Consider the following 54,442-nt stretch of genomic DNA (forward strand, 5'->3'; position numbering starts at 1 on the left):
TCTACATGTTCCACGCCCACCAGTCGGAGTTCACCGAACTGGGCTGGATGGGAATGTTCGACGTCGTGGAGGCCGTGTCGTGAACGACAGCTCTGCGAACAGCCCCTCCCTGATTACGACGACCTCCGCCAAGACGCCATTCTGGCAGATGGCGATGTGGGTGATCCTGCCGCTCCTCGTCCTCGCGGCCGCGATCTGGTGGCTCATCGCCACCAATCCCATCGCCCGATTCGACAATGGCGCGCCTCCGGTTGAAGCTCTGACGGTCGAGCGGACCATTCTCGATCAGAACGGTCTCCGACTCCTCGTTCGCGCCGGCGGCTCCGAGCCTATGACGATCGCGCAGGTGCAGGTCGACGCGGCCTATTGGGAATTTACCCAGACGCCTGCCGGTCCTATCGCCAGAGGCGACACGGCGTGGGTCAGCCTGCCCTTCCCATGGGTTCTCGGGGAGTCGCATCGGATCACTTTTATCACGAATACGGGGGCGGCCTTCGAGCACCCGATACCGGTTGCGGTCGCCACGCCCGTCGCCACGTCCGGCAATCTGATCTCACAGGCCATTCTGGGGGGCTTCGTCGGCATCCTGCCGGTGGCGGTCGGCCTGATGTTCTATCCCGCTCTGCGCGGCGCCGGTCCAGCGACCATGGATTTCCTGCTGGCGCTCACCGTCGGCCTGCTCGGTTTCCTGATCGTCGACACGCTGGAAGATGCCCTCGAATTCGCCGCGCAGGCGGCCGCCGTCTTCCAGGGCCAGGCGATGGTCGTCCTGACGGCCGCGGCAAGCTTTCTGCTGCTAATGGCGGTGTCACGACGGCAGGGCCGTCCCTCGGGCCTGGCGCTTGCCGGCTATATCGCGCTCGGCATCGGGCTGCACAATCTCGGCGAGGGGCTGGCCATCGGCGCCGCCTTCGCCGCGGGCGCCGCGGGCCTTGGGACGTTTCTCGTGATCGGCTTCACCCTGCACAACATCACCGAAGGCATCGGCATCGCAGCCCCGATCCTGAAAGTACGGCCGCCGCTCCGGACCTTCGCCGCCCTCACGCTGCTGGCGGGAGGACCCGCAGTCGCGGGCATCTGGCTCGGCAGTCTCGCCTATGCGCCGCATTGGTCGGCGCTGGCGCTCGCCATCGGCGCCGGCGCGATCCTGCAGGTGATCGTCGAAGTCGGTGCGTTGCTGGCGCGAAACAGAGGTGGTGTCAGCGCCGCGATCAGCGCTCCGCCGGTATTGGCCGGTCTCGCACTCGGTGTGGCGTTCATGTACCTGACGGCCATGCTGGTGAAGGTCTGACGCTGCGTCCCGCTTGAAGGTCTACGGCAGGCGCGCGGAAGCCTCCGCGTCAGGTCTCGGTGCCGGCATCGTCGAACCGGCAGAAATAGGTCGTCCTGTTCGACCTGCCGTTCGTGGTCGGGACATCGCGCAAGGTCACGGTCACCACAGCGCTGCCCGCTGGTGCGGTAATGGATCCCGCAATGGTGACTGCCGGGTGGTCGTCCGGGGTCAACTCGAATGCCGTCGTATCGCCTATGGTCTGTCCGAGACGAAGAGCGCCGGTGTCGTAGTCGCCCTCGGCCGCGTAGGTCGGCTCCATTCGATTGTCGGAAACGAACAGATAATATTCCATCTCGGACCCGAAGGGAGCACGGCCCCAGAGCCACGCTTCAGCCTTTTCGCGGGACGGCCGGACACGCTGGACCAGTGCCTCGCAACCAGCCGACGACGGCGCTGTGGCCTGATCCGGATACCAGATGAAGATGCCCGTCGGAGCGCCTGCCGTTGCCGGCGATGCGCCAGCCACAAGCATGGCGAGAACAAGACCTCGGGTTGGCTTCAGGCGGTTCGCCATGACATCCCATCACGCGTTTAATCTCCGCCATGACCTCAAAAGTGGCGACGGACCTGCGCCGTCGCAGGCTTTTGCGATAGTCTCAAACGGATTTGACCGGAACATACCCCTATGGGCAAGTTGCGCGGTGTACATTTCGTTCCTTGCGACGACATGCTCTCCCAAGTTCTAAGAACGGGGTCTTGACCCTCTAGCTACTAGAGGTCCTATGACCATACTCCTGCAAAACAGGAGACTAGAACATGGCCGCTGCGGCACGCCAGACCCGTTTCCGGGTAGAAGGCATGGATTGCGCAAGTTGCGCTACAAAGATCGATACGGCGGTACGCCGGATGCCGGATGTCACGGAGGTGAACGTCTCGGTGGTTGCCGGCACGATGACCGTCACGCACGGGGAAAAGCTCGACCTCGACGCACTGGCTCGTAAAGTCGGCAGCCTCGGCTACAAGGCCGCGCCAATAGGGGCGGCCGAAAAGTCCACTGGAAGCAAGCCCGCGCATGGCGACGCCAAGCAGCATGTTCACGGCTCCGATTGCTCGCATGATCATGAAGGCCACGGCCACGATCACGATCGTCAGGGCGATGCTCACGACCAAGATCATGGCCATCATCATGACAAGGGCACGGTCGGGCACGCTCGTCCATCCGACCCAGCGCCATCCAAAAAGCAACCTGATGCTCTCGAGGGTCTGCACGGCCACGATCATGGCCCGCAGGACGGGCCTTGGTGGAAGACGTCCAAGGCGCGGCTGACTATCATCTGCGGCGTCGCGCTCGCGGCAGCATTCGTTCTCGCTCAGTTGATCCCGCAAACGCAGCCCTGGGGCTTCATTGTGGCCATGGCCGTCGGCCTGATCCCGATCGCGCGGCGCGCGCTGTCCGGTGCGATGAACGGCAGCCCGTTTACGATCGAGACGCTGATGACGGTGGCCGCTGTCGGCGCTGTCATCATCAACGCCGCTGAAGAAGCCGCCGTGGTCGTCTTCCTGTTCCTCGTCGGCGAGCTGCTCGAGGGCATTGCGACCGGCCGCGCCCGCGCCAGCATTCGCGCGCTAGCGACGCTGATGCCCAAAACGGCTCTGCTCGAGCGCGACGGCGCGACGCAGACCGTTCCCGCCGAAAGCCTGACGATCGACGCCGTCGTTCTCGTCCGACCCGGCGACCGGGTGCCGGCGGACGGCGTCGTCGTCTCGGGCGAAAGCGCAGTCGACGAGGCGCCGGTGACGGGTGAGTCGGTGCCGAAGCGCAAGGAGACCGGCGACAAGGTCTTCGCTGGCACGGTCAACCATGAAGGCGTGCTTCGCGTCCGCGTCACGGCTACAGCTGCCGACAACACCATTTCCCGCATCATCGCGCTCGTCGAGGAGGCGCAGGAATCGAAAGCGCCAACCGAACGCTTCATCGACCGCTTCTCCAGATACTATACGCCAGGCGTCATGGTGGTCGCGGCGCTGATCGCGATCCTGCCGCCGCTGCTCGCCGGCGCGGAGTGGAACACCTGGATCTACCGCGGCCTCGCGGTGCTGCTGATTGGATGTCCGTGCGCACTCGTCATCTCGACGCCAGCGGCGATCGCCGCCGCCCTTTCCGCCGGAGCGCGGAGGGGGCTCCTGATGAAGGGCGGCGCGGTGTTGGAGAATTTGGGCAAGGTCAACCGCGTCGCCTTCGACAAGACTGGCACGTTGACGGAAGGCAAGCCGAAGGTCACCGACATTGTCGGCATCGCACGCGACGAGCGCGAAACGTTGCGGCTCGCCGCGGCACTCGAAGCCGGATCGAGCCATCCCCTGGCGGTCGCAATCCTGGCGAAGGCCGAGGCTGACAAGGTCGAGGTCGTCGCGGCCTCCGAGGCCGGCGCCGTCGGTGGTAAGGGCGTCGTCGGCACGGTGGATGGGACAAAACTGTTCCTGGCGTCCCCCCGCGCCGCGGCCGAGAAGGTCACGCTCGACGAGTCGCTCTCGGCCCGCATTGCCGCGCTCAACGACGAGGGCAAGACCGTTTCGGTGCTGCTTGCAGCCGACGAGGTGGCTGGCCTGATCGCCATGCGCGATGAGCCGCGGGACGATGCCAGGCAGGGCATCGCGGCGCTTCGCGATCTCGGCGCCGACACGGTGATGCTGACCGGCGACAACCAGCGAACCGCAAAGGCCATCGCTGCCTCGCTCGGCATGGAGGCGCGCGCCGAGCTGATGCCGCAGGACAAGCAGAAGATCGTCGGCGAGATGCGCGCCGAAGGCAGGTTCGTCGCCAAGGTGGGTGATGGCATCAATGATGCCCCGGCGCTTGCCGCTGCCGACATCGGTATCGCTATGGGCAGCGGCACCGACGTCGCGCTGGAAACCGCTGACGCGGCGGTGTTGCACGGGCGAGTCAAGGACGTCGCCAACATGGTGGCGCTGTCGCGCCTCACCATGCGCAATATCTTTCAGAACATCACAATCTCGCTCGGTCTCAAGGCTGTGTTTCTCGTGACCACGGTACTCGGAATAACCGGCCTCTGGCCGGCTATCCTCGCGGATACGGGCGCGACCGTGCTGGTCACTGCAAATGCGATGCGGTTGCTTGCCTGGAAAGGGCTTGGTGACGCGTGATCCGCTTCCGACCACAAATAGAACAGACGGAGAAGCCCATATCGCCTTTCCACTTCACGCTGACGACGACGGCTCGCCGGCGTGATGGCGGCGGTGGCCGGTCGAGCAGGCGCCGACGTACTTCGTCAACGGAAAATCCTTGCGAACGTTGGGACCGCAGCAGTTGATGGATCTGGTTGAGGATGAGGTGAAACGAGTTCGTAAGACCAACTGAGAGTTGCATTAATCGGTGGATCGGTTCCCGTCGCCCGTCGTTGCCGAGGACGCTCCGGCTTGTTGCCGTCCTCTCCTGCGGATGAACGCGTAGGGCACCGCACCCAAGAGGAAAACACCCGCGAACGTCGCGTACACGGCCCAATCATACTGGATTGCAAGCAGAAGCGAAGTAGCCACGCCTAGAACCGCCGTCGGAGGAACATTCCCGATGGATGGCATTCGGAACGGCCGATTGAGATTCGGCTGGGTGAAGCGAAGCACGATAACCGCAGTGTTGATCGTGGCAAAAACCAGCGTGACGCCGAGCGAGGACAGACTGGCGACAAATTCGATTTCGCCGACTGCGGCGAAACCGCACGCCACGGCCAGATAGGCCAGCGCCCCAATCCAGGGGCTTCGGCTCGAGCCCTGCGTCCGAGCAAGTGGCTTCGGCAGGTCGCCGTCTCGCGCCATGCCGAACACGAGTCGGCTTCCGGATATGGATGAACTGAGCACGGCATTGGCGGTTGCGACCAACGCAGCCGTAACAATAATCATCCCGAAAGGTCCGCCCAATTGTCTGGCTGCGTCGGCAAGCGGAGACTGCGAGCCGGCAAGATTGCCTGCATTTACCAAGCTAAGCACACCGAGGATGACGGAGAGGTAGACCACTGTGGTGGCAACGAGCGCTATCATGAACGCGCGCCACAGATCACGGTCGGGACGCTTGGCCTCCTCGGATAGGGAGGCCATGTGTTCATAACCCGAATAGATGAAGAAGAGGATCGCCGCACCCTGCAACACCCCTGCCAGATTATCCGACCAAGCCGTGAAGTCTGGGAGCCCCCGACTTCCCGACGGAATCGCGAACAGCGCGAAACCGATCAGGCACGAGACCTGAAGGACCGTGAGCGTGGCGCTGATGAAGGAAGCCTTGCCGATCCCGGCGATGTTTATGGCGGTGGCAATCGCCATCAGCACCAAAGCGATGACAACTGGGGTGAATGGCAGGAACGTCTGGGCGTAATTGCCGAACGTCAGCGCTACTGTCGCCAAGGTGGCGGCACCATGCACTGCAATGAACAGCCCGACTGTGAAGGCCAGTGCAGGAAAGGCCGGAAACGTCTTGCGTAAGAAATTGTGCTCGGCACCGGCGCCAGGAAGCGCCGACGCTATCTCAGCATAGGAGAGCCCCGAGAACCCGGAGATGATCGCCGCAAGGACAAAGCTCAGCCAAATACCCTCTCCCGCCGCGCCCGCGGCGGGGCCGATTACTGAATATATCCCGGCACCGATGATGGTGCCCACGCCGTAGAGCGACAGCCGAATGAGCCCAAGCGACTTGGTCAGTCCGGTGTGGCTGGCGGCGTGATTTGACATTGGTTGTTCGCGTCCGAACCAAGGGTTCTATGTCTCCTAAATGGGCATGTTAAGCAGCGGTTCCTGCTATGCGTGACGAGGGCTGTGAAGGTGAGGCGTTTGTTAGGTGGAGTGTGCAAATGCAGATCGGTTTGATCTTGCGCCCCTTACGGGATCTCACCGAAGGCGGACACTCCAGGCTGTGTGCGGCGGTCTGCGGCAGGTGGCGGGCACTTCCGTTGTGGCGAACCCTGGTGGGTCTCCACGAAATCGGTAAAGCGCGCAATCAGCATGACCGCCAGCGGTCACGATCATCCAGCGCCGCTGTGCGCCAACGCGGCCTATGTCGCTTACAAGCCAGTCAAGGCGTTTCGTTGCGGATGGACGAGAGCGGATCGGTGCTGGCCAGCCAAGCGATGCCAGTCCGAGTACAGCCGGAGAGGGTGATCCAACGCAGTTATTCCAGCGATGCTGCGAAGCGAGGCGGGGTTGCGGGTTGCCCGGAGACAATGCGGCGGGCGCGCAAGCAGTGCGCCGAGAGCTTGGGTTGACCCTGTAGTGGCTTCAGGGTCTAACTTGACCACCACATGGACTTCGAGATTTCGAACATCGGCATCGTGACGGCAGTCGCGGCGGGAGCGGTTTCGTTCCTGTCCCCTTGCGTGCTGCCACTTGTGCCAGGCTATGTCTCCTACATCGCGGGCAATTCGAGCGGTCAACGCGAAGCGGGCGCCTCGGTCGACAAGCTCGGCGTGGCCTTGCTCAGCCTCTGCTTCATCCTGGGCTTCTCGACAGTCTTCGTTGCGCTGGGCGCGAGTGCCACGGCGGCGAGCCGGCTGCTTCGCGCCTACAGCTACGAAGCTGGTATCGTCGGCGGCGCTCTTGTGATTCTGTTCGGCGTGTTCATGACCGGCTTGGTCAGGCTCCCGTGGCTGGAGCGCGACGTCCGCTACCATGGCAATCTGTCGGGCAGCGGGCCGTTGGGCGCATATCTTCTCGGCCTTGCTTTCGCCTTCGGCTGGACGCCGTGCATCGGACCGATCCTCGGCGCGATCTTGACGGTAAGCGCGGTATCGGCGACCGCAACCGACGGCATCGTCCTGCTTTCGCTCTATTCGCTCGGGCTCGGCATCCCGTTCCTGCTGGCGGCGGCCTTTACGCAGACACTGATGCGAAGCCTAGCGCGCATGCGCCGCGCCGGCCGCATACTCCAGATCGCTGCGGGCGGGATCATGATCCTTATGGGCCTCGCGATGGTGACTGGTCAGATGACATGGTTCGCCTTCTGGCTGCTGGAAAGGTTTCCGGCCTTCGGGAGCATCGGATGAACGGCATGTCTGCCCAGAGCAGCTGGACGCTTCTGTTCCTCGCTTTCGCGGTCGCGCTCGCGTCGAGCCTCGCGGTTCTGTTCGTCGGCGAGGTGATGGGCCAGGTGCCGTGCAATCTGTGCTGGTTCCAGCGGGCGTTCATGTTCCCGCTGGCCATCGTACTTGCCGTCGCGGCGTTCCGGTCGGACGCGAGTGCTTGGATCTATGGCGTGCCGCTCGCAGCCGCCGGCTGGCTGATCGCGAGTTTCCATACGCTGCTCTATCTCGGGATCATCCCGGAGGCGATCCAGCCTTGCACCGCATCCGGGCCGTCCTGCTCGAGCGCCGACATGACCATTCTCGGCGGGGTGCCGCTGCCGGCGCTCTCTCTTCTCGCCTTCAGCGCCATCATTGTTTTTCTGGCTCTCGCACGACGGAGATCCACATCATGAACCGCCGCGCTATCGTTATCGGCACCGTCACGGTCGCCGTCGCCGCTTTTGCCATCGCGGCGGCCTACTATCCGCGGGACACGGGGACCGCTCAGCAGGAGGAGAGCAATCTCGTCCGCGCGCATTCGCCCGTCATCGGCCCGGCCGACGCGCCGGTCACCATCGTTGAATTCCTCGACCCGTCGTGTGAGGCATGCCGGGCGTTCTATCCGATCGTCAAGCAGATCATGGACGCCTTTCCGAACGAGACGCGACTCGTCATCCGCTACGCGGCGCTGCACGAAGGTTCCGACGAAGCTGTGCGTATCCTTGAAGCCGCGCGCCTGCAGGACAGGTTCACGCCTGTGCTGGAGAAGCTGTTCTTCGAACAGCCCCAATGGGCGATCCACGGCGCACCCGACATGGAGAAGGCATGGAGCTTCGCCGGCGATGCCGGGCTTGATGTTGCCAAAGCGCGCGAAGACGCGAAGTCTCCAGAAATCTCAACCGTGCTCGAGCAGGACATGGCCGACGTGAAGGTGGTCAATCTGCAGGGCACGCCGACCTTCTTCGTCAATGGCAAACCGCTGGCCTCCTTCGGCCCGCAGCAGCTCTACGACCTTGTGGCTGCGGAAGTCGCAGCCGCACGCGGCGCTACGCCAAGTCAGTAAGGTCACGCCAGGTTGGGGCCGAAACGATATGCTGCACAATCGCTGCGGCATCGTCGCCAATCCCCATGACAAGCGCAGACGTGCGGTTGCGCTGCCAGGCCGGCCGACATAAGTGGGCCGGGAACGGGCGAGACGCGTCCATGTGCAGCATCTTGCCTTCAGCATCCCTGGCCTCCGGGATGCCGAGCCAGCCGAAGTCGTCGCGGTAGCCGACCGCCCATGTGACCGCATTGACGTCGATGCGGGTTCCGTCGGCAAATGAAGGCAGCCCGTCCTTCTGCCACCACCAGCCGTGGCGCGACATGAACGCCCGTTGCCTTAAGCACGGGCAGGCTTCGTCCGCGATCCGGGAACGGATCGGTTCGACGCATGATACGCCCGAGTAAACTGTCGGACCGCGCCCGTATGGGGTCGAGATTCTTGAGCCACCACCAAACGCTACGACCGAGTATTCGTTCCGGGAAAACCGGCGTGGCTTGCCAACTGAGACGAACTTCGGGGGTGCCGGAGAACTCACCGGTGCAGCCGCGGTGATTCCGGCCCGCTGCTGATGCGCGGAGTGTCTGCACGAGGACACTCAGCCCCGTCGGATTTACGAATAATTTAGGTTAATTTTATCGATCGGAAACCGTCTATTTCGCGCTGAAAAAAGAAAGCTAAAACTTCCGTAAACACGTCGTTAGGCCGTGTCTCAACCCCTTCGGGCACAGCGTCGCAATGAATATTATTGCCAGTTCAGACTCCGCATATTTTCCCTCGGCGCCAAGCCTCTCATCTCAGACCACAACAGCGGTTCAGTCCAGGGCAGTTGGTCCCGATGTTCTCCGGTCACTGGCGATTCTTCTCGTCATGCTGGTGCATCTTCCCGTCGAGGCGACACCGACCTTGCTGGTCGACGTCCGTAAATACGCCTGGCTGGGTGTCGATATCTTTTTTGTTCTGAGCGGGTTTCTCATCGGAACCCAGCTTTTCAAGGAGCTTTCTCGGACCAATGGCGTCGACCTGAAATCCTTCTATCTCCGCCGCGTCTTCCGCATCTTCCCTGCCTTTTTCGCGGTTCTTGGCCTCTATGCAATCTTCCCCATTCTCCGGGACGCACCGACCATGCAGCCGATCTGGAGCTTCGCGACCTTCACCGTGAATTTCAACTTCGATCCCCGTGTTGGCCGCGCCTTTTCGCAAGCATGGTCGCTTTGTGTCGAGGAGCATTTCTATCTCGTTCTGCCTCTCCTCATTTTGCTGATACATCGCTGGATCAGCGTGAGCTGGACGCTTGCAATCGCCGGCGCGATAGTCATCGGGGGGATGACCCTCCGGTACACGCTCTGGGAAAGCCAAGTAGGCACCCTCGTTGACGCTGGCAAGCTGCGGGATGCTTTCGCCGTTTATCTCAGGGACGTGTATTATCCGACATACACCCGGCTGGACGGCCTGATGTTCGGTGTGATGCTTGCTGCGGCGCGTTTTTTCAAGCCGAAACTCTGCCAGCGTTACACGCCTCCACGTGTTGCTATTCCGGTTGGCATCGCATTCATCGTCGCAGCGCTTGCGCTGTTCTCGATCCGAGGGCCGCTTGCAGGAACAAACCTCTTTCTCGTTTTCCAGGCGCAGCTCGGTTCTGTCGTCGGCTTTCCGCTCATCTCAATTGGTATCGCCCTCATACTTGGTGCGATGCTCGATTTGGAGCATGTGTTGAGGCGCTGGCCGGTTCCGGGAACTGTGATGGTCGCCACCTTGTCCTATAGCCTGTATCTCACTCACAAGTCGGTTTTCCATATCGATAGGCTAGTCTTAGGTGAAGAGAACCTTCAGGGAAGCTTCGGCTTCATGGTCTACCTGGTGACCAGCTTTGCCGTCGCAACTGTGCTTTGGCTCTGCGTGGAAAGAACATTCCTCCTGCTCCGGGATCGTGTTCTTTCTCCCGGCAAGTGAGCTGAACTGCCAGCTCCGGGCCACATCCCGAAGCTGGCACAAGTCGCAAGTCTCAGGCGGCGTGTAGGAGGCGATCGGGAATCCGTAAGGGCTTGAAGCCATCAGACATCTGCTGCTCCGGAGTCCCAGGGTGTCCTACCTCGGCGGCGAAACATACTTCAGCCGATCACCAGCGCGTCGAGCCGCCCGTCAGGCACCGGCCAGCCTCTTCAGCTTGGCCAGCACCGTCTCGCGCGGCTCGTGCATGTCCAGCGTGCCGGCGAAACGGCCATCGGCGTCCATCAGAATCACGCCCGCCGTGTGATCCATGGTGTAGCCGCCGCCCTCGGTCGGCACCTTGCGGTAATAGGCGGCGAACGCCTTGACCGCCCTATCCGTCTGCGCCCGATCGCCCCGCAGCGCGATGATACGTTCGTCGAAGGACGTCATGTAGCTGGCAAGCAGGTCCTGCGTGTCGCGTTCGGGGTCGACGGTAATGAAGAGCGGCGTGAGCCTGTCCGCCAACGGACCAAGCTCGCCCATCAGGTCGGTGAGCTCGAACAGCGTCGTCGGGCAGATGTCGGGGCAATGGGTGAAGCCGAAGAAGACCAGATAGGGCTTGCTGGCCAGCTTGGCATTGTTGACCGTCTCGCCCTTGTGCGAAGTCAATTCGAATTGTCCGCCGATGGCGGCCGTTCCGGTCGAAACTGGCTCCTGCTCCCGCCCGGTTCCCGGCAGGATGCCGCTGAAGCCGATCCAGATGCCCGCGACGATCGCGACTGCCACCCAGGTCGCGATCCGGAATATCTTTACGCCGCTCATTGAGGATTGCCGTGGCCGGAATGATCTTCAGCCGCCGGCTTCGATGCACGCATCTGCACCATGAACTCGACATCGACGGAGCCGGCTTTCTCGAAGACGAGCGTGGCTGGGAATTTCTCGCCGTCCTTCAACTGGCGGTTCGGCTTGATGAACATGATGTGCAGCTTCTCCGCCTCGAAATCGACGGTCGCGCCTGGTTCAACTGCAAGGCCCTCCACGGGCCGCATGCTGGCGACGCCATTCTCGACGACAGAGCGATGGATCTCGGCGCGTTCTGCGATAGGTGAAGTCACCTCGATCAGGCGGTCGGTCTCCGTGCCGGTGTTTACCAGCTTCATGTACCCGCCGGCGACGGGTGCCGAGGGTGGGGTCGGACGCGACCAGGGATGGTCGATCTCGATCTGGCCAACCTCGAAGTCATGAGCAGGCGCCGGGCCGACAAGGGCGATGAAGGCGGCGAGCGCCACGGCAAGTCGTGTAATCAATGCTGTTTCCTTCCAGTTATTTTGATGGCCGGTAGCCGAGCAACCTGAGCGCGTTAGCAGTGACGAGCACGGTCGCGCCGGTGTCCGCGAGGATCGCCATCCAGAGCGTCGTCACGCCGAACAGAGTAGTTGCGAGGAATACTGCCTTCAGGCCGAGCGCCAGAGCAATGTTCTGCCAGATGTTGCCGAGCGTCGCCTGCGACAATGCGACCAGATCAGCCACGCCTTCCACACGGTCGCGCAGCAGAGCCGCATCGGCGGTCTCCAGCGCAACATCGGTGCCGCCGCCCATCGACACGCCGACCGAGGCGGCGGCGAGCGCGGGGGCATCGTTGATGCCGTCCCCGACCATGGCCACGGGCCCAGCCTCTTTCAATCTGCCGATCTCGGCGAGCTTAGCGTCGGGCAAAAGCTCGCCCGTGGCTTCGAGGCCCAGCCCGCCGGCGATGGCGCTCGCCGTTCGCTGGTTGTCGCCAGACAGCATCAGGACCTTCATGCCCCGGTCCTTCAGTCGCCGCACGCCTTCCGCCGCGTCGTCGCGCGGTTCGTCGCGCAGCGCGATCAGTCCCTCGATGGTCTTGCCGGCCATCAGCACGACGACCGTCTTGCCTTCGCCTTCGAGCGCCAGGATATGGTCGCGGACATCGGCGGGAATCTCCGTCTCCTCTGCCGCATGGCGCGGTGACCCGACCGAGGCCAAACCGGATCTGAGACGCGCGGTCACCGCCTTGCCGGGCACGGCGATGCCGCCGCCGAAGGTCGCGGGCAGCTCCAATCTGCGTTCCTGCGCTGCCTCGAGGATAGCGATGCCAAGCGGATGGCTGACATTCTTCTCGACAGCGGCAGCCTTGGCGAGCACGTCGTTCTCGGCACCGGACAGCGCAATCACGTCGGTCACCTTGGGATGGCCGCGCGTCAGCGTGCCCGTCTTGTCGAACGCGACGGTGACGACTTTGCCTAGCGTCTCCAAGGCCGCGCCACCCTTGATGAGCAGGCCTTGGCGCGCACCCGCCGCAAGTCCTGATGCGATCGCTGCCGGCGTCGAGATGACCAGCGCGCAGGGGCAGGCGATCAGCAGCGTTGCCAGACCGCGATAGATCCAGGTCATCCAGTCACCGCCGAAGGCAAGCGGCGGGATCACGATGACCAGCGCCCCTACGACCATCGCACCCGGCGTATACCAGCGCGAGAAGCGATCGATCATGCGTGCGGTCGGTGCCTTCGATTCCTGCGCTTCCTCGACCATGTGGATGATGCGGGCAATGGTGTTGTCAGCCGCGACATGGGTGATCCGCACGCGCAGCTCGCCGTTGGCGTTGATCGAGCCGGCATAGACCTTCGCCCCGCTTCTTTGAGGACCGGCACGGACTCGCCCGTTACCGGAGCCTCGTTGACCTCGGAGGATCCTTCCTCCACCGTGCCGTCGGAGGGTATCCGGTCGCCAGGCCGCACCACCACGCGGTCGTCGATCGCAAGGGTCTCGACGGACACGCTTTCCGTTCCGCCCGAAGACGTGACCCGCAGCGCGCTGCGCGGCACGAGGTCGATCAGCGCTTCGATGCCGGCGCGAGCGCGGCCTGCGGCCACCGTCTCCAGAAGCTCACCAACGGCGAACAGGAAGATGACGACGGCGGCTTCCTCAGCCTCGCCGATGGCGACCGCGCCGAGTGCCGCGACCGTCATCAGCGTCTCGATGGTGAAGGGCGAGCCCTCAAGAGCCCCGGCAACCGCCCGACGCGCGAAGGGCACCACGCTGACGAGTGCCGCAGCGGCGTAGAGCCACGTATCCCATTCGGGCAGAAGGAAGCTCACGATGAAGGCTACCGCGAAAAGCGCGCCCGTCATGAACACCAGCCGCGCTTTCGTTCCCTGCCACCAGGGTTCCTTGGCGCGCTTGGTGGGCAGCGCCGGTCTGGCTTCCGGTGCAGATCCGGCCGGCTGATAGCCGAGCGCCCTGATCTTGTCCTTGATGGTGCGCTGCGAGGTCCGGTCCGGATCGACATTCAGTGCGACCGTCCCGGCTGTATAGCTGACATTGATGTCGCTGACGCCCGGCAGCCGCTTCATCGCGGTCTCGATCTTCAGCGCGCAGGCGGCGCAGTCCATGCCTTCGACTTGCAGCTTCAGCGGGTTTGCTGCGGCCATTCTTTTCACCTCGACGTGTTCGACGTGACACACTAGATAAGGCCTGTAGTCACTATAGGGTCAAGCGATGAGCGCGCGAATTCTGACGATCGGCCATCTGGCCCGGGAAACCGACACCAAGGTGGAGACGGTCCGCTTCTACGAGAAATCGGGGCTTCTGCCTGCCCCGGCACGGACCGAGGGCAACTACCGTTCCTATGACAGGTCGCATCTCAGCCGACTGAGCTTCATCCGGCGGGCGCGCGATCTCGGCTTCTCGCTCGATCAGGTCCGGGAGTTATTGGCGCTTTCCGACGACCGCGACCGATCCTGCGCGGCGATCGACGCCATTGCCAAGGAGCACCGCGCGGAGGTCGAGCGCAAGATTGCCGACCTCCAGTCCCTGAAACACGAGCTCGACCGGATGATCGGCCAGTGCGGCTGCGGCATCGTCGCCGATTGCCGCATCATCGAATCCCTGTCGCCCTCGACCGCGGCCTGAGCCTCGGAGGTCCCCCATAGGGGATGCGTCAAGGCATCGCTGCCGGCTTTTGCTCCGCTGACGCCAATCCTGTCACGTTAGGATGAGCTTGGCGCCCGCAATGAAAAGCACAAGGGCGAGAATGTACCTGAGTGCTGTGTCGGGGAGGTAGCGACTGCCCGCGATAGCGCCGATCGTGCCGCCAGCGCCGACCGCGATCAGCCAGATCGGAAGCGCGGACGGCATAGAATCAAGGATCGCATAGGCGCCGGCAAGAGCTGCCGCCGAGTTAATGAGATTGTAGGCAGCCGTCACGGCTGCCGTGCTCCGCACGCTGACCCAGTCTCGGTCTTCTATGGCGAGAAACAGGCTCTGTTCGAGGTCAACCTCGACGTCCCCAAGAACCAGGTAACGGCACTGATCGGACCTTCGGGTTGTGGCAAATCGACATTTCTGCGCTGCCTTAACCGCATGAACGACACAATCGAGATTGCCAGCGTCGCAGGCAAGATCACGCTTGACGGCAATGACATCTACGACCCGTCGATCGACGTCGTGGAACTGCGCGCTCGCGTCGGCATGGTGTTTCAAAAGCCCAATCCGTTTCCGAAGTCGATCTACGAAAACGTTGCTTACGGCCCCAAAATTCATGGCCTTGCCAAGAGCAAGGCGGACTTCGACCGGATCGTGCAATCGAGCCTACAGCGTGCCGCGCTCTGGAACGAGGTCAGGGACCGGTTGCACGAGCCGGGAACGGGCCTGTCGGGTGGCCAGCAGCAGCGCCTCTGCATTGCCCGCGCGATCGCCGTGTCGCCGGAAGTTATTCTCATGGATGAGCCCTGCTCAGCCCTCGATCCGATCGCCACCGCCAAGGTCGAAGAGCTGATCGACGAATTGCGCGAGCACTACACGATCGTCATCGTCACCCATTCCATGCAGCAGGCCGCGCGCGTTTCTCAGCGTACCGCCATGTTCCACTTGGGTTATCTCGTTGAGCAAGGGGCGACGGACAAGATGTTCACCAGCCCCGACGACGAACGCACCCAAGCCTACATCACCGGACGCTTCGGTTGATGAGATCGCTGAGGCATCGAGTGAGGGCCATGACATGAACAACCACACAGTGGCGGCCTTTGACGAGGATCTCGATCATATCGATCGTCTCCTCCGCGAAATGGGGGAACTTGGCGCGACAATGGTTGGCGGGGCGACTGACGCGTTGCTTCAGATCGACCGGGCGCTCAGCCAGCGCGTGATTTCGGACGACGCGATCATGGACGCCAAGCAGCGTGAGCTCGATGATAGGGCAATCACCCTGATCGCAAAGAGGCAACCCATGGCGGACGATCTCCGGTCGGTCGTCGGCGCAATCCGCATGGCGACCGACCTGGAGCGCATCGGCGACCTCGCGAAGAACATTTCGAAGCGGGTGGAGGCCATCGGCCAAGGCCTGGCGCCGCGCCCGCTGTCCAGTTCGATCAACACGATGGCGTCTTTGGTTCTGGCACAGATTTCGGGTGTCGTTTCGCTCTACATTGCGCGTGACGCCAACGGGCTGCAGGCGCTGCGCGCCGACGACCAGAAAGTGGATGTTCAGTACACGTCGGTGTTTCGTGAGCTTCTAACCTACATGATGGAAGACCCACGCAACATCACGCCCTGCACACATCTGCTCTTTTGCGCAAAGAACCTCGAGCGCATCGGCGATCACGTCACCAATATCGCGGAAAATGCCTACTATGTCGTGACGGGTGCGCAACTTCCGGCCTACCGTCCGAAGATGGACGAAACCGTGATTGCGGCATCGTCTTGAGCAAGCCGCCGCGCCGATGATCGCTCCAAGGATCATGGTTGTGGAGGATGAGGAGCCGTTGGGGCTTCTGCTTCGCTACAATCTCGAAGCAGAGGGCTATCTGGTCGAGATCGTAGCCAGAGGTGACGAAGCCGCGATCCGGCTCAAGGAGAATGTGCCTGATCTGCTTGTCCTCGACTGGATGATACCCGCAATTTCAGGCATCGAACTATGTCGGCGTCTGCGCATGCAACCGGAAACCGAGCGCCTGCCGATCATCATGCTGACGGCGCGCGGCGAGGAGACCGATCGCGTGCGCGGCCTGTCGACCGGAGCGGACGACTTTATGGTGAAGCCGTTTTCGACACCGGAATTCGTCGCCCGCGTTCGTGCCCTCTTGCGCCGTGCCCGACCGGAAGTCCTGTCCAGCGTTCTGACCATGAAGGATCTGGTTCTAGACCGGGAGCAGCACCGGGTTTTCCGCAAGGGTCGCCCGTTGCATCTCGGTCCGACGGAATATCGCCTGCTCGAATTCCTGATGATGTCGCCAGGCCGGGTTTTTCCCGCGAGCAGCTGCTCGACAACGTCTGGGGCAACACCGTCTATGTCGACGAGCGAACAATCGACGTGCATGTCGGCCGGTTGCGCAAATCCCTTAACGCGGGACGGTACCCCGATCTGATCCGCACTGTTCGAGGAGCGGGCTATTCCCTTGGGTACGAATAGCCATCGGCAACTAGCATGAGCCGATGGACTTGCTTGCAATTGCGCCGCCGCTCACGTAAGACAATATAAATCTGGATTTGTCGATATATGGATAAGAACGCCGCCCTTTCCGCTCTATCCGGCCTCGGTCAAGACACCCGTCTTGAGATCTTCCGGCTGCTCGTACGGGCCGGCTCCGAAGGTGTGCCTGCCGGCGAAATCGCCTCACGACTGGGGGCCGTTCAGAACACCGTTTCCGCGCACCTGAAGGTACTCGACCATGCGGGTCTCATCCGGTCCGAGCGGGATGGCCGGGTAATTCGCTACAGAGCCGACATGATCGGCTTTCGCGATCTGCTCGCGTATCTGATGGAAGATTGTTGCAACGGCGCGCCGGAACTTTGTCGGCCTGTCATCACGGCTGTCACGTGTAACTGCTAGGAGGAGGCTCCAATGAGCGATCACATTTTCAACGTTCTGTTCATGTGCACGGGCAATTCCGCCCGCTCCATTATCGCCGAAGCAATCCTCAACCGGGTCGGCGCCGGGCGGTTCAAGGCCTTCTCTGCCGGTTCGCATCCCAAAGGCGAAATACATCCTTACGCCGCGCAACTGCTCAAGAGCCTCAACCACGACGTTTCGTCTGCCCGATCAAAGGATTGGAACGAGTTTGCCGCGCCGGGTGCGCCGCAACTCGATTTCGCCTTCACCCTTTGCGACGACGCGGCCAACGAAGCCTGTCCCGTCTGGCCCGGTCAGCCGATGACAGCGCATTGGGGGCTGCCGGATCCTGCCTCAGTGGAAGGCACGGAGGCGGAAAAGCACCTCGCCTTTGCTGACACCTACCGCATGCTCAACAATCGAATCTCGATCTTCATCAGCCTGCCGATGAAGAGCCTGGACAAGCTTGCCCTTCAGAAACGGCTGGACGAGATCGGGCGCGAATTGCCGAAGGCAGGTTAATAGACATCATGCCGGATCTCGCTCGCCGCCTGGTCTCGGAAGCCCTCGGTACCGCGATACTGGTGGCAACTGTTGTCGGCTCCGGCATCATGGCCGACCGGCTGACCGATGACGTGGCCCTGGCACTCCTGGGCAATACGATCCCGACGGGCGCGATTTTAGTGGTCCTGATCACCATACTGGGGCCGCTCTCGGGGGCGCATTTCAATCCGGCTGTGACTATGGTGTTTGCAATCAGGCGCGAGATCGAGCCGAACGCCGCAATCTCCTACATCTTTGCTCAGGTGATCGGAGGCATTGCCGGGACGTTCCTCGCGCACGCAATGTTTGAGCTTCCGATCATCCAGGTTTCGGAAACAGTCCGAAGCGGGTCGGGACAGTGGATTGCCGAAGCGGTCGCGGCGTTCGGTCTTCTGTTCACCATCCTTGCCGGCCGTCAGTTTCGTCCGGAGGCGATTCCATGGCTGGTCGGGCTCTATATCACTGCCGCCTACTGGTTCACGGTGTCGACCTCTTTCGCCAATCCGGCGGTCGCCGTCGCCCGGGCGTTCTCGAACACTTTTGCCGGCATTCGCCCAGGGGATCTCCCCGGCTTCATCGCGGGGGAAGTTATGGGCGCGTTGCTGGCGATGATCCTTGCCGGCTGGCTGCTCGCCGAACCCAAAGCAGCCGCGCAACCAACCAGCTCGAAATTGAAAGCTGCTGAATGACCATCACGATCTACCACAATCCCGAATGCGGCACCTCACGCAACACGCTCGCCATGATCCGCCAGTCCGGTGAAGAGCCGGAGGTCATCGAATATCTTAAAACGCCGCCGTCTCGCGAAAAACTCATCGAACTGATCGGCGCTATGGGGATCACGCCGCGAGAGCTTCTGCGCGAGAAGGGAACGCCCTATGGCGAACTCGGGCTTGGCGACCCCAAATGGACCGACGATGAATTGCTCGGCTTCATGCTTGCCCACCCGATCCTGATCAACCGGCCGGTCGTCGTCACCCCGCTTGCCGCCAGGCTTTGCCGGCCTTCGGAAGCGGTTCTCGACATCCTGCCGAATCCCGACATCGGACCTTTCACCAAGGACGATGGCGAAGTGGTCATCGACGCGCAGGGCCGCCGCGTTCTCTGACGAAGTTTATGGATATTTCTATAATTTTCGAAATTGTGGTTGACCGTTCGGATGCAGCTACCTACGTTATTTCGAGAAATCTCGAAATATATGGCGCGTTATCAAGGCCACAAAAGCAGCGCGAGTAGCCATGTCGAATGCAGAAATTCATGCAGCGGAAACGCTCCCCAATCTGATCGAGGAGCATTTCCTCCCAATCGACGAGCAGTCCCTGTTCGAGACGCTGCCCTCTCGCCATCCGCCGCGCGTGCTGATGCTTTATGGGTCGTTGCGGGAGCGTTCCTACTCCCGTCTCGTCACCGAAGAGGCCGCGCGGATATTGCGGCGGTTCGGCGCAGAGGTCCGCATCTTTAACCCTTCAGGACTACCCTTGCCGGATTCGACAGGCGCGGATCACCCCAAGGTGAAAGAACTTCGTGACCTTTCACTGTGGTCGGAGGCTCACGTCTGGTGTTCGCCGGAGCGCCACGGATCGATGACCGGCATCATGAAGGCCCAGATCGACTGGCTGCCGCTTTCGCAAGGCGGTGTGCGCCCTACACAGGGGCGGACACTTGCGGTCATGCAGGTGTCCGGCGGCTCGCAGAGCTTCAATGCGGTCAATCAGCTGCGTGTACTCGGTCGCTGGATGCGGATGTTTACGATCCCCAACCAATCCTCGGTTGCAAAAGCCTTCGCCGAATTCGACGAAGCTGGGCGGATGCAGCCATCGCCCTACTACGATCGCATCGTGGACGTGATGGAGGAACTGATGAAGTTTACACTCCTCCTGCGGGATCGCTCCGCTTATCTCACCGACCGCTATTCCGAACGCGTCGAAAGCGCCGAGCATGTCGCTAAGCGTGTCAATCAGCGATCGATTTGAGGGTCATTTCGATGATGATCGAAATTGCGTTGACGGCCCGAGAACCTTGGCCTAACGTATTTCGATGAAACTCGAAAAAGCCGCAAAGCAACTCGAAGCGCTCGGCAATACGACAAGGCTTGAACTCTATCGGGTTCTCGTACGTGCCGGCGACGCGGGTCGCCCCGTCGGATATCTTCAGGAGAAGCTCGGCATAGCCGCCTCGACGCTGTCGCATCACTTGCACCGGCTTATCCTGACGGGGCTGGTGACCCAAGAGCGTCAGGCGACAACGCTCATTTGCCGTGCCAACTATCCTGTCATGCAGGATTTGCTGGGCTTCCTGGCGGATGAATGCTGCGCCGACGCCGGCTGTGCCGGAAGCTCCGTCGAACCAGAAGCAGCGGCATGAGTTTTTTTGCCGTTTAATTCGATATTACTAGAATTAATAAAGGAGCAGATCATGACAGAAACAGCGCTCCCCGTCGCGGTGATCGGTGGCGGACCCGTAGGCCTGGCTGCTGCAGCACATCTGCGCTCTCGAGGTCTGCCAGTTAAGGTCTATGAAGCAGGGACCTCGGTCGGGACGAATATCCGCGATTGGGGCCATGTCCGGGTGTTCACGCCCTGGCGCTACTGTGTCGATCCCGCGGCCACGAAGCTGCTTGAGCGCCAGGGCTGGCGCCTGCCGTCGGCTGATGTCTTTCCGACTGGAAGCGACATCGTTGCCAATTACCTCGAACCGCTCGCGGCCACGCCGGAACTCGCCGAAGTGGTCGAAACGGGCGCTCGCGTCACTGCGATCTCCCGGCAGGGGCTCGACAAGGTTGTAAATCGCGGACGCGAACAACGTCCCTTCGTCCTTCTGGTCAAAACGGCGGAGGGGGTGCGTCGCGAGCTGGCAAAGGCCGTGATCGATGCCTCCGGCACCTGGGCAAATCCCAATCCTCTTGGGGCAAGCGGATTGCCGGCCACGGGCGAGGCAGAGTTCGTGGATCGAATTGCTTACGGCATTCCTGAGGTGCTCGGCCGGGATCGCGCGCTTTATGCCGGAAAGGCAACGCTTGTCGTGGGCGCGGGGCACTCGGCAGCAAATGCTTTGCTGGATCTCGTCCGTCTGGCGAAAACCGATCCGGCTACAAGGGCAATTTGGGCGACACGCAGCACCAACCTTGTTCGCATCTATGGCGGTGGTGATGCTGACCAGTTGCCGGCGCGTGGCGAACTCGGCGCGGAGACACGAAATCTTGTCGAGAGCGGGCAAGTCCCGCTGTTATCCGGTTTCGCGATCACAAGCATCCAAGAGGTGGAAGGCAGGATTGTGGTGGGCGGCGAGACGGCCGAAGGACCGCGGACGATCGGCCCCGTCGACCGGATCATCGCCGCGACGGGACAGCGCCCTGATCTGTTGCTCACGCGCGAGCTGCGGCTTGACCTCGATCCCTGGTTGGAAAGCACCAGGGCGCTCGGGCCACTTATCGATCCGAACGAACATTCCTGCGGCTCCGTGCCGCCGCATGGCCATCGTGAACTCACCCATCTTGAACCGGGTTTCTTCACGGTCGGCATCAAGAGTTATGGCCGCGCGCCGACTTTCCTTCTCCTCACAGGTTACGAGCAAGTTCGCTCTATTGCCGCTGCACTTGCCGGCGACAGGGCGGCTGCCGACAACGTTCAACTCGTCCTGCCGGAGACCGGCGTCTGCACCACAACATTCTCGGTGGAAGGTGCCGAAGGGGTGGGATGTTGTGGTGGTCCTGCCCCAAAAGCCGCCGATGCCTGCTGTCTCGCGGATTCAGTGGCCAAGGGCGAAGGCAATATTGGATGCGGCTGCGGGGTCGCAGCGTGACTGTGGCTGCCACGGATCCGTTTTCCGCAACCGAAAAGGCTCCACGTCTGCGCAGCATCATTCCCGTTCTCGGCGTGACGCAGATCCTCGCCTGGGGCTCGTCGTATTATCTCCTCGCCGTGCTGGCCAAACCAATCGCCGGTGATACCGGCTGGTCGTTAGCGTGGATCGTTGGTGGCCTGTCGCTTGGTCTGCTTGTCGCTGGCATCGTTTCGCCGCGGGTCGGCGATAGCATCCAGCGTTTTGGCGGTCGTCTTGTCCTGGCTACGAGCGCTGTCTTTCTTGCTCTTGGACTCATCGGACTGGCGTTGTCGCCCAACCTGCCGCTCTACATTGTCTCTTGGCTGGTGCTTGGCGTCGGCATGGGTGCCGGCCTCTACGACGCCGCCTTCGCGACGCTCGGGCGTCTTTATGGCCAACGAGCGCGCACAGCCATCGCGACCCTCACCCTGTTCGGCGGCTTTGCTAGTACCGTCTGCTGGCCGCTCTCGGCCATGCTTGTTTCCGAATTTGGCTGGCGTAACGCGTGCCTGATCTATGCTGCCATACACCTCGCTATCCTGTTGCCGCTATACATCTTCGCTCTTCCCAAGGAGCGGAAGCGGGACATCTACGGAAACATACCTGCTACACTTGAAGAAGGCAGCGCGGTCAGTGGGCGGATGCCCACAGGATCGAGATTGTTGTTCGTACTGATCGCTCTGGTCATCACCGTCAGCTCGATGATCTCCGCGCTGATCTCCGTCCATCTTTTGACCATCCTGCAGGCGCGTGAAATTGCCCTTGCAGCCGCAGTCGCGCTTGGCGCGGTAGTGGGTCCTGCGCAGGTCGGAGCCCGCGCCATCGAAATGGCGATCAGCCGGTTCCATCATCCGATCTGGACGAAGCTCGCTTCGACCGTTTTCGTCGCAACGGGCGTCGGGTTGCTTTGGTCAGAATTCCCGATCATTGCGGCCGCGCTAATTTTCTATGGTGCGGGCATCGGCATCGAGTCGATCGCGCGCGGCACGCTGCCGCTCGCCGTGTTCGGCGAGCACCCTTACGCCTCGATCATGGGCCGGATCGCCATGCCGAGCTTGGTCATGCAGGCAGCCTCGCCGTCGCTCGGTGCGCTGCTGATCGATGTTTTCGGGGCTGACGGTGCACTTGCTGCGTTGCTTGCGATCGCCGTCGTCAATGTGGCGCTGGTGTCGGCCCTCTACCTGATCTTGCTGACGCACGGGCACGTCTAGCGCTCATGACGCGTCAGTAGGCGTCGAAGAGCGCGGATCGATCAGCACTCGCAACTAGGCCCGCGTCGGTCGTGGCGACTCCACCCGGAGGGCGCTCAATCGCCGTCGGCGAGCTCGGTTTGCGCAAGACGACGAGGAGGGGACGCTATCTGGCGTGGGGGATCAGGAGGGACTCACTGAAGCCGTATTCCTCTGGCACGTGATAACTCCCCTGTCGGGAACCGGCAGTAGACATGGTGAATTACACGTGGGCCATTTGTCGCCGGGTTCCGAAGCGCTGGTCTGTTAAGGAGTTTTGACTATAGAGTGTGGCAGGCGTCGATTTGCCATGATCGCGCTGGTGGGGGCTAGGGAAGGTCATTGCAATGGCATCGGCACAACAACTCATCGGGCTCGTGAAGAGCCACGCCGAAGGTGATGAGGGGCGATTTTTCGACCTCGCCATGCAGCTTGCTGCAGCTGAGGAACAGAAGGGTCATGCCCGGCTGCATTGTCAGCCGAAGGAGGCCGTACTATGACTCTGCACCAATCGTTGCTTGCTGAGGCCATTGCCCTGACTTTCAAACAGGCCCTGCGCGAACGAGAGTTCAAAGTTGCGGAGCTGATCCTGAAAGCCTTGGAACGCCTGAATGCCAGCTGCCCTTGCGAGGAGGTGCTCACAGAAGCCGTTCTACTGATCGACGATGGCTCGCGACGTCGGCCGAAGCGCTCGGCACATTGACCCGCTGCGAGCAAGAAGGACGGCACCTCAGCCATGGTGGTGCTCCGCCCCTCCGCCACAGCCGCTCGACAGATTCCACACCTCAACGAGCTTCTCGCCGCTGAAGCGGCGCTCGCGGATCAGGAACTTGCCGAGTCCGCCATAGACGCGCCAGCGCCAGCATTGGCAACAGCACGGCCCCTTCTCGTCCGAGTTGTCCATCGCATATTGGTAGGCCTCCTGCTCGTCGGGCGAGAGAGCCACGTCGAAATAGCTCATCGCCTTTTGCGCGGCACCCGCAGCGATGTCGTATGGGTCCGGCGGGATCTCTGGGATGGAGGCATATTTCTTGAGCGCCTCCATCTGCTCGCCATAGCGATGCCTGTCCATGGGCGAGCAGCAGGAGCCTTGCAGCCGCGCCACCGTCGACATCTTGGCGATTGAATCGGTGAACGCGGGCGAGCAGGTGCTGTTGCCGTGCTTGCTCAGGAACTCGAAGCGCTCGTCGAGGGTCTGCTGCCCGGCAGCCTCGGCAAGCCGGGGCATGCCCGAGTTCAGTGCGAAGAAACCCAGTGCGATCGAAAACTCTCTGCGGGAAAGATTGCATCCGCATCCCACGTGCCTGGTCAGTTTCATGCTCCTTTCTTCAGCCGATGCGCGTGAACATCGGGAAGTTCTCCAGCAGCCAGAACGAAAAAGCCGACATCTGCCCGGTGATCATCGCGAGGCCCATGACCACCATGATCCCGCCGGCGGCGAACTGCAGCATCCAGCCCGCTCGGCGCATCGCTTTCAGCCGCCTGGCAAGACCGTCGCTGAACAGGGCGGCGAGCAGGAACGATATGCCAAGGCCGAGCGAATAAATGGCAAGCAACGCAATACCCTGGCCGACAGTGGCAGATGCCGCGCCGACCGTCAGGATCGCGCCAAGGATCGGCCCGATGCACGGAGTCCAGCCGAAGGCGAAAGCAAGCCCGAGAACATAGGCCGATGCCGCATGTCCGCCCGGCAGGTTCGTGTGAAGCCGCATCTCGCGCATCATCCAGGACGGACGAAGGAGGCCGGTGAGGAACAGCCCGAACAGGATGACGATCGCACCGCCGACAAGATTGAGCTCGACGCGGTAGTTGAGAAGCATTTGACCCAGCGCCGTCGCGCTTGCTCCGAGGGCAATGAATACCGTCGAGAATCCGAGCACGAAGCAGAGGCTGAGACCCATTGCCGGCAAGCTCAGCGCGAACGTGCTATCGGTCGCCACGGCGGTTGGTTTCCGGCCGGCGACATAGGATACGTATCCCGGAACGAGCGGCAGTACGCAGGGCGACAGGAACGAGAGGATGCCTGCCACGAAGGCAGTAAGCACGCCGATGTTGGAAATCTCGAGCATTCCTAAGACCAGTTCCTTTTACACATCCGATACTATTTCGCCTGCTCGATAAGCTGCGTCAGGGTCGCGAGGGGCACGGCGCCGCCCAAAATTTGATCGCCCGCGATAAATACCGGCGTGCCGGTGATGCCGAGATCCTGGGCAAGCTGCAGATTGCGATCGACGGTGTCCCGGATCGCGGTACCTTCCATATCCGTCTTCAGCCGCTCGACATCGAGACCCACGTTCGCAGCGACCTTGAGAACGACCGCCTCGGTGATCCTGCTCTTCACCTCGAAAAGAGCCTTGTGAAATTTTGCGTAGCCTCCCTGCAGGTTCGCGGCGAGCGCCGCTTTGGCGGCGAAAACGGAATCCGGGCCGAGGATCGGAAATTCCTTGTAGGCGATCCGCAGTTGCGGGTCGGCAGCCACGGCCTGCTCCATCACCGGCATCATCTGGCGGCAATAAGGGCAGTTGTAGTCGAAAAACTCGACCAACGTGACGCTACCCTCGACATTGCCGCCAACCGGGCTCGCAGGATCGCGAAAGATTTCCTCCGCACGCGCCGTCAATGCTGCCTTGGCGGCATCCTCCTGGGCCTGCTTCTGGCGCGCGTCATAGGCCTGCAGTGCTTCGACCACGGCTTCGGGATGAGCGAGGAGGTAGTCGCGAACCCGCTGCTCGAACTCTTCCTTAGGCATGCTGTCCGCGATCGACTGCTGCTGCCCAGCGAAAAGGCTCAGCAGGAGGGCGAGTGCGAACCAGATAACTGTTCGCGGATGTGTGCGTCTGCTTTTCATGGAGTGCTCCTCGAGATTTTGACTTATCCAGCTTCCGTGCTCCGGCGGGTCGATCGGCCGAACTGCCCGTCACCCACTCCACAGCCAGTCCCACCAACTCCGCATACCGTGCTCGTGAGGGTGTCCGACATCGTTGGTGAGCGCGTTGACAAAAGTGACGAGGTTGACGGGATCGTAGTTGAGACCGTGGAAATTCGCCTTCCATCGGCCGTCCTTGTCGATGACGTGCGTGACGATGCCGTGCATCTGCAGGCCGTCGTCGGTCTTACTGAACTTGTGGCCGAAGGCTTCCGCCAGCTTGCGAGTTGTGTCCTCCGGCTGATCCGGCGTCGTGGTCAGGAACAGCCAGTTCGCAATGTCGAGTCCATGCCCGGTCGCGTAATCGCTTAGAACCTGGGGCGTGTCGTTCGACGGATCGGTCGTGATTGTCACGAACCTTACCCGGTCCTTCATGGGCGTATCGTTTACCATCGCCTTGATCTGCGCGAGCCGCTCGGTGTGCAGTGGGCAGACGTCGGGGCAGGACGTGTAGATAAAATGCAGGATCAAGATCTTGCCGCGAAGGTCCGCCAGCTGGATCGCACGGCCATCGGATGATCGCAGCTTGAAATCCAGCGCCGGCTTGTCGATGACCTGGAAATACTTCTCCTTGTCGCCGAGCATCGCGTCGACTTCGTCGAGCGAGTGGGCTTGCGCCACGGGTGCGACTGCCGCCATCAGCGCAAGGATGGCGATCCAGATGGTGAAGAGGCGCATCAAACCTCCGAGCGTGGCGGGCCTACCGAGGGGCGCACCGATTTCACTTCAATCACGGCTTGGTCGCAGTTCCCTGGAATTAGGTTCAGCCGGCCCGACCTGCTCGACAGACTCTTTCGATACAGCGTCGGCCGAGCACTGCTTGCCGGCCATCCGGCTCGCGCAAAGGCTGAGCGCGCACATCGCGGCACAGGGCAGAACTGCGAGAATGAGCGGCGCGATTCCGCCGGCCACCAGCCAACCCCAGCCGAACGCAAGACCGGCGACGGAGATGACGGCGGCCAGCACGGCCGGACCGCGCCAGCCGCGAAGGTGGTAGCGAATGGCATGGGAAATATCGCGGCCGAGCGAAGTATCTGACGTTCGGAAGAGTTTTGCTGTGGTCATGTCTCACTCCTTTATTTGGTAGCGATGCGATCGCGGATGAACGCCACGACCTCGGGAGAGTCCCATTCGGCCGGGCCGATCACCCGGCCGATCTCACGCCCCTCACGGTCGATCAGAAGCGTGAGCGGCAAGCCGACGGCGCCGAGGGCGAACATCGCCTTGCTTGACGTGTCGATGTTGAGGGCGAGGTGCTTGACGCCGATCTCGTCAAAGAACTTCCTCACGACTTCCGGTCCCTTGCGATCCACCGACAGCGCGACGACCTCGAAATCCACACCGCCAAGTTCAGCCTGCAGCCGGTCGAGCGTCGGCATCTCCTTGCGGTACGGGGCGCACCACGTCGCCCAGATGTTGAGCAGCACGATCTTTCCCGAAAAATCTGCGAGCGTTTTTGGCTGTCCGTCAGCATTCTGGAACGAGATTTCCGGCACCGGCTGCGGCGTGGCATGGCTGGCAAAGTTGGCCGGAGGCTCGGTGGCTGACGCCTGGATCAAAGCGAGCAACATACCGAACAAAGCGAGAGCCAACGTCTTCATGGCTGCCGTTCCTTTGCTTCGATCCTCAGGCGCTCGACGAGCGGCAGAATGGTCTCGTTGAGTTCCTGTTCCGACACCGCGCCGATGCGTTTGTAAACAATGTGTCCATCGGCACTCACCACGAAAGTTTCCGGCACGCCGTAGACTCCCCAGTCGATGGCGACGCGACCGTTCAGGCCTGCGCCGGTCCGCGTGTAGGGGTCGCCCATCGTGTCGAGCCATTGCGCGGCATCGTCGGGTCGGTCTTTATAGTTGAGCCCATGCAACGGCACCTTTCCGCTCGCCGCCAATTGCATGAATACGGGATGTTCCTCGCGGCAGGCGACGCACCAGGAAGCGAAGACGTTGACCAGCGAGACTTCGTGACGGAGGTCGCCGCTCGACAACCCCAGTGTGCGGCCCTTGACCGGCGGCAGGCTGAACTCCGGGACGGCCTTGCCGATCAGCGCCGAGGGAATGTCGGCTGCGTTGCGCGTAAGCCCCCATCCTAGCAGGCCTGCAAGCACGGCGAAAAACGTCACCGGCAAGAGGACGACCAGTCGGCGCCCGACGACGCGGTTGACGGCTGTCGGTTCCACATCAGCTTGAATCTTGCCGCCGGTGGTCATCGGACGCCCATACGAGTGGACCAGCGCCCGGTCAGCACGTACCGGCCGAAGGCCGCGATCGCGAGCAACAGGAGCACCGCGACGAGGGGCAGGCCTATAGACAGGATACCCATCGCGAGCCAGGCATTGAAGCCGCACTCGAAGATGTCTTTACCCATCATCGCGTCCTCATTCGGTTGAGTAGACGGCAGGTGCCTTGCCGTCCTTGGTGACTTCGTAAATCGTGAACGGCTCGGTTTTCCCGCCGGCTATGCCGGGAGAGCCCATCGGCATGCCGGGGAGAGCGATGCCGGCGATGTCGGGGCGCTCGGAGAGCAGCTTTTGAACAGCCTTCACGGGAACGTGCCCATCGACGACATGGCCGTCGATGAACATCGTATGACAGCCCTGGAAGTTCGCGGGGACGCCCGCCTTGCTGCTGATCCAGGCGAGGTCAATCGTCAGCTTGACCTCGATTTCGAAGCCGTTCTTCCGGAGATAGTGGGCGTAACCGTCACAGCAGTTGCACTGCGGGTTCTTCACAGAGCGTCGCCTTGTGCGCCTCCTCGGACTGGGCAGACGAGAGCCCTGCGCGCGCGCCGGCTCAGCAGTGAGGCGGATTTCCTGAGGCGCCGCACCTCGCGCCGGCACCGACCGCAGCGGTGCCGCATGCGCCAGTCCGGCTCCCGCCAGAAGCAGGCTCCAGCGCGACACGGGATAGCTGAAATCAATACTCACGTTCGACCCTTCCGATCATCGTGGATGCGGAACGCGCCGTCGGCCTTCGACTCTCGGGAACACTCCTCCGATCAGGAAGAGTGCAAAGACGCGTTCTTTCGCTCGGCTAAGCTGCGTCAGGCAGCAGCCGGAGCGTCAGACGATGTCGGTGGTTCGGGGAGGACCGGGATTAGCAGGCGGCTCTGTGCCGTGAAGCGACGGATAGAGCACCGTGAAGAAGATCGGCACTTCACCGATCGCCATGGGCTCTGCCTGCGGAAGTACGGCAAGGACCGGAGTTACGCAGCCGCTGATGCAGATCATAGCTTTGCCGCTGCCGCCGTCCGCCGGCAGACACGCCTTGCAGTCGCCATTGCCCATCGCGCTCATATCGAACGCCATTTTTGCCGCCATGTCGGAAGCCTGGACATAAGACGAAGCGATTCCTGCCGTCACGAATATGGCGAGGAACAAAACGAAGACTTGTCGAACCGACCAGTGTCTCATAGCTGACCAAAGATCGCCTTAAACTGTGCCGAAAACAAGTCTGCTTGAGTGCATTGCAACTTCACGTCATCGTCATCGGAAGATTGTGGAAACGACGTTCGTCGGGACGCAATTTTGCGGGCTCCGCTGGTTTGGATAGGTTGCTATGCATGGTGTCCACTATTCTGCCGCGAGCTTGAGTTCGCCCGGCATCGTCTGAGGTTGGCTCTCGGCCACAGCCCGTTCGGGCAGTCGCCAACCCTTCACGATGCCGTAGACCGCCGGGATCACGACGAGCGTCAAAATCGTCGAGGAGATCATGCCGCCGATCATCGGCACGGCGATGCGCTGCATGACTTCGGAGCCGGTACCGGTGCTCCACAGGATCGGCAACAATCCGGCCATGATGGCGACGACCGTCATCATCTTCGGCCGAACACGCTCGACCGCGCCGACCATGATCGCCTTGTGCAGATCGGCCCTGGTCAGATGCCTTCGATGATGCTCGGCTTGCTCCTTTGTTTCGTTCCATGCGTTCTCGAGATAGATCAGCATGATGACTCCGGTCTCCGCCGCAACCCCCGCCAGCGCGATGAAGCCGACGGCGACCGCGACAGAAGTGTTGAAGCCAAGCCACCACATCATCCAGATGCCGCCGACCAGCGCGAACGGCAGCGACAGCATGACGATAAGCGTCTCTGTGAGCGCCCTGAAGTTGAGGTAGAGCAGCAGGAAGATCAGCGCCAGCGTCAGCGGCACGACGATCTTCAGGCGCGCCTCGGCGCGCTGCAGATACTCGAACTGCCCGCTCCAGGCGACGGAATACCCCGGAGGCAATTTGACCTCGGCGGCGACCGCCTGTTGTGCCTCGCTGACATAGCCGCCAAGGTCTCGTCCGGCGATGTCGACGAAGATGTAAACCGCGAGCTGCCCGTTCTCGGTGCGGATCGAGGTCGCGCCGCGTGTCAGTTCGACCTTGGCGACCTCGCCGAGCGGGACGGAGCCGCCATCCGGCAGCGCGATCTGCACTTCGCGCGCGATTGCGTCGGGATCGCTACGGGAGGCCCGTGGATAGCGGATTGCGACGCCATACCTTTCGCGGCCCTCGACCGTCGAGGTGATCGTTTCGGCGCCGAGCGCCATCGAGATCACGTCCTGGACGTCACCGATGGACAGGCCGTAGCGGCCAAGCGCCATGCGATCTGGCACGATGTCGAGGTAATAGCCGCCAATCACCCGCTCGGCATAGGCGCTGGACGTGCCGGGCACCGCCCTGAGCACCGCCTCGATCTGACGTGCGACCTTTTCCATCTCGGAAAGATCGGTGCCATAGACCTTCACGCCGACTGGCGTGCGAATGCCGGTCGACAGCATGTCGATGCGCGCGCGGATCGGCATCGTCCACGCGTTCGAGACGCCGGGAAACTGTAGCGCCGCGTCCATCTCGGCCTTCAGGCTGTCCGTCGTCACGCCCGGCCGCCACTCCGATTTCGGCTTGAGATTGATGATCGTCTCGAACATCTCCGTCGGCGCCGGGTCGGTCGCGGTCTGTGCGCGTCCTGCCTTGCCGAAGACGGACTCGACTTCAGGGAACGACTTGATGATGCGGTCCTGCATCTGCATCAGTTCGGCGGCCTTGGTCACCGACAGGCCCGGCAAAGTCGTTGGCATGTACATCAGCGTGCCCTCATCGAGATTCGGCATGAACTCGCTGCCGAGCTGGCGCGCCGGCCAGACGGTCGCGACCAAAGCGGCGATGGCGAGCAGGATCGTGAAAGTCTTGGCTTTCAGCACACCTGATATGATCGGCCGATAGAGACCGATCAGCAGCCGGTTAAGCGGGTTCTTGTGCTCCGGAATGATCCGGCCGCGCACGAACACGACCATCAAAGCCGGCACCAGCGTCACCGACAGCAGCGCCGCCGCTGCCATCGCGAATGTCTTGGTGAAGGCGAGCGGCCCGAACAGCCTGCCTTCCTGGCTTTCCAGCGTGAAGATTGGCAGGAACGAAACCGTGATGATCAGCAGGCTGAAGAACAGCGCGGGTCCAACCTCGGCTGCGGCATCGATTAGCACCTGGATGCGTGGCTTTTCGGGGTGCGCCCGTTCAAGATGTTTATGGGCATTCTCGATCATGACGATCGCGGCGTCGATCATTGCGCCGATTGCGATCGCGATGCCGCCGAGGCTCATGATGTTGGACCCCAGCCCGAGCACCTTCATGGCTGCGAAGGCCATGAGGATGCCGACCGGCAGCATGATGATGGCGACCAGCGCGCTTCTCACGTGCAGCAGGAAGACGATCGTGACCAGCGCCACGACGATGCTCTCCTCGACCAGCGTCGACTTCAGCGTTTCGATCGCGGCGTCGATCAGCTTCGAGCGGTCGTAGACCGGAACGATCTCGGTATCCTCGGGCAGGCTTTTGCCGATCTCGGCGAGCTTCTCTTTGGCATTGTCGATGACGGTCAGCGCATTGGCGCCGACGCGCTGCAGCACGATGCCGCTCGCGACCTCGCCCTCGCCATTGAGCTCGGCGATGCCGCGCCGCTCGTCTGCCACGATCTCGACCGAGGCGACGTCACCCAAGCGCAGCGGCACGCCACCGCTCGACTTCAGGGCGATACTCTCGATGTCGGCGGTGCTTTTCAGATAGCCGCGCCCGCGCACCATGAACTCGAACTCGGAGATTTCGACCGTGCGGCCGCCGGTGTCCATGTTGCTGGCGCGGACCGCTTCGCTGATTTCCGAAAGCGTCACGCCCTGGGCCCGCATCCGCGACGGATCGACTACGATCGAGTATTGCTTGACGAAGCCGCCGACGCTGGCGACCTCCGAAACGCCCTCGGCCTTTGATGCGGCAAAGCGGATGACCCAATCCTGCAGGGATCTGAGTTCGGCGAGCGAGAGTTCTTTGGCAACGACCGCGTACTGATAAACCCAGCCGACGCCGGTGGCATCCGGTCCAAGCGCCGGCGTAACGCCGTCCGGCAGCCGGCTGGCCGCGGCATTCAGATATTCGAGCACGCGGCTGCGCGCCCAGTAAGGATCTGTGCCGTCCTCGAAGATCACATAGACGAAGGATACGCCGAAGAAGGAAAAGCCGCGCACGACCTTCGACTTCGGTACCGTCAGCATCGATGTCGTCAGCGGATACGTGACCTGATCCTCGACGACCTGCGGTGCCTGGCCCGGATAGTCGGTGAGCACGATAACCTGGACGTCGGAGAGGTCCGGTATGGCGTCGAGTGGCAGTGTTCGTAGCGCGTAGACACCCGCGGCCGAGGCCAGCACAGTGGCGAAGAAGATCAGAACAAGGTTGCGCGCCGACCAGGCGATGAGATTGCTGATCATGGCTGCGCTTCCGGCGTGAGTGCGGATAGCGCGGCTTTCAGATTGCTTTCGGCGTCGATCAGGAAATTGGCTGAAACGACGACGCGGTCACCTTCGGCGATGCCCTCCGTGATTTCGCGCATGCCGTCGCCGCGCATGCCGATTTTGACATCGCGCGGCTCAAAGCGGCCTTCACCCTTGTCGACGATCACGATCTGGCGCGCGCCCGTGTCGATGACGGCGCCGTCAGGGACCGTCACGACCGGCTCGGTCGCGCCGGTTGCGATCTCGACCTCGGCATACATGTTCGCCATCAGCAGCCGATCGGGATTGGGCAGTTCGATGCGCAGCCGCGCGGTGCGCGTCTGGCCCTGGATTTCAGGGTAGATCAGGCTGACCTTGCCCTCAAACACCTTGCCCGGCAGGCTGCGAATGCGGACAGCTGCCTTGTCCCCGACCCGAACCGAGCTCAACTCGTATTCCGGCACGTCCGCCACCACCCAAACGACTGAGACATCGGCGATCCGGAACAGCGTTTCTCCTGCTTCGGCCATCATCCCGTCGACGGCCATCCGTTCGAGGACGACGCCACGTCGCGGGGCTGTCAGCGTAACCGATATCGGCACTTTTTTCGTCTTCTCGATTTCCTCGATTGCCTTGGCCGGGACGGCGAGATTTTCAAGGCGCTGGAAGCTGCCGCTGGCAGCCTTGCGTCCGCCCCCGCTTTTCAGGTCGGCAGCGTAGAGCGCTCCGGCAGCCGCGACTTCTTTGGCATAGAAGCGTACGAGTGGCTGACCCTGCTCAATTGAGTCTCCAGTTGTGATGGCCGCCACCTCCTCCAGGAAGGCCTCGGTGCGGATGGACACGACGCTGACGCGGCGTTCATCCAGGACGATTGTGCCCGGCACTCGGACGGGGCGCGAGATGGCGCTTTTCGCCGCCAGCGCGGTCTTGACGCCGGAGCGCTGAAGCCTCCCAGCCGAAACCTTCACGACCGACGCATCGTCGGCCTCGCCCTCGTACACGGGGATGTAGTCCATCCCCATCGAGTCTTTCTTCGGGACTGGCGATGTATCCGGTAGCCCCATCGGGTTGCGATAGAAGAGGATCGGCCGCTCGCCCGATGCGATGCTCGCTGCATCATTCTTCGCACCTTTGTTTTCCGTGCCTCCTGGCACGGACACGGCGTCAAAACTCACGTCCTCGCTGGCGTGGACGGCGACGAACTCACGTCCGTCCGCCGTGCGCTTCGGTGTTGCCGAATAGGCTGGCTCGCCGTCTGGATGCCGGTAATAAACGATCGGATCACTGGCGGCGGGCGGAGTCGCAGTCGGCTCCGGCTCGCCGCCCAGTGCCCGCTCCACGAAAGTTCCCGCCATACGGGAAATGTCCGTCGCGGAAAGGTCATGCTGCCCAACCCAGTACCCGCCGGCGCCAGCGGCCGAAAGGGCCGCAAGGACGATGATGCGTGCGATCGCGCCCATCATTGCACCGCCTTCAACACCAGCTTGCTTTGCACCGTCTCGGCTTCCCCCTGGACCTTCGCGGCAAGCGACAATTGCCACCCGCCCGCCATCATCAGGTTCGTCTTGAAGCGATAGACGCCGGGCTGGTCGGAAGGCATTGCCTCGACCGAGGTGGTCATCGCCTCCATGCCGTCCGGAGCCATGTCCATGCGGATGGCGAAGATGACGGCATTTTCTACAGGAGCCCCCGTTCCCTTATCGAACAGCTTGACAGCGACGATCACTTGGTCGCCCGCTTTGACTTCGTTTTCTACGAGTTCAAACTCATAGTCTTGGGAAGCGGCTCTGGCGGCCGGGGCCGCAAGGATGAATGCGAGCGCCAGCGGCGCGGTGCGCAGAAAAAAATTCGATATCATTGTTTCATGGTCCGACTGTCATTGGGCCGCGCAACGCGCGGTTCGTGCATGGCAAGCACCATGCGACTTGGCCCGCGGGACGCTGGCCGCGCGGGTTCAGGCGCTTTGAAGCGCCTCTAACAGTCAGGCTTTGGGTGGTCTTGGCGGCGGCTCGCCAACCAACGACGTGGGGAGCGTGTCCGGACCATTCTGAAATTGGTCTTCGATCAGATGCCGAACAATGAGCGCCGGCGTTTCGGAAACTGAAACGCTGATGAAACTCACGCACAAAACAGCCACGGGACAGTCCTTGGCGCAGTCCGGAACGGCAGGTTGGTCATCGGGACAGCAGGGCATGCCGTCAGGCATCGCCGCCGTGGTCTGCGCGGCAAAGACCGGCGCTGCGGAGGCCGCAGCCATAGGTCCGAGCACCAGCCCGAAAAGGGCCAGCGCCAGAAGCAGGCGGCTACCGAATGACCAAGATTTCATCTGCCTGAAGATGTCATAGCTCGGAAAAAAAGGCCACTCACTTCGTCGAGGTTGCAGGGACCGGCGATCATTCCTGCAAAACTTGCGGGCCGGAAAAGCGTAACACATCGGTTCTTGCTACTTCTAAAACGCGCCTCACTAAAAAAGTCCGTTCACGGTAGGATGGTGACGTTTCCCTCCGTCTCTTCGAAGGGTTTCGTGGCTACTTTCCGACATGCTGGAAAACGGTAGAACTGCCATCAACACTTAAAGCTAGAACATCATAGCTAGCTTTCGGGTCATTTCCCATACCTAGTGAGCCCTTTGGCATGCCCGGAACCGCCAATCCCGCGATAGCGGGTCTCTCGGCGAGCAGCCGTGCGATCGCATCGAGCGGGACATGCCCTTCCACGAAATACCCCTCGACGAGCGCGGTGTGGCAGCCCTGCAGATCATCGGGGATGCCGAGGGATTTCTTCAGGGGAAGAAGGTCGTCGCCGTCCTTCAACGTCACCTTGTACCCGGCCTGGCGCAGCGCCGACGCCCACGCCCCGCAGCACCCGCACCACGGATTCTTGTGAACCTCGACCGCGGGCTTCGCCGCCGCATGAGCTCCGGTGGCCGCCGTCATCATCAGCAACAGCAACGTTCGTCTGTTCATGGGACTGAACCTTTCTTCAGCGCGCGTCGGGCTCGATAAGGCCCTGACGCAGATTGGACGATAATGAAGGCGCATCGATGGCTGTGCGCAGCCGGGCGGGCTCCCTCCATCGGGGACGGTACGCGATGTCGAGCGGTATCCGCCGGCCGCTGAGCGATACGCCCTTCTTTACGGTCCAGCCCCCTGATCGGCGGCCCTTCGGAACGCGGCCGAGCAGCGCCAGCGACACGACCACCGTGGCGCCGAGCGCCTTTGAAAGCGATTCCAGGCGCCGCGCGACATTCACCGCATCTCCGAAGACCGTGAATTCATCATGGCTGCCGCTGTCCAGAACACCGCCGATCACCATGCCGTAGTGAAGGCCGATCCCGGCCTCAAAGGCACCGCTGCCGGCAACAGAACGCCATGCCAGCAGCTTTTCGCTGAGAGCGACCGCGCAGCGCAGCGCCCGTTCGGCATCATCGTCCTTAGCCGCCGGCTGCCCGAAGACAGCCATGACGCCGTCCCCCATGAACTTATCAACCGTGCCTCCGTGAGCGAACACGGTACCGGCGACAAGCTGCCGGTACCCTGTCAGGACCTGCGCGAGCTCTGCGGGCGGGGCATGCTCGGCGTAGCTTGTGAAATCCCGAAGGTCTACGAACATGATGGCGGCCGGCCGCCGCTGGAGCGCGAGCCGGTGCCCGTCTTCCTGCAGGTCGGCGACCACGAGTGGTGAAAAGAACCGGGCCAGATTGTGCCGCCACCGGTCAATCCGGCGCGCCTCCCGCCGGGTGCGCTGATGGTCCAATGCGAGAAGGTATGACGACAGCGCCGTCAGCCCGAAGGTCAGCACCAGGCCGAAATCAAGGCTCAGGAACACGTCCCAGAACGCGCCCCGCGCCAGCTGCTCGTGACGCCACGCCATTACCGCGAGCATGCCCGTCCAGCCGGACAGAACCAGACCGGAAAACAGGCCGATCAGCCGCGCCTGCAGCGTCATGCCGACATGGCTGAGAAACAGGAACGGTATGACAAGGCTCGCGGTCGTCAGCCCATGCGGCCCGGTCACGGGCGCGCCGATGATATGCTCGTAAAGGATCACCGTCACAAAAAGCGCGTCCAGCGCAATCCAAAGCGTGCCGTGTCCAGCCGGGCGCAGGCGCCAGAGAGACAGACCTGCGAGCCCCAGACAGGCCAGCAGGTAAAGCGCCAAGGCCGGCGCGAAGACCAGAAGTCCGTGTCCGCTGCCGGCAAAAACCAGCGCGATCGCGGCAAGGATCGCCGCGATCCGTAGCAGCAGCGACATCATGCGCAGATCGTCCGCCAGCACCTGCGCGATGCCGCGCATATTTGAAAGCAGCTGCCTCAGATTGGCGAGGTGAAGATAGGCCAGCATGGGGGTCCGTGAGGCAGCAAGGTATTACGCCGCGGGCCGCAAGCGGCCCGCGACGCCGCAAAACGCTACTTGATTTCGACGACGGTGATACGGCCGTTGACGCGGTCGGCGACGAACTCGATCGCCTGGCCCGGCTTGACCTTTTCGAGCATGGCGTCGTCGGCGACGACGAACACCATTGTCATCGCCGGCATGTCGAGATTTGTAAGCGGCTCGTGCTTGATGGTGATCTTCTTCTGCTTGATGTCGACCTTAGTGACTTCGCCCTTGGTGTATTCAGCGGCAAAGGCGCTGCCAGCATATGCCAACATCAGGACGGTGAACGCTGTGAGGGTCTTTTTCATTTTGGTCTCCTGGTTACTTATTTGGCGTCGACCGTGATGTCGCCCTTCATGCCGGCATCGTAGTGACCCGGGATAAGGCACGCGAAGGTGAAGTCGCCGGTATTGGCGAAGGTCCAGATGATCTCCCCCTTGGCACCTGGCGCGAGCCGGATGGAGTTGGCGTCGGCGTGCTCCATCTCAGGGAATTTCTCCATCACCGCTTTGTGCTCCATGACGGCCTCGGTCGTGTCCATGACGAACTCGTGGTCGGTCTCTCCCTTGTTCGTGAATTTCAGGCGGATGGTCTCACCGGCTTTGACCTTGAGGACGGCGGGTTCGAAAACCATTCTTCCGTCGTCCTTTTCGGACATGGCGATGTTGACGGTCCGCTTGATCTTGGCGTCGGCGCCCGGCTTGCCAATTGCCATTTCCTCTTGGTGCCCACCGGCGTGAGTGCCGGCGGCAAGGGCAACTCCGGAAGTGGCCGCCATGAACACGGCTGCTGCAAGTAAGTGTTTCATGCTGCTCTGTCTCTCTTTTGGTTGATGTTCAGGGTCAAGCTTTTCATCCCTGTTTGCCGTGACCGCCGTGCGCTGCCGGGGCCATCGTTTTTGCGTCGCCTGATTTCACGGGATTGGGCACCTCTCCGGTCCATTCCCAGGCGACGGTCCCCTCCGGATGCTGATACCAACCAGGGTCGGCATAGTCGGTCGCCGAGAGGCCCTGCCGGACCTTCACGACCGAGAACATCGAACCCATCTCAATGGGTCCGAACTGCCCCCAGCCATCCATCATTTTGATCGTGTTATCCGGAAGCGGCATCTCCATCTCGCCCATATCGGCCATGCCGCGATTGCCCATGGGCATGTAGTCGGGCTGGACCTTCTGGATCTTCTTGGCGATGTCCGTCTTGTCGACGCCGATGAACGTCGGGACGTCATGCCCCATGGCGTTCATCGTGTGGTGTGTCTTGTGACAGTGGACTGCCCAGTCGCCCTCATACTTGGCCTCGAATTCGTAAGCTCGCATTGCGCCAACCGGGATGTCGATCGACACTTCCGGCCAGCGCGCCTCGGGACGGACCCAGCCGCCGTCGGTGCAGGTCACCTCGAAGTCGTAGCCGTGCATGTGGATCGGATGATTGGTCATCGTCAGGTTGCCGACGCGTACCCGCACACGATCATCCTTCGACACGACGAGCGGGCTGATCCCCGGGAAAATTCGGCTGTTCCAGGTCCACAGGTTGAAATCGGTCATCTCCATGACGCGCGGCACGTAGGAGCCCGGCTCAATGTCGTAAGCGGAGAGGAGAAAGACGAAGTCGCGGTCGACCCGCATGAACTTCGCGTCCTTGGGGTGGATGACGAAGAAGCCCATCATGCCCATCGCCATCTGGACCATCTCGTCCGAATGCGGATGATACATGAAGGTCCCGCTCTTCACGAGATCGAACTCGTAAACGAACGTCTTGCCGGGCGGGATGTGGGGCTGGGTGAGCCCGCCGACGCCATCCATGCCATTGGGCAGTATCATGCCGTGCCAGTGGATGGTGGTGTGCTCGGGCAGCTTGTTTGTAACGAAGATGCGTACGCGGTCGCCTTCGACCGCCTCGATCGTCGGACCAGGCGACTGGCCGTTGTAACCCCAGAGATAGGCGGTGGTGCCCGGTGACAGCTCGCGTTCAACGGGCTCGGCGACAAGGTGGAATTCCTTGACGTTGCCGTTCATGCGGTGCGGCAGCGTCCAGCCGTTGAGGGTCACCACCGGCTGGTAGTCGGGGCCGCTCTTCGGAAAGAGCGGCGGCTGCATGTCCGGAGATTCCATGACGGGGGCGTCGGGCAACCCCATCGCGGATGTTTTCGTCCAGGCGGCGGCGCCGGCGAGCAGCGCGCCTCCGCCGAGTAACTGTCGTCTTGTAACCATGTTCTTAATCCTTGGTCAGTGCGCCGCGCCACCGTCTGCGGCGGCTGATGCGGTTATTGTTTCGGACGAAGCACCGCCTTCGCCGCCGCCATGGACGGCGGTGCCGAGATTGACGTCGGCGATCCAGAAGGCCTGCCGCGCCTGCAGCGCCTGGATGTTGGCTTCGATGCGCGCGCGGGTATCGGCGAGGAGCTCGAAAGTGTTGGTGATCATCCCGTTATAGGTGAGCACCGATTCATCCTCGATCTTCTTGCGCAGCGGTACGACGCTATTGCGGTAGTGCCGGGCGATGTCATAGGTCGAGCGGTAGGCGTCGTAGGCGGCGCGCGCCTCCGAGCGAATATTGACCGCCTTCTCGGCAAGCCGGTTTGCCGCCTGCATGTAGGCAAGCTCTGCCTTGCGCATGCGCGGCTTGCCAGTGTCAAAGACCGGGATGACGAACTCGACCTCGATGCGCGGGGTCACGACGGTCTTGCTGCCGCCTTCCTCCTCATCTTCTTCGCGCTCGGCCTCGACGCCGGTAAGGAGCTCAAGGTCTGTGAGGTAGCGGGTGGCCGCCGTGAGCTTGTATTCCCGGGCCAGCGCCTCCAGCTCCAGCTTTGCGATCTCCAGATCAACGCGCTGCTGCAGGGCCTCGCGCTCGATGGCCTTGCGTCCCGGCGCCCCCTTGGGCAGGGCCGGCAGGCGCCCGGGGAGCTTGTAGGAGATATCGGCCCCCCACAGGCCCATCAGCCTCGTTAGCTCTTCCCTTGATTGCCGCGCCTCAAGGCGGGCCTGCGCGGCTTGTCCTGCGAGCTCGGCGTTAAAGACGAACTCCCGCGCCTGGCCTGTCTTGGTGAAGGCGCCGGTTTCACCGAGCTTGCGCGCGAGCGCGGCCGCGGCGTCAGCGGAGACCTGCGCCTGCGCGAGCATGCTGACATTCTCCTGCGCGGCGACGGCATCGACCCACGCCCGCCTCGTGGCCGCCGCGAGCCGCAGGGTTTCTTCGGCGGCACGCAGCTGCGCCTGCCGGAAGCGCGCATCAGCGACCGCGACGCGCTTTTCGCGGGTCATCAGCGCGAGGATGTTGCTGACGACCGCAGCCTCCACGGTCCGCACGGCGTCGAGCGTCATGACCCCGACCGATACGCGCGGATTGACAAGAAGGCTTTCCTGCCAGACATCGGCCGCAGAAAGCCCGATATCGGCATAGGCGGCCTGCAGCCCCTTGTTGTTAAGAAGCGCGGCCTGCACCGCGACATCCGCGCCGACAGGGCCTGCTTTCACAAGTCGCCTTGTCTGCTCCGTCAGCGCCTGCGCCTCGGCCGTTGACTGCACCCATACCGGCGTTTTCCCGGTCGCGGCCTGTGTGCGCATCGCCACGGTCGTAAAGCCCGACTGTGGGTCATTGGTATCAACGGAGCCCGTTGTGGTGGCGCAGCCGGCGGTCAGCAGCGCGAGTGCGGGAATGACAATGCGCGCGGCCACCCTCACGATCTCGCTCCCTTGCCGGCCGGGGACAGATCGTCATTCAGCCGCCGCCAGTTCTGCGGATCGGTCGGCTCGCGGTGGGTGTAACTGACAACGGGGTGATAATGCGCGTCGGTGATGCCGTAGGCCGAATCAGCCGGGCCGGCGGCTGGCAGTACGGGCGGCGGCACGGCTGTGCAGCCCGCAAGGGCAAGCGACGCACCGAGCGCCGCGGGAGCGATGATGTTCATGGGTGAACCTGAAGCTGTAACGATAGGTCAGCGGTACCGGCAGGCCGGAAACGCCGGGCACACTCCGCCTGTCGGCGGACTCGTCAGCTGGTGGTTCGGGGCGGCTTTATGACGGAATAGACCTGCCCGTCCGGCAGGGCGTGCGTGAAATCGGCACGGACCCGGCCGGCGGCCGGAGCATGGATCAGCGGAGATGAGGCCGGCATGGCCTGGCTCATGACGCAGTGCATTTCGCAGCAAAGGTCCATGGCGGCCGGCTGGTGGTGGTCGTTGGCCGCCTGCTTTTGTCCGTCGCTTTCAGTATGCTGAGCGGCGCCGGCATCCTCATGATCATGGACGGCGGCGGCGTGCGTGTGGCCGGCGGTGGTCTGGGACGCGTTGCCTTCAGCCCAGGCGGCCGCGGCCATACCTGGCTGCCATATGGCCAGCAGCATGAACAGGCACGCGACGAGCGCGCGCCATGCCTTGCCGGAAAGAATCAACGGGCTTTGAGCCATGAAACGGTTTTCGCCACAAGAGTGAGGCAAAGTCAAGGTGAGGCGCCGGCACGGGTCTCCGGCCGGGTCCCCTGCTATCCGGCGATTGAGTTGAAAAGACGGCACTTTGCGGATGAGGGCTGCCATCTATCGCCCCCGGCCTTCGCCGGCCACCCGCCAGCCATAGGGCGTCAGCCCGCGCGGCTTGTAGACCGAAAGCGCCACGATCCCAATCAGGACTGCCAGCCCGCCGCCGGCATGCAGCGCAAGCGATAACTGCACGGTGAAGATGTCGGCGCTGTCCATAAGACGCTGCGCAGCCTGCGCCATCCGGTTGATGTTCGCGGTCTGCGGCAGAAGAACTGCCAGTGTCACGGCCGTCAGGACCAGTTTGAAGACTATCCAGTAGTGACGGATCAGACCCCAAGGGGTGATGAGCGACTGGATGATCCCCAATAGGAGAGCCGCCGACACCAGCGGCACGATCACATAGTCGGCGGCGACATCCATCGCGATGGTAAAAGCCCGCACAAAGTCCTGGTTGCCGGCGGATAACGCGGCAACGACGAGAACAAGAAAGACCGCCACGGCTCCGGCCGATCCCACGGCGCTGCTCACATGCGCGGTCAGCATCAGCTTGCGCAGCCAGGGTTTAGCGGTCATGGCGTTTTCTCCTGCTGCGAGAACGCGCCCGCGTGCCGCCAAGGACCATGCTCCCCGCCGGCGCCGGTCGCGATTGCGACGCCGGCAACAATCAGCAGAAGCGGCGCCGCTGCGGCGGCGCGTTTCACCCAGCGCGGCGTCCCGGCGTAGGGCGGACGATTGTCTGTCATGATGTCACTCCCGCAGATGTGTTTTCCCTGGCCGGCAAAGTTTGTGCTATTGTCAGCACCTCTCCCGGGAGGAGATGATGCGTGCCGTTTTTGTATGGGCAAGTGTAGTACTGGCGAGCGAAGCGGCGGCTGAACCGCGGGTCTTCTACACGGCGCATTTTCCGGACCATACATCGATCGAGCTGAGCGTCATGGGCTACGGCGTGCCGCAGGATGGCGGCTACGATTTTGACGTCGCCATCGGCCTCGCCGAGCTCGGCGCCGACGGCGCGCTGCAGTTCTTCGACCGAAGCAGCCACCACGCCCGCATCCGCTGCGCCCCGCCAGCCTATGTGCGTTTCGGCGAGCATCGCTTTCCCATGGTGACGGCGGCGGCGCCCCCCGACTGGAAGCAGGACCTCTGGAAGGCCTACTGCGAAGTGCCTTCGTCCTGACCTCATGGCTGCCGTGCCCGCGCGATCAGCTCTTTCATGTGCGCGATGACGAACGGCAGGCCGGAGAACACCGCCTCACCGACCAGATAATGCCCGATATTGAGCTCGGCGACAGGCGCAAGCGCCGCGACGGGCGTCACGTTTTCGAACGTCAGCCCGTGCCCCGCGTGGCATTCGATACCGGCCTGCGCGGCGCGCTCAGCGGCCGCCGCGAGGCGCGCGAGCTCCCCTGCCGCGCCGTCTTTTTCGGCATAGGTTCCCGTGTGCAGCTCGACGACCGGCGCGCCGATCAGGGCGGCCGCGTCCACCTGCGCCTCCTCGGGATCGATGAACAGCGAGACGCGGATGCCGGCTTCTGAAAGGCGAGCGACGAACGGCTTCAGCGTGCCGGCCATGCCGGCCGCATCAAGCCCGCCTTCGGTGGTCACCTCCTGCCTTTTCTCAGGGACAAGGCACACGGCGTGCGGCCTTGTCTTCAGCGCGATGCCGAGCATCTCGTCGGTGACGGCCATTTCAAGGTTCAGCGGCGCGCTGATGGCAGCCCGCACCCTTGCGACATCCTCGTCGCGTATGTGGCGGCGGTCTTCCCGCAGATGCATGGTGATGCCGTCGGCGCCCGCGCTGATCGCCTCCTGCGCCGCGCGCAGCGGGTCGGGATGAGGGCCGCCGCGCGCGTTGCGGATGGTGGCGACGTGATCGATGTTGAAACCAAGACGCACTTTCTTCATGCCGATGTCTCCCGGTGGGCTGCGATTTTTGCGGCAAGCTTCAAGGCCGCGATCAGGCTGCCCGGATCGGCGATGCCCTTGCCGGCGATATCGAGCGCCGTGCCATGATCAGGCGAGGTCCTGACGAACGGCAGGCCCAGCGTCACATTGACCCCCTCGTCCATGGCGAGGGTCTTCAGCGGGATCAGCGCCTGGTCATGGTAAAGGCAAAGCGCTGCATCGTAACCCGCCCGCGCGCGGGCGGTGAACATGGTGTCGGGAGACAGCGGCCCGAAAGCCTCTATGCCGGTCGCCCGCAAGGCGGCGATCGCCGGCGCGACGATCCGCTCTTCCTCATCGCCCATATCGCCGTTTTCGCCGGCATGCGGGTTTAGACCGGCGACCGCAAGGCGCGGGGATTTGATGCCGAAATCGCGCTGCAGGCCCAGCGCGGCCGCGCGTCCCGTTTCTTCGATCAGCGCCGGTGTCAGGCGCGCGATCGCCGTGCGCAGCGCCTCGTGGATGGTCACAGGTACGACCCGCAGGCCCGCCCCCTCTAGCATCATCACCGCCTTGCCCGCGCCCGCCCGCGCCTCAAGAAATTCCGTATGGCCGGGATAGGGAAAACCAGCCTGATGCAGGCTGTGTTTCTGGATCGGGTTGGTGACGATGGCGGATGCCCGCCCGGCCAGCGCATGATCCATTGCCATTTCGATGGAGCACACGACGGCGGGCGCATGGGCGGGAGATGCGACCTTCGTGGTGACTTTCGCGGCGAGCGGCATGTCGATGACAGGCAGGCCTTTCGCAAAAGCGGCGGTCGCCTGCTCCGGGCCTTCTATCGCGATGACGGCCACGCCCATCCCTGTCAGCCGGGCCGCGTCGTCAATGAGGCCGGCATGGCCGCAGTAGTAAAATGGCAGCCCCTCATCCTGCAGCGCGCGGTACGCCCTGACGGTGATCTCCGCACCGACGCCTCCCGGTTCGCCCATGGTCAGGGCCATGGGCTTCCTCATGGCGCCACCTCGATAACGACCATCAGCCCCCCGCCGCCCTTCGTTTCTACATTGTTGTTCGTGGTGTGGTGCGGGATATGGCAGTGCAGCAGCCACTTGCCGGGCCGGCGGGCCGTCCAGAGGACATCGAATCTTTGCCCCGGTCCCACGTTCACAGTGTCAGCGAGATAGCGCGCGCTTGGAGCAAGGTTTAATCCATCGACCGCCGCGACCTCGAACGGCCCGCCATGGATATGCATGGGGTGGATGGCGGTCGTATGCGAGCCGACAAAACGCACCTTCAGCACCTGGCCCGTCTTCATGCGGATCGTTTCGGTCGCAGGATATGACTTTCCGTTGATGGTGAAGAAATTGGGCAGGCCCCCTTCCATCGGCATCGCGGGGAAAGTCAGCCATTCCCTTTTGAGCCATTCCTGGAGCTGGACCGTGTATTCAAGGTCGGCGGGGATCTCGTCCGCCTGGTTCGCCGGGTCGATGATCAGGGCGCCGTAGAGCCCCAGCGACTGCTGGCGGTCGACATGGTCATGGGTGTGGTAAAAATAGGTGCCGTGCTGCGCGGCCGTGAATTCGTAAGTAAAGGAGGCGCCCGGCGCGATGGGGTCCTGCGTGATTTCAGCCGGTCCGTCCATGGCGTTGGGAAGGATCAGGCCGTGCCAGTGAACGGTCGTGCTTTCCGGCAGCGTGTTCGTCACATTAATGCGGATGCGGTCGCCCTCGCGGATGCGCAGCGTCGGCCCCGGCACCTGCCCGTTGAAAGCATAGGCTTCCACGGTCTCATCGGGGAGGATCGGCCAGCGAATGACCGCGGCCTCAAGGTCGAATATCTTGACCCCGCCCTCGATACGCGGCTCCAGCACGCGGCTTCCGGTCTGGTCCGGGGGGGCTTCGTAGGTGACAAGACGCGGGTCGATGGCCGCCATATCGCGCATGGATGCCGCCGGCGTGTCGAAATCCATGATCATGCCGGGCGCCATGATGACGTCGCCGACATCATGGGCGCTCAGCCTCATGTTGACGTGAAGGAACGGCCAGGCAAACCCCGCTGCCAGCATCAGGCTCGTAAACACCGCCATGGCGCCGACCTGCGTGCGCGTCGGCGCGAAGGCCGGCGGCAGGTCCCCGCCATGGTCATGAGACCCCGTGTCTTTTTCACCGCGCTGATGATGATCATGATCACGATGATCATCATCACCTTGCCCGTCCTGCTGATCATGCGCCGCGTGATCGCCATGGTGATGCTGATGCTGCGGCGCCGCGGCCGGCTTCGCCGCCGCGCTATGCGCCCCGCGATCCTCCCGTACGGTCATCAGACCGTGCTTCAGGCGCTTGGCGACCAGCCAGACATTGAAGGGATAGGCGAGCGCAAACCCGGCACTGATGCCGAGCGCCATGACGCCCCAGAACAGCAGTTCCCCCGGCCACATGGCACGCATGTCGCGCCCCATCATCAGCGTGGCCATGACGGGCGCCATCGCCGCCATCATGGCGTTCATGCTGATGAACTCCGGCATGAAAGAATGGCGGACGTTCTGCCAGTAGGTGCCGCCCATCATGCTCTTCATGAACAGCGCCTGGACAATGAAGAGCCCGATGACGAAGCCGGCAATATATTCGATGATGATGTCGAGCCACATCGGCAGGCCGAGGAGCGCGGTGATCGCGGCGGCGATGATGATGCCGGTGGCGTCGCCCGCCACGCAGTGAATGGTGCTGCCGATACCCTGCTTCCAGAGCGGCTTTACGAACTCTTCGTGAGTGCGCGGTCGCGGCTCCTTGTCGGCCAGCACATACATCAGAAGGCCGACCGGCCCCATATAAAGGGTGACGAGGATAAACCCACATTTCATGACGGCGGGTTCGGGATTGGCGCGGAACTGATCCCACGCGACATAGGCTGTGCTGAGGCCCGCAAGGACGAACCAGACCGCCAGGAAATAATCGATCGGCTGGACGAACATCAGGGCTTCTCTCTGTAGACGGCATGGCACGCAGTGCAGCCCTGTAGCATCATGTGGAACACGTGCTCGGCCGGTATCGATTGAAGATTGTCCGTTTTCTGCGCGCGGCGTCCCAGAAGACTGCTGGCGCCCGCTTCTGTCCCGGCGCCCATGCGCATTGCGGGCGTCAGGGTGTTGGCGGCCTTTTCTGCCAGCGCCTGCGCCTCGCGGCGCAGTTCCCGGGCGAGCGCTGCGAATTCATCGGGCTTCTCGGCAATAGCAGCGCGGGCTGCACTCGGTGGCCCCAGGGTTTCGGGAGGAAACTGCGCGGCAAGCGTGTCGCCGGCGTGCGCGGCGATGGTTTCAGCCGCCGCGCGGAACCGGCGCTGATCGTACGCGGCGGGCTCTTTGAACATCCCGGCGATAATCCTCGCGGACGCGGCCATGTCCTTCATTCCCTGCTGGCGCTCTGTGACAATCGCCGCCATGCCCCCGGCAAAGGCGCCGGTCACACCAGCCGCCAGAACGAGAGCGAAGGCGCCGCGCATCGTTCAGCCGGCCAGTTCATCGATGATCGGGCAGTCGGGACGGCTGTCTCCGCTGCAGCAGCGAACGAGGTGGCGCAGGGTATTGCGCAGCTCGGTCAGCTCGCGCAGGCGCGTTTCAAGCTCGTCGAGCTTGGTCTGCGCGATGGCTTTCACTTCAGCGCTCTCGCGCGTCTTGTCCTCGTAAAGCGACAGAAGCTGTCGGCACTCCTCGACGGAAAAGCCGAGGTTTCGCGCGCGTTTTAGAAAGCGCAGCTTGTGCACGTCGGTTTCGGCGTATTCGCGATAGCCGTTCAGCCCGCGCGTCGCCTTCACCAGACCCACCTCTTCATAATAGCGGATGGTCTTGGCGGGCAGACCCGACCTCTCTGCCGCGGTTCCGATATTCATGGCTTTCCTTCCCTTCCCGGCTTCCGGCCGGGCGACCAGATGCCGCCCGGCCGGAAGATATCAGCGTGCGCCGACCGTCGCCGGGTAGCCGGCCTTTTCAAGCGCGGCCTGCAGCGCGGCCGGTGCGGCAGCGCTTTCTACGGTAACGGTCTGAGCGGACAGATCGGTGCTGACGGCGGCGTCGGCATCGACGCTCTTGACGGCCTTGGTTACGACACCGACACAGTGCCCGCAGGTCATATCAGGTACGTTGAGGGTCAACATGGCAAGCTCCTTTTCCGGGCCCGCCGGGGGCCCTTGCTCAAGAGATGGGGCTTCCAGCCACAGGAAGGTCAAGGGCTGTTTCTCATAAAAAGACCGGCCTTAAAATTTCGTCAGCCGCCTGTTGACCTTCCTGTAACGGGAAGCCCTACATCACCGTCAGAGCCCCTTTCACAGCAAGCGGTGATGACCATGAACGCCCCTTTCAAACCTGAAACGACCGTGCCGGCCGGCGAGACCTTTGCGATCGAGGGCATGACCTGCGCCTCGTGCGTCAGGCGCGTCGAACAGGCGATCGAAAAGCTCCCGGGGGTGGCGAGCGCCGCGGTCAATTTGGCGACAGAAAGCGCGCGCGTGACCTACGATGCCCCCGTCGCCGCGGGCGCCGTGACCGCAGCGATCAGGGGCGCCGGCTACGAAGTCAGGACCGGCGAAGCTGATTTCACCATCGGCGGCATGACATGCGCGTCGTGCGTCAGGCGCGTGGAGAAGGCCATTGCGGCTGTTCCCGGCGTCACAGGCGCTTCTGTCAATCTCGCGACCGAGCGCGCGCATGTTCAAAGCGCTGGGCCTGTCCCCGCTGACGCCGTCATCGCTGCGGTCGCTGCTGCCGGTTACGAAGCACGCCTTGTGGCCGATACAGCAGCCCCTGACGACCGGCAGGCCGCCGCGCGCGCGGCGGAACAGAAGGCGCTCGCGCGCGACGTGATAATTGCCGCCAGCCTGACGCTGCCGCTGTTCCTCATCGAAATGGCAATTCATTTTATTCCCGGCTTCCATCACAGCGTTGAAAGCGTGATCAGCCGGCAGAGCCTCTACCTTGTATATTTCGCGCTCGCGGGGATCGTGCAATTCGGGCCGGGCCTGCGCTTCTATCGCAAGGGCGTCCCGGCGCTGCTGCGCGGGGCTCTGGACATGAACGCGCTTGTCGTGCTGGGATCGACGGCGGCCTTTGCGTATTCGGTTATGGCGACCTTTGCCTCCGGTCTGCTCCCGGCCGGCACGGTGAACGTCTACTATGAAGCCTCTGCGGTGATCATCACGCTGATCTTGCTCGGGCGCTATCTCGAAGCGCGGGCGAAGGGCCGCACGAGCGAAGCCATCAGGCGGCTCGCCGGCCTTCAGGTGAAGGCGGCGAGCGTTGAGCGCGGCGGCGCCTTCGTCGAGCTGCCCCTGTCCGCGATCAATGTCGGCGATATCGTCAGGGCGCGCCCGGGCGAGCGCATCGCCGTTGACGGCGTTGTGGTCTCGGGGCGGTCCTATGTCGATGAATCCATGATCTCGGGCGAGCCGGCGCCGGTCGGGAAGCAAGAGGGCGACGAGCTTGTCGGCGGCACCGTCAACAAGTCGGGAAGCCTGACCTACCGGGCTAGCCGCGTCGGCGCGGATACGCTCCTCGCGCAGATCATCCGGATGGTGGAAGCGGCGCAGGGCGCGAAGCTCCCGATCCAGGCGCTGGTTGACAAGGTGACGGCGTGGTTCGTGCCGGCGGTCATCGTAGCGGCGCTCGCGACCTTCGCGGTCTGGCTGGTCTTCGGGCCGGAGCCGGCCCTGTCCTTTGCCCTTGTGAATGCGGTTGCCGTTCTCATCATCGCCTGCCCGTGCGCCATGGGCCTTGCGACCCCGACCTCCATTATGGTCGGCACGGGGCGTGCGGCGGAGTTGGGCGTACTGTTTCGCAACGGCCAGGCGCTGCAGACCCTGAAAGACGTAACGGTCGTGGCTATCGACAAGACCGGTACGCTGACAGAAGGCCGGCCCGCGCTTACCGACTTTGTCGCGGCGCAAGGCGTGGACCGCGCGCAGGCGCTCGCTCTTGCAGCTTCCGGGGAGAGCCTGTCCGAGCACCCGGTCGCGGCCGCCCTTGTCGAAGCTGCCAAAAAGGAAGGCCTTGCGGTCAGCGAGCCGCAGAATTTCGAAGCCATTGCCGGTTACGGCATCCGGGCCGTGGTCGACGGCCATGATGTTCTGATCGGCGCGGACCGATTGATGACGAGAGAGGGGATCGATGTGGCCGTCTTCGCAGGCGACGCGGAAGCGCTGGCCGCGGACGCGAAGACCCCCCTCTATGTGGCGATCGACGGGCGCCTTGCGGCTCTCGTTGCCGTCGCGGACCCGCTGAAGGCGTCAACGCCGGCGGCGATTGCCGCGCTTCATGATCTGGGCCTGCGCGTGGCGATGATCACGGGCGATAACCGCGCGACCGCCGCCGCGATCGCGCGCACGCTCGGGATCGATGACGTCGTCGCCGAAGTGCTCCCGGCCGGCAAGGTGCAGGCCCTGCAGGCGCTGCGAGAAGGACGGGCGGTCGCGTTTGTTGGAGACGGAATCAACGACGCGCCGGCCCTTGCCGAAGCCGAAGTCGGTATCGCGATCGGCACCGGCACGGACATTGCCATCGAAAGCGCGGATGTCGTGCTGATGGGCGGCGACCTGCGCGGGGTTGTCAACGCGCTCGCGCTTTCGCGCGCCACCATGCGCAACATCCGGCAGAACTTGTTCTGGGCCTTTGCCTATAACGTCAGCCTCATCCCGGTCGCGGCCGGCGCGCTCTATCCGTTCGGCGGCACTCTGCTGTCGCCGATGCTCGCTGCCGGCGCCATGGCGCTGTCGAGCGTATTCGTGCTCGGAAATGCCCTGCGGCTGCGCCGGGTAAAGCCGGTCCTTCAGGCACGGTGACACCCGGGAAGGAACATTCCTTCGCCGTCCCGGTTGTGTGCACATGGCGCGCTACGCAACGGGACGGCTGGCTTTACGCTGGCTTGCGCTGGCTACGTTAGTGCTGGCCAGCATTTTGCTTGCGCCGATGCCCTCCTACGCCTCCCCGGCACTGGACCATCACCGCGCCGAAGCGTCCTCCGGAGAAGCCGGCCATGACTGCCCTCATACGGCCGGCAGTCTTTGCTGCGCGGCGCATTGCCTGACAGCTTTGCCCGCTTCCTCTCCGCTGCCGCTGGAACTTGCCTTCAGCCCCGTCGTTGGGCGTGCGCTGAGACCGGCTTTTGAAGGCGTGCGGGTGCCGCGGATCGATCGTCCTCCCAAGGCCTGAGATTTCCCCTGAAAGCCCAGGATTTTTTGCGCCCTCAGCGGCGCGTCATAGACTTATGGAGAACACACATGCGTACGCGCACTTTGATACTGGCCACCGTCTTTTCCCTCCTGCCGGCCTCGGTCGCATTTGCCCAGGAGACTTCACTGCCGGCGGGCTGCCGGTCGTCAGAACCCATGAAAATGGACAACATGAAGATGGACGATGCGGCCATGCAGGGCATGGATGACGCCCATAAAGCCTACATGCAGGCGATGATGAAGATGCATCCGGCCATGATGCAGGGCATTTCCGCCAAGGACCCCGACGTGGCTTTTGTGTGCGGGATGATCGCCCACCATCAGGGCGCGATCGATATGGCGGAGGTCGAACTCAAGTTCGGCAAGGATGAGGACGCCCGCGGCAAGGCGCAGAAGGTGATCGACGCCCAGAAGAAGGAGATCGAGGAGTTCCGCCAGTGGGTCGGCTCCCACACCAAGTGAAACGCTGAACTATGACCCCACTTATAGGAGACTATCATGCATCATCATACCGACCCCGCCATGAAAGCCTGCATCGAGGAATGCCTGCGCTGCTATTCAGTGTGCCTCTCGACAGCGATGAACCATTGCCTGGAGATGGGCGGCGAGCACGTTGAAAAGAAGCATTTCACGCTGATGATGGCCTGCGCCGAGATTTGCAGGACATCGGCCCACTTCATGCTGGTGGACTCCCCGCACCACAAACATACCTGCGCCGAGTGCGCGGAAATCTGCACCCAGTGCGCCGAGGACTGCGAGCGCCTCGGTAACATGGAGGAATGCGTAGCGGCCTGCCGATCCTGCGCGCAGTCGTGCCGCAGCATGGCACACTAGTTGTAGCGGGGGCAGACACAATAACGTCTGCCCTCACAGCAATCACCAATGGCAATCTCCGAGTGAAGCTGCAAGTGCATGCATCTCGTCAATCAGAGCACCTTCACTGTCGCAAAGGTCAGGATAGGTATCGGTTGTCTTCGTGCTTGAAACAAGTAGTGAACTCCGGACGGCTGCTTCAGAACGCCCGCGGCGATGGTTGAAGCGTCGCCACCTATCGTGATGGCGTGATGGAGCTGAGCAGCAGGCTCCATCTACCCAAACGATGGTACCAGGCAGCCGCGCGACCAAGCGCACTTCCGCTTGCAAATCAGCCCTCGTGACGGAAGCGTTTGATTCCACGGATTGGGTTGGCAAGATTGTTGCCGCTAGCGGAACCGGTTACTTAATTTTTTCCGAGATGCGCACCGGACAAAAACCGTTGCAAGCTCAAACCAGCCAGCAACATGTAGGGCGGAAGGGCAATCGAATAATGTCCGCAGTTCATCTCCAAAATGTTCGGCTGAGCTTCGGCATACTTAAGCCGTTGTATGAACCTCTGAGATAGCTCTGGCAAAACTACCCTGTCTCTTTTAGCCAATACAATGTGTAGATCGAGATCCGGCCGCGCCAAATTGTGCGCGTAATTCTCCAAATTAAGCGGACCCCAGGCCGTTCTGAGATGGGTCAGATCAATTTCAGGCTCAAGGCTATCGTGGATCGCGCGTGTCGCCCGCCCCGTCCAAACCATATCGGCCAGACTTCCCGCCGTTAGAAAGAGTGACGCCTTTGACACAGCAGGGTCGTGCGCTGCGATTAATCCGGCGACCCAGGAACCCAAGCTCATACCGAGAATCGAAATGTCTCCATAGCCTTCGCGCTTCAACCAGCGAATGAGCTTTCGACCGTCCAATACGGCCTGCCTTACGGATTGGATCGTTCGTCCAAGGTTGGCGCTAAGCATATAATCGGCGTGCAGGGATCCGGGTCGGCTGCGCTCAAAGTGATAGGGCATGGCAATCTCGACAACCGTGATGCCACGATTCGAGAAAAAGCTGGCTAACTGGCGATTCTGGGAGCTTGCGTTCCAGTGGTGAAAAACCACCAAGGCCTGATCTAGGCACCCGCTGTCTGTAATTCTCGCCCAGACAACATTGTTCTCTTCGACATCAGTGGAAATGTCCGATGGAAATTTGAGCCATTCGCCTTGTCTTTCAAAGCTTTGATCGGCGCCGCGGCCCAGATCGTCGAAAAAGGTTGGATCAGCCGTGGCATCGTCCGCGAGGACACAAAATTCTTCTATACCTGTTACCTGTTTCGCACCCGGAAAGGCACGCTCTGCGTCAAGGTCGAAATCGGTCGTTTTCTTCCCTTCGTCACCGCGCCGCGCCCGCTGCTCATCCCATCGATCAAGCCAACTATGGTACACTCTGATCGCTTTCTGCTACGTTCGATCGGCCGAGCCTTGGGTCGAACAGGCCGAATATCCCAAGCAAGGGTGCTACGCCCAGAAGAATTGAAAAGCCTGTAAATGCGTCGGTTAATACGTAGGCGGTAAAGAGCATAGCCACGACCGCCGACATCTCCCAAAAGGGGGAATAACGTGGGGATGATCTCCCACCTAAGCGGATGGAGGCATCCACAAAAACGAAGCAGGCGGAAAGGGCAACAAGAAAGCTACTATAATGCGTCGGACTTCGATAGCTCATTCCGGCATCGACCTTATCGTGCCCATAGAAAGCTGAAGACGCATCGCTGACCAGCCAAGCTACAATGTCCTCTCCTCGCGATACCAGATAAGCACTTTGGACCTTCATAGCTATGGCAATCAGAAGCCCCAAAATCGTGCATCGAAAAATTGCATGAATCACCCTGTGACCGACTTTATGGAACGCGTCGTGCTGCTCAACTGACTCCGACCAGTGCTTCGAATCTCGTCGAATTTTCCATAGATCGTGTGCCACTGTATAAAGTAAAATTAGGCCTGCAAAAAACAGATAAAAACACAGACTCATATAGAGATAAGCAAATCCCGTGAATGCGGCGGCTACGGGCACCGATATGATATCAGGACGCACAATCGCTATTTTTCCCCAATCGATAGCGTAGTTTCCACCGCCCTCTAGGAGTGGAACCAAGCACACGCCAACCCACTGAAGAAGACCGGCAAACAGTACACAGATCAAGAACACCGCCCAGTACGAATACGCCGACGATTCGACGTTGCGCGCCCATCCGTCGTCGCTTTCCAATCGGTCGACCTCGGGCAAGAGCGCTACACGCCCTTCTTGTTTCCAAAAGGTGACCAACTCAGCCACGACAGCAACAAAGAGCGGCAAGAACACCATGAAGACGAACGTCCAATTTGCTGTCCACAGAAATCCAACCTGCTTGAGGACGCCATCGGCCCGGGCATGGGTCACGCTGTGAATTCCTAAAATGTAGGATAAGAAACCAAGGGCAGTGAAACCCGCAAACACCGACGCCGGCAAGTTCAAGGGGGATCCGCGGCTAAAGAGCGCCTCAGATCTCTGCGCCAAACCAAAACGCCGCCCGGCCCCCTTTGCATCAGTATCCAGCTCCGGTGAGTGGCCTGACTGATCTTCCAAGCTCGCAGCTGTTGATAGATCTGGAGCCGACCCGGCAACGCCGGCGCCGGCGTTCTTCAATTCTCGCCTCTTCGCCGTCAGCTTCGATTGTGCCGCACTCAGTTCGATCTGCCATTGGCTTGTCGCACCCGGATCATCGCAGCCACAAACCCTGGCAAGCCAACGGATATTGGCAGCGCTAATTCCCTTGTCGTTCTCCTGAAACCAGAGCTGGACCGTTCGTAGATCGACCCCAATCCCGTTGGAATCGATCTGAGAAATCGCCTCCGCAAGAAGCTCCGGCGTCCATGGGCCTGCAGGAAACCCATCGCTGCCCAACGGCCGCCCCGCTCCCGCAGCGGCTAACCGCTTGAACAACTCCTTGAAGTCACTCCCATCCTGAGGCGGTGGAAGAAATAACTTTCCGTTTAAAAACAATATCTTACATGCCCTGATTTCGTTCCGTTTCGCTACTCTTCATATCCTATCGTGTCATCGGTCTTGATCAACGATTTTATGGCGTCTCGATGGGCGGTGGGAAAGGGACGAATCAAGGGACGGGCTAACCAGCCCCACAACTTCTAGGACGAGAAAATGGGCGAACGTTTCGATGCCTCCAAAAGCACGATTTCGCCGATAATCGAAAACCATAG

Annotated in this window: 62 protein-coding genes and 2 pseudogenes; 25 read left to right on the top strand and 39 right to left on the bottom strand. The window is 62.2% G+C overall.

Annotated elements, in window-relative coordinates:
- Window positions 1–148 precede the first annotated feature (148 nt).
- Window positions 149–1,291: a ZIP family metal transporter gene (locus B9Z03_RS00110; protein ID WP_085462510.1), complete on the top strand. Its 1,143-nt coding sequence runs from the start codon at window positions 149–151 to the stop codon at window positions 1,289–1,291.
- Between the two features lie 49 nt (window positions 1,292–1,340).
- On the opposite strand, the gene B9Z03_RS00115 is transcribed toward B9Z03_RS00110, so the two are convergent.
- Window positions 1,341–1,847 (bottom strand): hypothetical protein, encoded by a 507-nt coding sequence (locus B9Z03_RS00115; protein WP_085462374.1) that lies wholly within the window; start codon window positions 1,845–1,847, stop codon window positions 1,341–1,343.
- 242 nt (window positions 1,848–2,089) lie between these two features.
- Here B9Z03_RS00115 and B9Z03_RS00120 point away from each other — a divergent pair, with 242 nt between their 5' ends.
- Window positions 2,090–4,438, top strand: coding sequence for a heavy metal translocating P-type ATPase (locus tag B9Z03_RS00120; RefSeq protein WP_085462375.1), 2,349 nt, complete (start codon window positions 2,090–2,092; stop codon window positions 4,436–4,438).
- Window positions 4,439–4,660: 222 nt separating this feature from the next.
- Here the strand turns inward: B9Z03_RS00120 and B9Z03_RS00125 are convergent, their stop codons facing one another.
- Window positions 4,661–6,013 (bottom strand): APC family permease, encoded by a 1,353-nt coding sequence (locus B9Z03_RS00125; protein WP_085462376.1) that lies wholly within the window; start codon window positions 6,011–6,013, stop codon window positions 4,661–4,663.
- Window positions 6,014–6,579: 566 nt separating this feature from the next.
- Here B9Z03_RS00125 and B9Z03_RS00130 point away from each other — a divergent pair.
- From B9Z03_RS00130 to B9Z03_RS00140, 3 genes are read left to right on the top strand one after another with little or no spacing between them, the layout of a single operon-like run.
- Complete coding sequence (locus B9Z03_RS00130) at window positions 6,580–7,320, top strand: cytochrome c biogenesis CcdA family protein (RefSeq protein WP_085462377.1); 741 nt, start codon at window positions 6,580–6,582, stop codon at window positions 7,318–7,320.
- Between the two features lie 5 nt (window positions 7,321–7,325).
- A complete protein-coding gene (locus tag B9Z03_RS00135; protein ID WP_139832097.1) occupies window positions 7,326–7,751 on the top strand; it encodes a disulfide bond formation protein B in 426 nt (141 codons plus the stop codon).
- Window positions 7,748–8,401, top strand: a complete 654-nt coding sequence (locus B9Z03_RS00140; RefSeq protein ID WP_085462379.1) for a DsbA family protein — start codon at window positions 7,748–7,750, stop codon at window positions 8,399–8,401. The genes B9Z03_RS00135 and B9Z03_RS00140 overlap by 4 nt, the downstream gene beginning before the upstream one ends.
- On the opposite strand, the gene B9Z03_RS00145 is transcribed toward B9Z03_RS00140, so the two are convergent.
- Window positions 8,385–8,705: a hypothetical protein gene (locus tag B9Z03_RS00145; RefSeq protein ID WP_085462380.1), complete on the bottom strand. Its 321-nt coding sequence runs from the start codon at window positions 8,703–8,705 to the stop codon at window positions 8,385–8,387. The genes B9Z03_RS00140 and B9Z03_RS00145 overlap by 17 nt on opposite strands.
- 413 nt (window positions 8,706–9,118) lie before the next feature.
- On the opposite strand from B9Z03_RS00145, the gene B9Z03_RS00150 reads away from it, so the two are divergent.
- Window positions 9,119–10,333: an acyltransferase family protein gene (locus B9Z03_RS00150; RefSeq protein WP_085462381.1), complete on the top strand. Its 1,215-nt coding sequence runs from the start codon at window positions 9,119–9,121 to the stop codon at window positions 10,331–10,333.
- A 189-nt stretch (window positions 10,334–10,522) separates the two neighbouring features.
- Here the strand turns inward: B9Z03_RS00150 and B9Z03_RS00155 are convergent, their stop codons facing one another.
- The 3 genes and pseudogenes from B9Z03_RS00155 to B9Z03_RS00165 form a co-directional block, all read right to left on the bottom strand.
- Window positions 10,523–11,134 (bottom strand): SCO family protein, encoded by a 612-nt coding sequence (locus B9Z03_RS00155; RefSeq protein WP_085462382.1) that lies wholly within the window; start codon window positions 11,132–11,134, stop codon window positions 10,523–10,525.
- The gene (locus tag B9Z03_RS00160; RefSeq protein WP_085462383.1) at window positions 11,131–11,619 is read right to left on the bottom strand and encodes a copper chaperone PCu(A)C; all 489 of its coding nucleotides are present in this window, start codon (window positions 11,617–11,619) and stop codon (window positions 11,131–11,133) included. The genes B9Z03_RS00155 and B9Z03_RS00160 overlap by 4 nt, the downstream gene beginning before the upstream one ends.
- A gap of 16 nt (window positions 11,620–11,635) precedes the next feature.
- A pseudogene (locus tag B9Z03_RS00165) lies at window positions 11,636–13,764 on the bottom strand (heavy metal translocating P-type ATPase).
- Between the two features lie 67 nt (window positions 13,765–13,831).
- Between B9Z03_RS00165 and B9Z03_RS00170 the strand changes: the two are divergent.
- On the top strand, window positions 13,832–14,245 hold the full coding sequence (locus B9Z03_RS00170; protein WP_085462384.1) for a MerR family transcriptional regulator: 414 nt from the start codon (window positions 13,832–13,834) through the stop codon (window positions 14,243–14,245).
- A 72-nt stretch (window positions 14,246–14,317) separates the two neighbouring features.
- Here B9Z03_RS00170 and B9Z03_RS00175 read toward each other — a convergent pair whose 3' ends face one another.
- The gene (locus B9Z03_RS00175) at window positions 14,318–14,539 is read right to left on the bottom strand and encodes a hypothetical protein (protein ID WP_085462385.1); all 222 of its coding nucleotides are present in this window, start codon (window positions 14,537–14,539) and stop codon (window positions 14,318–14,320) included.
- Between B9Z03_RS00175 and pstB the strand changes: the two genes are divergently transcribed.
- The 13 genes and pseudogenes from pstB to B9Z03_RS00235 all read left to right on the top strand — a co-directional run bounded on the left by pstB (window position 14,522) and on the right by B9Z03_RS00235 (window position 23,459).
- Window positions 14,522–15,298, top strand: a complete 777-nt coding sequence (gene pstB, locus B9Z03_RS00180) for a phosphate ABC transporter ATP-binding protein PstB (protein WP_432416977.1) — start codon at window positions 14,522–14,524, stop codon at window positions 15,296–15,298. The genes B9Z03_RS00175 and pstB overlap by 18 nt on opposite strands.
- 34 nt (window positions 15,299–15,332) lie before the next feature.
- Window positions 15,333–16,037, top strand: coding sequence for a phosphate signaling complex protein PhoU (phoU, locus tag B9Z03_RS00185; RefSeq protein ID WP_085462387.1), 705 nt, complete (start codon window positions 15,333–15,335; stop codon window positions 16,035–16,037).
- Window positions 16,038–16,053: 16 nt separating this feature from the next.
- A pseudogene (gene phoB / locus B9Z03_RS00190) lies at window positions 16,054–16,742 on the top strand (phosphate regulon transcriptional regulator PhoB).
- A gap of 87 nt (window positions 16,743–16,829) precedes the next feature.
- Window positions 16,830–17,162 carry an ArsR/SmtB family transcription factor gene (locus B9Z03_RS00195; protein WP_085462388.1) on the top strand — a complete coding sequence of 111 codons (333 nt, stop codon included), beginning with the start codon at window positions 16,830–16,832 and terminating at the stop codon, window positions 17,160–17,162.
- A 12-nt stretch (window positions 17,163–17,174) separates the two neighbouring features.
- Window positions 17,175–17,684 carry an arsenate reductase ArsC gene (locus B9Z03_RS00200; protein ID WP_085462389.1) on the top strand — a complete coding sequence of 170 codons (510 nt, stop codon included), beginning with the start codon at window positions 17,175–17,177 and terminating at the stop codon, window positions 17,682–17,684.
- Between the two features lie 8 nt (window positions 17,685–17,692).
- Window positions 17,693–18,394 carry an aquaporin gene (locus B9Z03_RS00205; RefSeq protein WP_085462390.1) on the top strand — a complete coding sequence of 234 codons (702 nt, stop codon included), beginning with the start codon at window positions 17,693–17,695 and terminating at the stop codon, window positions 18,392–18,394.
- Window positions 18,391–18,813, top strand: a complete 423-nt coding sequence (gene arsC / locus B9Z03_RS00210) for an arsenate reductase (glutaredoxin) (RefSeq protein ID WP_085462391.1) — start codon at window positions 18,391–18,393, stop codon at window positions 18,811–18,813. Before B9Z03_RS00205 ends, arsC begins: the two co-directional genes overlap by 4 nt.
- A gap of 130 nt (window positions 18,814–18,943) precedes the next feature.
- A complete protein-coding gene (gene arsH, locus B9Z03_RS00215) occupies window positions 18,944–19,678 on the top strand; it encodes an arsenical resistance protein ArsH (protein WP_085462392.1) in 735 nt (244 codons plus the stop codon).
- Between the two features lie 64 nt (window positions 19,679–19,742).
- Window positions 19,743–20,069, top strand: coding sequence for an ArsR/SmtB family transcription factor (locus tag B9Z03_RS00220; protein ID WP_085462393.1), 327 nt, complete (start codon window positions 19,743–19,745; stop codon window positions 20,067–20,069).
- 51 nt (window positions 20,070–20,120) lie between these two features.
- Window positions 20,121–21,506: an NAD(P)-binding domain-containing protein gene (locus B9Z03_RS00225; protein ID WP_085462394.1), complete on the top strand. Its 1,386-nt coding sequence runs from the start codon at window positions 20,121–20,123 to the stop codon at window positions 21,504–21,506.
- A gap of 2 nt (window positions 21,507–21,508) precedes the next feature.
- The gene (locus tag B9Z03_RS00230) at window positions 21,509–22,738 is read left to right on the top strand and encodes an MFS transporter (protein ID WP_244561599.1); all 1,230 of its coding nucleotides are present in this window, start codon (window positions 21,509–21,511) and stop codon (window positions 22,736–22,738) included.
- 365 nt (window positions 22,739–23,103) lie between these two features.
- A complete protein-coding gene (locus tag B9Z03_RS29180) occupies window positions 23,104–23,256 on the top strand; it encodes a hypothetical protein (RefSeq protein ID WP_244561600.1) in 153 nt (50 codons plus the stop codon).
- Window positions 23,253–23,459: a hypothetical protein gene (locus B9Z03_RS00235; RefSeq protein WP_085462396.1), complete on the top strand. Its 207-nt coding sequence runs from the start codon at window positions 23,253–23,255 to the stop codon at window positions 23,457–23,459. Before B9Z03_RS29180 ends, B9Z03_RS00235 begins: the two co-directional genes overlap by 4 nt.
- A gap of 27 nt (window positions 23,460–23,486) precedes the next feature.
- Here B9Z03_RS00235 and B9Z03_RS00240 read toward each other — a convergent pair whose 3' ends face one another.
- The 24 genes from B9Z03_RS00240 to B9Z03_RS29660 all read right to left on the bottom strand — a co-directional run bounded on the left by B9Z03_RS00240 (window position 23,487) and on the right by B9Z03_RS29660 (window position 42,029).
- Complete coding sequence (locus tag B9Z03_RS00240) at window positions 23,487–24,074, bottom strand: hypothetical protein (protein ID WP_176247373.1); 588 nt, start codon at window positions 24,072–24,074, stop codon at window positions 23,487–23,489.
- A 10-nt stretch (window positions 24,075–24,084) separates the two neighbouring features.
- Complete coding sequence (locus tag B9Z03_RS00245; protein WP_085462397.1) at window positions 24,085–24,825, bottom strand: cytochrome c biogenesis CcdA family protein; 741 nt, start codon at window positions 24,823–24,825, stop codon at window positions 24,085–24,087.
- Window positions 24,826–24,857: 32 nt separating this feature from the next.
- Complete coding sequence (locus B9Z03_RS00250; protein ID WP_085462398.1) at window positions 24,858–25,604, bottom strand: DsbA family protein; 747 nt, start codon at window positions 25,602–25,604, stop codon at window positions 24,858–24,860.
- Between the two features lie 69 nt (window positions 25,605–25,673).
- Entirely contained in the window at window positions 25,674–26,360 is a 687-nt protein-coding gene (locus B9Z03_RS00255) for an SCO family protein (RefSeq protein WP_085462399.1), read from the bottom strand.
- Window positions 26,361–26,408: 48 nt separating this feature from the next.
- Complete coding sequence (locus B9Z03_RS00260; protein WP_139832100.1) at window positions 26,409–26,747, bottom strand: hypothetical protein; 339 nt, start codon at window positions 26,745–26,747, stop codon at window positions 26,409–26,411.
- An 11-nt stretch (window positions 26,748–26,758) separates the two neighbouring features.
- A complete protein-coding gene (locus tag B9Z03_RS00265; RefSeq protein WP_085462400.1) occupies window positions 26,759–27,283 on the bottom strand; it encodes a TlpA family protein disulfide reductase in 525 nt (174 codons plus the stop codon).
- A complete protein-coding gene (locus B9Z03_RS00270; RefSeq protein WP_085462401.1) occupies window positions 27,280–27,891 on the bottom strand; it encodes a DsbE family thiol:disulfide interchange protein in 612 nt (203 codons plus the stop codon). The genes B9Z03_RS00265 and B9Z03_RS00270 overlap by 4 nt, the downstream gene beginning before the upstream one ends.
- Window positions 27,888–28,052, bottom strand: a complete 165-nt coding sequence (locus tag B9Z03_RS29655) for a hypothetical protein (RefSeq protein ID WP_176247374.1) — start codon at window positions 28,050–28,052, stop codon at window positions 27,888–27,890. The genes B9Z03_RS00270 and B9Z03_RS29655 overlap by 4 nt, the downstream gene beginning before the upstream one ends.
- Before the next feature lie 7 nt (window positions 28,053–28,059).
- Window positions 28,060–28,413, bottom strand: a complete 354-nt coding sequence (locus B9Z03_RS00275; RefSeq protein ID WP_244561601.1) for a DUF411 domain-containing protein — start codon at window positions 28,411–28,413, stop codon at window positions 28,060–28,062.
- Window positions 28,414–28,743: 330 nt separating this feature from the next.
- Window positions 28,744–29,001, bottom strand: a complete 258-nt coding sequence (locus tag B9Z03_RS00280; protein WP_176247375.1) for a hypothetical protein — start codon at window positions 28,999–29,001, stop codon at window positions 28,744–28,746.
- A 252-nt stretch (window positions 29,002–29,253) separates the two neighbouring features.
- Window positions 29,254–32,427, bottom strand: a complete 3,174-nt coding sequence (locus tag B9Z03_RS00285) for an efflux RND transporter permease subunit (protein WP_085462403.1) — start codon at window positions 32,425–32,427, stop codon at window positions 29,254–29,256.
- Window positions 32,424–33,893 carry an efflux RND transporter periplasmic adaptor subunit gene (locus tag B9Z03_RS00290; RefSeq protein WP_432416972.1) on the bottom strand — a complete coding sequence of 490 codons (1,470 nt, stop codon included), beginning with the start codon at window positions 33,891–33,893 and terminating at the stop codon, window positions 32,424–32,426. The genes B9Z03_RS00285 and B9Z03_RS00290 overlap by 4 nt, the downstream gene beginning before the upstream one ends.
- A complete protein-coding gene (locus B9Z03_RS00295) occupies window positions 33,890–34,288 on the bottom strand; it encodes a FixH family protein (protein ID WP_085462404.1) in 399 nt (132 codons plus the stop codon). Before B9Z03_RS00295 ends, B9Z03_RS00290 begins: the two co-directional genes overlap by 4 nt.
- Before the next feature lie 123 nt (window positions 34,289–34,411).
- The gene (locus B9Z03_RS29185; protein ID WP_176247376.1) at window positions 34,412–34,864 is read right to left on the bottom strand and encodes a hypothetical protein; all 453 of its coding nucleotides are present in this window, start codon (window positions 34,862–34,864) and stop codon (window positions 34,412–34,414) included.
- A gap of 94 nt (window positions 34,865–34,958) precedes the next feature.
- Window positions 34,959–35,396, bottom strand: coding sequence for a DUF411 domain-containing protein (locus B9Z03_RS00300; RefSeq protein WP_085462405.1), 438 nt, complete (start codon window positions 35,394–35,396; stop codon window positions 34,959–34,961).
- A gap of 16 nt (window positions 35,397–35,412) precedes the next feature.
- Window positions 35,413–36,774, bottom strand: a complete 1,362-nt coding sequence (locus B9Z03_RS00305) for an adenylate/guanylate cyclase domain-containing protein (protein ID WP_139832102.1) — start codon at window positions 36,772–36,774, stop codon at window positions 35,413–35,415.
- A gap of 65 nt (window positions 36,775–36,839) precedes the next feature.
- Window positions 36,840–37,118 (bottom strand): copper-binding protein, encoded by a 279-nt coding sequence (locus B9Z03_RS00310; RefSeq protein WP_085462406.1) that lies wholly within the window; start codon window positions 37,116–37,118, stop codon window positions 36,840–36,842.
- A 17-nt stretch (window positions 37,119–37,135) separates the two neighbouring features.
- Complete coding sequence (locus B9Z03_RS00315; RefSeq protein WP_085462407.1) at window positions 37,136–37,618, bottom strand: cupredoxin domain-containing protein; 483 nt, start codon at window positions 37,616–37,618, stop codon at window positions 37,136–37,138.
- Window positions 37,619–37,661: 43 nt separating this feature from the next.
- Window positions 37,662–39,020: a multicopper oxidase family protein gene (locus B9Z03_RS00320; protein ID WP_085462408.1), complete on the bottom strand. Its 1,359-nt coding sequence runs from the start codon at window positions 39,018–39,020 to the stop codon at window positions 37,662–37,664.
- A gap of 15 nt (window positions 39,021–39,035) precedes the next feature.
- Window positions 39,036–40,493, bottom strand: a complete 1,458-nt coding sequence (locus tag B9Z03_RS00325) for a TolC family protein (protein WP_085462409.1) — start codon at window positions 40,491–40,493, stop codon at window positions 39,036–39,038.
- A complete protein-coding gene (locus B9Z03_RS00330; RefSeq protein ID WP_085462410.1) occupies window positions 40,490–40,720 on the bottom strand; it encodes a hypothetical protein in 231 nt (76 codons plus the stop codon). The genes B9Z03_RS00325 and B9Z03_RS00330 overlap by 4 nt, the downstream gene beginning before the upstream one ends.
- Before the next feature lie 83 nt (window positions 40,721–40,803).
- Entirely contained in the window at window positions 40,804–41,343 is a 540-nt protein-coding gene (locus B9Z03_RS00335) for a DUF2946 family protein (RefSeq protein WP_139832104.1), read from the bottom strand.
- Window positions 41,344–41,859 carry a hypothetical protein gene (locus B9Z03_RS00340; protein WP_085462412.1) on the bottom strand — a complete coding sequence of 172 codons (516 nt, stop codon included), beginning with the start codon at window positions 41,857–41,859 and terminating at the stop codon, window positions 41,344–41,346. It abuts the gene before it with no gap.
- Window positions 41,856–42,029 (bottom strand): hypothetical protein, encoded by a 174-nt coding sequence (locus tag B9Z03_RS29660; protein ID WP_176247377.1) that lies wholly within the window; start codon window positions 42,027–42,029, stop codon window positions 41,856–41,858. Before B9Z03_RS29660 ends, B9Z03_RS00340 begins: the two co-directional genes overlap by 4 nt.
- A gap of 77 nt (window positions 42,030–42,106) precedes the next feature.
- Between B9Z03_RS29660 and B9Z03_RS00345 the strand changes: the two genes are divergently transcribed.
- Window positions 42,107–42,463 (top strand): hypothetical protein, encoded by a 357-nt coding sequence (locus tag B9Z03_RS00345; protein WP_139832105.1) that lies wholly within the window; start codon window positions 42,107–42,109, stop codon window positions 42,461–42,463.
- 2 nt (window positions 42,464–42,465) lie between these two features.
- Here B9Z03_RS00345 and B9Z03_RS00350 read toward each other — a convergent pair whose 3' ends face one another.
- The 6 genes from B9Z03_RS00350 to B9Z03_RS00375 are packed head-to-tail and all read right to left on the bottom strand — an operon-like array spanning window position 42,466 to window position 47,322.
- Window positions 42,466–43,191: a pyridoxine 5'-phosphate synthase gene (locus B9Z03_RS00350; protein WP_085462414.1), complete on the bottom strand. Its 726-nt coding sequence runs from the start codon at window positions 43,189–43,191 to the stop codon at window positions 42,466–42,468.
- The gene (pdxA, locus tag B9Z03_RS00355; RefSeq protein WP_085462415.1) at window positions 43,188–44,186 is read right to left on the bottom strand and encodes a 4-hydroxythreonine-4-phosphate dehydrogenase PdxA; all 999 of its coding nucleotides are present in this window, start codon (window positions 44,184–44,186) and stop codon (window positions 43,188–43,190) included. Before pdxA ends, B9Z03_RS00350 begins: the two co-directional genes overlap by 4 nt.
- The gene (locus tag B9Z03_RS00360; protein ID WP_085462416.1) at window positions 44,183–46,144 is read right to left on the bottom strand and encodes a multicopper oxidase domain-containing protein; all 1,962 of its coding nucleotides are present in this window, start codon (window positions 46,142–46,144) and stop codon (window positions 44,183–44,185) included. The genes pdxA and B9Z03_RS00360 overlap by 4 nt, the downstream gene beginning before the upstream one ends.
- Window positions 46,144–46,671 (bottom strand): cytochrome c, encoded by a 528-nt coding sequence (locus B9Z03_RS00365; RefSeq protein ID WP_085462417.1) that lies wholly within the window; start codon window positions 46,669–46,671, stop codon window positions 46,144–46,146. The genes B9Z03_RS00360 and B9Z03_RS00365 overlap by 1 nt, the downstream gene beginning before the upstream one ends.
- Window positions 46,672–46,674: 3 nt before the next feature.
- Window positions 46,675–47,058, bottom strand: a complete 384-nt coding sequence (cueR, locus tag B9Z03_RS00370) for a Cu(I)-responsive transcriptional regulator (protein WP_085462418.1) — start codon at window positions 47,056–47,058, stop codon at window positions 46,675–46,677.
- Window positions 47,059–47,118: 60 nt separating this feature from the next.
- Window positions 47,119–47,322: a heavy-metal-associated domain-containing protein gene (locus tag B9Z03_RS00375; protein WP_085462515.1), complete on the bottom strand. Its 204-nt coding sequence runs from the start codon at window positions 47,320–47,322 to the stop codon at window positions 47,119–47,121.
- A gap of 183 nt (window positions 47,323–47,505) precedes the next feature.
- On the opposite strand from B9Z03_RS00375, the gene B9Z03_RS00380 reads away from it, so the two are divergent.
- The 4 genes from B9Z03_RS00380 (at window position 47,506) to B9Z03_RS00390 (ending at window position 51,222) form a co-directional block, all read left to right on the top strand.
- Complete coding sequence (locus B9Z03_RS00380; protein ID WP_432416973.1) at window positions 47,506–49,998, top strand: heavy metal translocating P-type ATPase; 2,493 nt, start codon at window positions 47,506–47,508, stop codon at window positions 49,996–49,998.
- A 43-nt stretch (window positions 49,999–50,041) separates the two neighbouring features.
- Window positions 50,042–50,368: a hypothetical protein gene (locus B9Z03_RS29190; protein ID WP_139832106.1), complete on the top strand. Its 327-nt coding sequence runs from the start codon at window positions 50,042–50,044 to the stop codon at window positions 50,366–50,368.
- 68 nt (window positions 50,369–50,436) lie between these two features.
- A complete protein-coding gene (gene copM, locus B9Z03_RS00385) occupies window positions 50,437–50,850 on the top strand; it encodes a CopM family metallochaperone (protein WP_085462419.1) in 414 nt (137 codons plus the stop codon).
- A 36-nt stretch (window positions 50,851–50,886) separates the two neighbouring features.
- A complete protein-coding gene (locus tag B9Z03_RS00390; protein ID WP_085462420.1) occupies window positions 50,887–51,222 on the top strand; it encodes a four-helix bundle copper-binding protein in 336 nt (111 codons plus the stop codon).
- A gap of 385 nt (window positions 51,223–51,607) precedes the next feature.
- On the opposite strand, the gene B9Z03_RS00395 is transcribed toward B9Z03_RS00390, so the two are convergent.
- Together B9Z03_RS00395 and B9Z03_RS00400 are read right to left on the bottom strand one after the other, a co-directional pair.
- Window positions 51,608–52,630, bottom strand: a complete 1,023-nt coding sequence (locus B9Z03_RS00395) for an alpha/beta hydrolase family protein (protein ID WP_085462421.1) — start codon at window positions 52,628–52,630, stop codon at window positions 51,608–51,610.
- Window positions 52,620–54,227, bottom strand: a complete 1,608-nt coding sequence (locus B9Z03_RS00400; RefSeq protein ID WP_085462422.1) for an RcgA family putative transporter — start codon at window positions 54,225–54,227, stop codon at window positions 52,620–52,622. Before B9Z03_RS00400 ends, B9Z03_RS00395 begins: the two co-directional genes overlap by 11 nt.
- Window positions 54,228–54,442: the final 215 nt, after the last annotated feature.

This window comes from Mesorhizobium australicum (genome assembly GCF_900177325.1).
Classification (GTDB): Bacteria; Pseudomonadota; Alphaproteobacteria; order Rhizobiales; family Rhizobiaceae; genus Mesorhizobium_A; species Mesorhizobium_A australicum_A.

Coding starts and splice junctions, on each gene's coding strand:
- B9Z03_RS00110 (WP_085462510.1), top strand. CDS start 149: ATGGCGATGTGGGTGATCCTGCCGCTCCTCGTCCTCGCGGCCGCGATC.
- B9Z03_RS00115 (WP_085462374.1), bottom strand. CDS start 1,847: ATGGCGAACCGCCTGAAGCCAACCCGAGGTCTTGTTCTCGCCATGCTT.
- B9Z03_RS00120 (WP_085462375.1), top strand. CDS start 2,090: ATGGCCGCTGCGGCACGCCAGACCCGTTTCCGGGTAGAAGGCATGGAT.
- B9Z03_RS00125 (WP_085462376.1), bottom strand. CDS start 6,013: ATGTCAAATCACGCCGCCAGCCACACCGGACTGACCAAGTCGCTTGGG.
- B9Z03_RS00130 (WP_085462377.1), top strand. CDS start 6,580: ATGGACTTCGAGATTTCGAACATCGGCATCGTGACGGCAGTCGCGGCG.
- B9Z03_RS00135 (WP_139832097.1), top strand. CDS start 7,326: ATGTCTGCCCAGAGCAGCTGGACGCTTCTGTTCCTCGCTTTCGCGGTC.
- B9Z03_RS00140 (WP_085462379.1), top strand. CDS start 7,748: ATGAACCGCCGCGCTATCGTTATCGGCACCGTCACGGTCGCCGTCGCC.
- B9Z03_RS00145 (WP_085462380.1), bottom strand. CDS start 8,705: ATGTCGCGCCACGGCTGGTGGTGGCAGAAGGACGGGCTGCCTTCATTT.
- B9Z03_RS00150 (WP_085462381.1), top strand. CDS start 9,119: ATGAATATTATTGCCAGTTCAGACTCCGCATATTTTCCCTCGGCGCCA.
- B9Z03_RS00155 (WP_085462382.1), bottom strand. CDS start 11,134: ATGAGCGGCGTAAAGATATTCCGGATCGCGACCTGGGTGGCAGTCGCG.
- B9Z03_RS00170 (WP_085462384.1), top strand. CDS start 13,832: ATGAGCGCGCGAATTCTGACGATCGGCCATCTGGCCCGGGAAACCGAC.
- phoU (WP_085462387.1), top strand. CDS start 15,333: ATGAACAACCACACAGTGGCGGCCTTTGACGAGGATCTCGATCATATC.
- B9Z03_RS00195 (WP_085462388.1), top strand. CDS start 16,830: ATGGATAAGAACGCCGCCCTTTCCGCTCTATCCGGCCTCGGTCAAGAC.
- B9Z03_RS00200 (WP_085462389.1), top strand. CDS start 17,175: ATGAGCGATCACATTTTCAACGTTCTGTTCATGTGCACGGGCAATTCC.
- B9Z03_RS00205 (WP_085462390.1), top strand. CDS start 17,693: ATGCCGGATCTCGCTCGCCGCCTGGTCTCGGAAGCCCTCGGTACCGCG.
- arsC (WP_085462391.1), top strand. CDS start 18,391: ATGACCATCACGATCTACCACAATCCCGAATGCGGCACCTCACGCAAC.
- arsH (WP_085462392.1), top strand. CDS start 18,944: ATGTCGAATGCAGAAATTCATGCAGCGGAAACGCTCCCCAATCTGATC.
- B9Z03_RS00220 (WP_085462393.1), top strand. CDS start 19,743: ATGAAACTCGAAAAAGCCGCAAAGCAACTCGAAGCGCTCGGCAATACG.
- B9Z03_RS00225 (WP_085462394.1), top strand. CDS start 20,121: ATGACAGAAACAGCGCTCCCCGTCGCGGTGATCGGTGGCGGACCCGTA.
- B9Z03_RS29180 (WP_244561600.1), top strand. CDS start 23,104: ATGGCATCGGCACAACAACTCATCGGGCTCGTGAAGAGCCACGCCGAA.
- B9Z03_RS00235 (WP_085462396.1), top strand. CDS start 23,253: ATGACTCTGCACCAATCGTTGCTTGCTGAGGCCATTGCCCTGACTTTC.
- B9Z03_RS00240 (WP_176247373.1), bottom strand. CDS start 24,074: ATGAAACTGACCAGGCACGTGGGATGCGGATGCAATCTTTCCCGCAGA.
- B9Z03_RS00245 (WP_085462397.1), bottom strand. CDS start 24,825: ATGCTCGAGATTTCCAACATCGGCGTGCTTACTGCCTTCGTGGCAGGC.
- B9Z03_RS00250 (WP_085462398.1), bottom strand. CDS start 25,604: ATGAAAAGCAGACGCACACATCCGCGAACAGTTATCTGGTTCGCACTC.
- B9Z03_RS00255 (WP_085462399.1), bottom strand. CDS start 26,360: ATGCGCCTCTTCACCATCTGGATCGCCATCCTTGCGCTGATGGCGGCA.
- B9Z03_RS00260 (WP_139832100.1), bottom strand. CDS start 26,747: ATGACCACAGCAAAACTCTTCCGAACGTCAGATACTTCGCTCGGCCGC.
- B9Z03_RS00265 (WP_085462400.1), bottom strand. CDS start 27,283: ATGAAGACGTTGGCTCTCGCTTTGTTCGGTATGTTGCTCGCTTTGATC.
- B9Z03_RS00270 (WP_085462401.1), bottom strand. CDS start 27,891: ATGACCACCGGCGGCAAGATTCAAGCTGATGTGGAACCGACAGCCGTC.
- B9Z03_RS29655 (WP_176247374.1), bottom strand. CDS start 28,052: ATGATGGGTAAAGACATCTTCGAGTGCGGCTTCAATGCCTGGCTCGCG.
- B9Z03_RS00280 (WP_176247375.1), bottom strand. CDS start 29,001: ATGGCGGCAAAAATGGCGTTCGATATGAGCGCGATGGGCAATGGCGAC.
- B9Z03_RS00285 (WP_085462403.1), bottom strand. CDS start 32,427: ATGATCAGCAATCTCATCGCCTGGTCGGCGCGCAACCTTGTTCTGATC.
- B9Z03_RS00290 (WP_432416972.1), bottom strand. CDS start 33,893: ATGATGGGCGCGATCGCACGCATCATCGTCCTTGCGGCCCTTTCGGCC.
- B9Z03_RS00295 (WP_085462404.1), bottom strand. CDS start 34,288: ATGATATCGAATTTTTTTCTGCGCACCGCGCCGCTGGCGCTCGCATTC.
- B9Z03_RS29185 (WP_176247376.1), bottom strand. CDS start 34,864: ATGTGTTACGCTTTTCCGGCCCGCAAGTTTTGCAGGAATGATCGCCGG.
- B9Z03_RS00300 (WP_085462405.1), bottom strand. CDS start 35,396: ATGAACAGACGAACGTTGCTGTTGCTGATGATGACGGCGGCCACCGGA.
- B9Z03_RS00305 (WP_139832102.1), bottom strand. CDS start 36,774: ATGCTGGCCTATCTTCACCTCGCCAATCTGAGGCAGCTGCTTTCAAAT.
- B9Z03_RS00310 (WP_085462406.1), bottom strand. CDS start 37,118: ATGAAAAAGACCCTCACAGCGTTCACCGTCCTGATGTTGGCATATGCT.
- B9Z03_RS00315 (WP_085462407.1), bottom strand. CDS start 37,618: ATGAAACACTTACTTGCAGCAGCCGTGTTCATGGCGGCCACTTCCGGA.
- B9Z03_RS00320 (WP_085462408.1), bottom strand. CDS start 39,020: ATGGTTACAAGACGACAGTTACTCGGCGGAGGCGCGCTGCTCGCCGGC.
- B9Z03_RS00330 (WP_085462410.1), bottom strand. CDS start 40,720: ATGAACATCATCGCTCCCGCGGCGCTCGGTGCGTCGCTTGCCCTTGCG.
- B9Z03_RS00335 (WP_139832104.1), bottom strand. CDS start 41,343: ATGGCAGCCCTCATCCGCAAAGTGCCGTCTTTTCAACTCAATCGCCGG.
- B9Z03_RS00340 (WP_085462412.1), bottom strand. CDS start 41,859: ATGACCGCTAAACCCTGGCTGCGCAAGCTGATGCTGACCGCGCATGTG.
- B9Z03_RS29660 (WP_176247377.1), bottom strand. CDS start 42,029: ATGACAGACAATCGTCCGCCCTACGCCGGGACGCCGCGCTGGGTGAAA.
- B9Z03_RS00345 (WP_139832105.1), top strand. CDS start 42,107: ATGCGTGCCGTTTTTGTATGGGCAAGTGTAGTACTGGCGAGCGAAGCG.
- B9Z03_RS00350 (WP_085462414.1), bottom strand. CDS start 43,191: ATGAAGAAAGTGCGTCTTGGTTTCAACATCGATCACGTCGCCACCATC.
- pdxA (WP_085462415.1), bottom strand. CDS start 44,186: ATGAGGAAGCCCATGGCCCTGACCATGGGCGAACCGGGAGGCGTCGGT.
- B9Z03_RS00360 (WP_085462416.1), bottom strand. CDS start 46,144: ATGTTCGTCCAGCCGATCGATTATTTCCTGGCGGTCTGGTTCGTCCTT.
- B9Z03_RS00365 (WP_085462417.1), bottom strand. CDS start 46,671: ATGCGCGGCGCCTTCGCTCTCGTTCTGGCGGCTGGTGTGACCGGCGCC.
- cueR (WP_085462418.1), bottom strand. CDS start 47,058: ATGAATATCGGAACCGCGGCAGAGAGGTCGGGTCTGCCCGCCAAGACC.
- B9Z03_RS00375 (WP_085462515.1), bottom strand. CDS start 47,322: ATGTTGACCCTCAACGTACCTGATATGACCTGCGGGCACTGTGTCGGT.
- B9Z03_RS00380 (WP_432416973.1), top strand. CDS start 47,506: ATGACCATGAACGCCCCTTTCAAACCTGAAACGACCGTGCCGGCCGGC.
- B9Z03_RS29190 (WP_139832106.1), top strand. CDS start 50,042: ATGGCGCGCTACGCAACGGGACGGCTGGCTTTACGCTGGCTTGCGCTG.
- copM (WP_085462419.1), top strand. CDS start 50,437: ATGCGTACGCGCACTTTGATACTGGCCACCGTCTTTTCCCTCCTGCCG.
- B9Z03_RS00390 (WP_085462420.1), top strand. CDS start 50,887: ATGCATCATCATACCGACCCCGCCATGAAAGCCTGCATCGAGGAATGC.